Source organism: Bradyrhizobium sp. CCBAU 51627 (assembly GCF_028128765.1).
Taxonomy (GTDB): Bacteria; Pseudomonadota; Alphaproteobacteria; order Rhizobiales; family Xanthobacteraceae; genus Bradyrhizobium.
This window is the reverse complement of the sequence record NZ_LBJG01000089.1, coordinates 1-56,526: the sequence shown is the minus strand read 5'-3', so window position 1 is coordinate 56,526 and position 56,526 is coordinate 1. Positions and strand designations below refer to the sequence as shown.

The following is a 56,526-nucleotide window of genomic DNA, read 5'->3' as shown; positions in this document are numbered from 1 at the left end:
CTCACGGGCAGCGTGACCGAGGCGGCGGCGCTGATGAAAGTCACCCAGCCGGCGGTCAGCCGGTTGCTGCGCGACTTGCAGGCGCTGCTGAAGATGGAATTGTTCGAGCGGCGCGGCACTGGTCTCGTGCCGACCGCGGCGGCGATGGCGCTCTATACTGAAGTGGAGCGTTCCTTCATCGGTCTGGAGCGCATCACTGCGGCGGCGGAAGAAATCCGCGGCCGCCGCACCGGCTCGCTGCGGATCGCAGCATTGCCGGCGCTGTCGAACGGCTATTTGCCGCGGCTCACCGGACGTTTCCTGAAGGATCGACCGAACCTCAACCTCGCCTTTTTCGGCGTGATCTCGCCGATCGTGGTCGACTGGGTGCTGAACAATCAATGCGACGTCGGCTTCGCCGAGGTCCCGATCGCGCATTCCGGCCTGCCGAGCATGACGTTGCCGGCGCCCGCGCGCGTCGCGGTGCTGCCGACCGGACATCGCCTCGCGGAAAAGCAAGTCCTGGAGCCGCGCGACTTCGAGGGCGAGACGTTCGTCTCGCTTTCCGCGGGGTCGTCGAGCCGACATCTTGTCGACCAGATCTTCCATCGCCACGATGTTCGCCGCGTGCTGCGCGTGGAGACAGCGCTGTCGGAGATCATGTGCGGCCTGGTGTCATCAGGGCTTGGCGTTGCGATCTGCGACCCCTTCACAGCGCAGGAGTTCTCCACCCGCGGCGTCGTCGTGCGCCGCTTCCTGCCGCGCATCGATTTCGAATTCTCCGCCGTTTTTCCCGCGCAGCGCAGCCCTTCGCCGGTGGCGCTCGACCTGGTCGAGATGATGCGCAAGTCGCTGGTGGAGTTCGAGGGCTAGCCGTTGAACGCGGCCTGTCATCAAACGCTTGCATGCGGACGAAGTCACGGTAGATGTGAATGGACAGCGCGCGATCCGAAGCTGCCCTCAAAGACCGGGCATTTTGCGGCACATTGAAGCGAGAGCAATGATTGAAGACACGAGCAAGCGCCGACCGTGCGTCGTCGTGGTGGGAACGGGCGGCACCATTGCGTCTTCCGCGGCCGTTTCCACCGATTTTCACAACTATGATGTCAGCGACTCCGTTGAGCAGATTTTGGCTGCGGTCCCGGACGCAGCCAAACTCGCCGATCTTCGCGGCATCCAGGCCATCAACGTCGGCAGCCACAAGATAGACAATTCGATTCTGCTGAGCCTTGCGCGCTGCGTCTCGGAGGTGCTGGTTGACCCCGGCACAGATGCCGTTGTCATCACCCACGGCACCGATACGCTCGAAGAAAGTGCGTATTTCCTGCATCTTGTGCTTCGAACGACCAAGCCGGTCGTGGTGGTCGGCGCGATGCGTCCGGCCAGATCGCTGAGCTCGGATGGACCACTCAATTTTTTCAACGCCGTCGTCACGGCGACAACACCATCTTCTCGGGGCATGGGTGTTCTGGTGGTGGCCAACGGCCACGTCTACGGCGCGCGGGACGTCATGAAGCGGGACACCACCTCAATCGACGCGATTCAGGGATCGAAATTCGGCCTTTTGGGCGAGGTGTCCGGAAATGCCGCCCGATTTTTCCATTCGCCGGTACAGCGGCACACGGCATCCAGCGAATTCGACATCAACGCCCTGCATGAGCTTCCTCAGGTCGATATTCTGTTCGATCATCAGGCAGCGGGCACTCACCTTTGCCGGGCATCTGTCGATGCTGGTTCAGAGGCGATCGTCGTTGCGGGCACCGGCAACGGAAGCCTGTCGCCCGGGCTGCGCGAGGGTGCAGCGCTCGCACGCGATGCAGGCGTCGTTTTCATCCGCGCCAGCCGAACCGGGCAGGGCATTGTCGCGCCTCTGAATAGCGATGCAGAGCTGGGCATCATCACCGCAGGTTCACTAACGCCACAAAAGGCAAGAATTTTGGCGATGCTCGGCATCGCATGTGGCAAAGACGCCGATCAGTTGCAACAGGCTTTCAATAGCTATTAGGCGGCTCGATCATCGAGGTCGCGGGCCGCTATGGAATCCCGCGTCGCCCAATGTCGAACGAAAATGCGGACCAAGGCCGGCGCCTTGATCCGCACGAGGTCTACTTGACGCGCTCGCCGTTGATATACACGCCATCGAGCGCAAGCGCTTCGAGCCCATGGCTGGCAAGGATCTTTCGATACTCGCCGTTTTCCATGAGCACTCGAAACGCAGCTGCGTAGCTATCACGCAAGCCGGGGGCGCCCTTCGCGAAACCAATCCCCTGGTAGACGTGGTCGAACGGCTCACCGATCAGGAGATACGTATCCTTCTCCTGACCCATCAGGAAAGGAAGCGTTTCCGCTCCCTGGACGACCGCGTCAACGCGCCCCTGCCTGAGTTGGGTGCGAGCATCGGCTGAGCTTTGGGTGCCGAAAATGACGATAGGCGGCTTACCCGACGCTTCGCAATTCTGCGCACTCCACTTCGTGGCTTGATCCGGGAACAACGTCACCCTGCTCATGCCAATGGTCTTGCCGCAGAGATCGGCCGGCGTCCTGAAGTCGTCCTTCCGCGAGACGACACTGTAGAACTGCGGGCCCGACTTCATATAGTCGAGGAAATCAAGGGCTTCGCGGCGCTTTGGAAGGTCAGACATTCCCGAATGAACGAGATCGGCCCGGCCGGTCGTCACTGCGGGGATGATCTGTTCGAAGGCGGTTTCTGACCAATTGACCTCCACGCCCAGCTGTTTGGCGAGCGCTCGGCCGAGGTCGATGTCCAGCCCCTTCAGTTCTCCCGTCGCCGGATCTTTGTACTCCATCGGCGGATAGACCGGCTGGGTCGCGACAGTCACCTTCCCCGCGGATTTGATGCGTTCAGGGAGCTGGGCGGCCCCAACCGTCGTCACACCAAACCAGGCAATGGCCAGACCCAGACCTGCAAGACACTTATTCATTCAATAGCCCCTCTCTCTGCGATCTCACGTCGGATTCCACGCCGAGGCGCAACTCGTGGCACCCCAATCATCCGGCCAGCACTTCGCGCGCTTCCGGAAGCTCCCATATTTTGCGAATCGCGGCCGCGCCGGCCGACGTGATTGCGGCTTCATCGCCGCGGGCATAACGACCCATATCAACGAGCACGCGTCCATCGACGATCACCTGATCGATATTGGCGCGATTGGCCAGCGCGACCAGTACGCGCCGTGGATCATAGTGCGGCTGAAGGTGCGGATGGGAGAGATCGACCACGGTGAGATCGGCGGTCGCGCCCGGCACGATCACCCCGAGGTCCGGTCGCTTGATGACGCCGGCTGCCGTCGCGGTAACCGACTCGATCAACTCGGGAGAGTTGGCGACGTCGCCACGCTGCGACGACGTCTTGGAGATGATCGAGGCGGCGTTGAGCTCACCGAGCAGGTCCATGTTGTAGCCGTCGGTACCGACGACGGTGCGGACCCCATGTTCCGCAAATCGGCTGAACGCCGCCGTGACGCCTCTGCGCGCAAACACGCGCGGGCAGTTCAGCACGGTCGCACCGCGCGCCGCCATGAGCTTCAGATCGTCATCTGTGCTCGCAACGCAGTGCGCCGCGAGCAAGTCCGGGGCGAGCAAGCCAAGCCAATCGAGATATTCCGCCGGCGTTCGCCCACCGTACCGTTTGCCGATGGTCTCGACCTCGGCGTGGCTCTGCGCCAGATGCGTCGTGATGGGCACGCCAAGCTCGCGCGCCCGCGTGGCGCAGGCCTTCAAGAGATCGGGGCCGCAGGTGTCGGTGGCGTGCGGGCTCATCGCCAGGCTGATGCGGCCATCGCCGCGATTGTTCCAGCGCTGGTAGAGCGCATCCCATGTCGCCATGTCGGCAGCGCCGTCGTCCCCGGAATATTGGACCACACCATCGGAGCCCGCCTTGGCATCGGACGTCGAGAACAGATACGGCGCGCCGTAGAAGCGGATGCCCATCTCCTCCGCTGCGTCGAACATCTCCGGGATCGAATTGCGGAACGGCTCCATCACCGTGGTGGCGCCGCCCTTGAGGAGCTGAAGGATGCCGAGCCGCGCCACGGCGAGCCGCTCTTGGGCCGACAGGATCTCGGCGCCGCGCTTGGTCAGCGGCAGCAGCACCGTATAGACGATGCTCTGATTGTTCTTGCGGCCGTTGCCGTCCTCGCTGTGGCTGCGCGCGACAGCTTCGGAGAAGCAGTGATTGTGCAGGTTCAACAGGCCCGGCAGCACGAAGCGGCCGGGACGGTCGTAGACCTGATCCGCGTGCGGCTTATCGCGCGTGATCGCGGCGATCCTCTTGCCTTCGATCAGAACCCAATGGTCGCGCAGCACATCCTGCGCACCGTCCTTGCGTGACAGCACATAGCTGCCGAAGATTGCCGCGGTGCTCATGCGGGGCGTACGTTCCAGAACACGGCAGTGCCGTCGAGAATGCCTGTAATGTCTTTGCGATAGGCGGTCGGCTGCTTGTACAGGCCGATCGGAATATAGGGGACTTCCTCGAACGCCACCGCCTGGATCTCGCGGCAGATGCGCTGCTGCTCGGCAAGCTCGGAGGCTGCCAGCCACTGGCCGCGCAACGGCCCCATCTTCTCGCTCGCATACCAGCCGGCGACCTTGCCTTCGCCGCGGATGTTGGTGTTGCCGGCCGGATTCAGCCAATCGATGCCTTGCCAGTTTCCGACCGCCGCGCTCCAGCCCCCCTGCCCGATCGGATCCTTCTTGAGCTGCCGCTGCAACACCACCGCGAAATCGAGCCCGGCATATTCCACGTTCATGCCGGCCTTGCGCAACGAATCCACCGCGATCTCGCCAAGCGGCTTCTGCGCCAGCGAATTGGTGGGGACGAGCACCACGATCTTCTCACCGTTGTAGCCGGCGGCCTTCAGGTCGGCCTTGACCTTGTCGTAGTTGCGCGGACCGCGGAACACGTCGAGGCCGACGTCGTTCGCCATCGGCGTATCAGGGGCGAAATAGCCGATCGGCGACACCTGAAAGGCCGGATCGGTGCCGGCTACCGCCGTCATGAATGCGGATTGGTCGATCGCACCCAACAGCGCGCGGCGGATGGCGGGATTGTCGAACGGCGGCTGCAGATGGTTGAGGCGCAACATGCAGGCATAGCCGCGGGGATCAAGAATGCGCGTCTCGATGTCGCCGGCGGCCTTGATGATCGGCAGCAGATCATGCGGCGTGGTTTCCTGCCAGTCCTGCTCGCCGGTCTGCAGCGCGGCGACGCCGGTGCCGGCGTCCGGCGTGGTGGTCCAGACCACGCGGTCGTAGTGCACAATCTTCGGCCCCGCGGTCCAGTCCGGCTTGCCGTCGTCGCGCGGCTGATAGCGCTCGAACTTGGCGTAGGCATTGCGGGCGCCCTGCACACGTTCGTCCGCGAGATAGCGGAACGGACCGCTGCCGATCACTTCCGTCAGCGGCTTGAACGGATCCTGGCTCGCCAGCCGCTCCGGCATCATGAAGCAGGCGTTGATCGCGGCTTTGCCGAGCGCCTGCGGCAGCAGCGGGAACGGGCGCTTGAGACGGAAGCGGATGGTGCGGTCGTCGGCCGCCGAAAGCTCGGCGGTCGCCTCCATCAGCTCGCCGCCAAAGCCGTCGCGTGCCGCCCAGCGGCGGATGCTGGCGACGCAGTCGCGCGCGCGCACGCGCTCGCCATCGTGCCAGAACAGTCCGTCACGCAGGCTGAGGTCCCACTGCAGCTGGTCGCCGGAGATGACGTGGCCCGACAGCATCTGCGGCGACACCTGGAGCGAGGAGCTCATGCCATAGAGCGTGTCGTAGACCATGAAGCCATGGTTTCGCGACACCTGCGCGGTCGAATAGATGGGATCGACGAAGGCGAGGTCGATGACCGGGATGAACCGCAACGTGCTCTGGGATTCGGCGCGCACGATGCCCGGCAGCGAGAGCGCCGGCATCGTTGCAGCAGCCTTGAGAAGCGAGCGACGTGAGATGGGCATTACCAGAAGCTCCGGAAGGATGTTACGCGTTCAGCAGGACCGCGCCGATCGCGACGGCCACTGCCTGTTGCGCCGGCTCGACCACGGGCACGCCGATTGCCTCCGCGATCGCGGCGCGGTGCGAGGCCATGCCGGCGCACCCCATCACCACGACATCGGCGCGGTATTGCGTGACCAACGCGCGGCCGGCCTCGATCAGCCGTCCGCGAATGTCGGCGCCTGCGGTTTCCGCCGCGCTCGCACCGACCGACCAGCTTCCGGCGTAGCGGCCATCGACGCCGATCACCCGCGCCATGCGCTGCTGGCGGCGGATGCTCGACGGCGACAGAGCGATGATGCCAAAGCGCTCGCCCAGCATCAGCGCGCGGAAGATGCCGCATTCGGCGATGCCCATCACCGGGCGGCTACCTGCGGCTTCGCGCACCGCATGCAGGCCTGGATCGCTGAAGCAGGCGAGCACGAACGCATCCGCATCGTCGCGCGCAACACGATTTACCAGCGGCATCACGACGCCGTCGGCATCGCGTTGCGAGCTGATGCTCGGCGGCCCTTCGGCGAGGCCTGCGACTTCGATCACGGGCCCGCCGGCGATGCGCAGCGGCGCGACCGCATCGTCGATCGCCGCCGTCACCGACGCCGAGGAATTGGGGTTGATGACGAGGATGCGGCGACGGGTCATGGCGCTTCTCAACGGTTGGCGGCCTCGTGGCGCAGGAAGTTTTCCGCGATCTTCTCTCCGGTGGTGATCCAGACATCAGGGCAGGACTTTGCGTAGGTGAGGAACTCGCGCAGCAGGCGCAGCCGCATCGGACGGCCGCTGCATTGCGGATGCAGCACCGTCGTCACCATCGCGCCCCAGTCCCTGATTTCGTCGAGTTCGTCCTTCCATAGCGAGAGCACGTGCTCTTTGGGAAAGATCGAGCGCGGGCTGAAGCGGGCGGACAGGCCGTGCATCCAGTCGTCATAGCTCGCCGTCACCGGCAGCTCGATCGTGCCGGGCTTGCCGTCGGCGAGGCGATGACGATAGGGCCTGACGTCGTCGCGGAACGACGACGTATAGACGATGCCGTGACGCACGAGCGCCACCCGCAGCTCCTCGGTAAACTCGCCGTAAGGTGCGCGATAGCCAATCGGCTTGACGCCGAGCCGGCGCTTCAGCGCCTCGAAGCCGCGCTCCAGCTCCTCCTCGATCCAGGGGGCGCCGGGATCGGGCAAGAGATGGTGATAGCCGTGATGGCCGATCTCGTGGCCGGCCTTGAGGATGGATTCCGCCATCGCCGGATGCGCATCGACCGACCACCCCGTGACGAAGAAGGTCCCCTTGAGATCGAGCTGGTCGAGCAGCTCCAGCAATCTCGGCGTGCCGACCCGCGCCTCATAGCCGCCATAGCTCATGGTGATGAGCCGCTGCGCGTGCAGCGCGTCCTTGCTGGTCCACGCGGTCTCCGCGTCGACGTCGAACGACAGAAACATCGCCGATGTGTACGGCTTCGGCCACGGATAGTCCGGCGCGGGATCCGCGGTGTTGGCCGGGGTGAGCGGAATGCTCTGGAGGGCCCTACTGTCCAGCATTGATGGTCGCCTTTTCTATTCCGTTGTCGCTCAGTTTCCATTTCGCCAGCAGCGTACGATAGGTGCCGTCCGCGATCAGCGCGTCGAGCGCCTCGACGATGGCCTGCTGCAACGCCTTTTCCTTGACCGGCAGTGCCATGCCCGTGAACTGCGTCGCGAAGGGGGCGCCGACCGGCGCATAGGCGCCCGGCTCGAGATCCATCAAATAGGGCAGCGTCTCGTTGCCCTGCACAGCAGCGTCGATACGACCCTGCTTGAGCTGGGTACGCGCATCGGCCGAGCCGTCGGTGCCGACGAACTGGACCGGATTGCCGCCGCAGTTCTTCTGGCTCCATTTGTCGATCTCGGCCGGAAACATGGTGCGGCGGCTGGCGCCGACCTTCTTGCCGCACAGCGCAGCCATGTCCTTGAACTCCGCCGCACGCGCCTGCTGCACGAAGAATTTCGGGCCGCTGCGCAGATAGTCGACGAAGGAGGCGATCTCGTGCCGGGTCGCATAGTCGGTGAAACCGGACAGGATCGCATCCACTCGGCCCGTCGAGATCGACGGCATGAACTCGGCAAAGCTGGTCTCGGTCCATTCGATCTTGACGCCGAGTTTGCGCCCGAGCGCCTCACCGAGCTCGATGTCGAAGCCCGACAGCGCGTTGGTGGCAGGGTCGCGGAACTCCATCGGCGGATAGTTCGGCACCAGCGCGACCTTGATACTGCCGCGCTTGGCGATGTCAGGCGGCAGGTCGATAGCAAAAGTCGAAACCGTCATGGCCCCGAACAGGGCCGCCGCAATCAAAACTCTCTTCATCGACACGCCCCCTCTCAGATCACTGCCGAAAGAAATGCCTTGGTCCGCTCTTCGCGCGGCGCACCCAGCACATCCGTGGCGCGGCCCTGCTCGACGATCGCTCCCTGGTCCATGTAGACCACGCGGTCTGCGACCTCGCGGGCGAAGCCGAGCTCGTGCGTGACCACCATCATGGTCATGCCGCTCTTTGCGAGCTCCTTCATCACCGCAAGCACCTCGCCGACCAGCTCCGGATCGAGCGCACTGGTCGGCTCATCGAACAGCATCAGCATCGGCTTCATCGCAAGCGCGCGCGCAATCGCCACGCGCTGCTGCTGGCCGCCGGAGAGCTGCGCGGGATACCAATCCGCCTTGGCCGAGAGCCCGACGCGCCGAAGCAGCTCTAGCGCTTCAGTGCGCACCTCGTCGGCTTTACGCCCCTGCACTTGGGTCGGCCCTTCGGTGATGTTCTCCAGCGCCGTCTTGTGCGGGAACAGATTGAAGCGCTGGAACACCATGCCGGTCTTCAGCCGCTGCCGCCCGATCTCGCGCTCGCTGAGGCGATGCAGCCGCCCGCTCTGCTCGCGCACGCCGAGCAGTTCACCATCGAGCCAGATGCCGCCGCCGTCGACGACGGCGAGTTGGTTGATGCAGCGGAGCAGCGTGGTCTTGCCCGAGCCGGAGGCACCGATCAGGCACATCACCTCGCCGGGCCAGACGTCGAGCGAGACGCTTTTGAGAGCCTGGAACTCTCCAAAGCTCTTGCTGACGGAGCGGATTGCGACCAGGGGTTTTGTCATCGCGCAGGCCGCAATATGCCGCGGGCAAAGCGGCGTTCGAGCAGCATCTGGAGCGGGGTCAGGATCGAGACCACCAGGAGATACCAGAACCCGGCGACGATCAGCAGTTCGATGACGCGGGAATTGGCGTAGTAGATGTTCTCCGCGTTGTGCAGCACCTCGGGATATTGGATGACGCTCGCGAGCGAGGTCGCCTTCACCATGCCGATGAACTCGTTGCCAAGCGGCGGGATCACCACGCGCATCGCCTGCGGCAAAATGATCCGGTGCAGCGCGCGCAGTCGGTGCATGCCGATCGCCTGCGCCGCCTCATATTGCCCGATATCGACCGACAGCATGCCGGCGCGCATCACCTCGGACGTATAGGCGCCCTGGTTGATGCCGAGCCCGAGCAACGCGGCGAGGAACGGCGTCATCACGTCCACGGCGCGTGCGGACCAGAGGCCGGGAACGCCGATGGTCGGAAACACCAGCGCGAGATTGAACCACAACAGCAATTGCAGGATCAGCGGGGTGCCGCGGAACAACCAGGTGTAGCCGGCCGCGACGGTCTTCAGCACCGGATTGGGCGATAGCCGCATGATCGCGACGACAATGCCGAGGACAATGCCGAGCGCCATCGCCAGCACAGCCATCACCATGGTGTTGACGATGCCTTCGAGGATCACCTTCGCTGTGAGGAAGCGACTGACATAAGTCCATTCGATCTGACCATGGGCGAAGGCCCGCGCAATCGCCGCCAGCACGAGGACGATCAGGGCCGCACTGATCCAGCGAAACCAGTGCGGCTCGCGCGCGATCCGCATCCCCGACAAGTCAGGGAAACCGTCCGCGAGGGCCGGCACCGGCTTCATTGCGGCGCCGCGTTCAGCATGGGCTGGGTGACTGCATTCGCGCCCAGGCCCCATTTGTCGAGAACGGCCTTGTAAGACCCATCGGCGATCATCGCCGCGAGCTTCTCCGTCACGACCTCACGGAGCGCCGCATCATCCTTGCGGAACATGATGCCCTGATAGCCTTTCGCAAAGGCCTCGCCAACGATGCGATACTTGCCGGGCTCCTGCGTCTGCGCATAGGGCAGTGTCTCGCTGCCCTGCACGGCGGCGTCGATGCGGCCTTGCTTGAGCTGGTTGCGCACATCGATGGAGTTCTCACCCGGCACGTATTGAATGGCCGGCTTGCCGGCCGCCTCGCAATTCTGCTTGCTCCACTTCTCGATCTCGACCGGGAAGCTGGTGCTGCGGGTGGTGCCGACCTTCTTGCCGCAAAGGTCGATCGCGGCCTTGGCCTCGCTCTCCGCCATGACGAAGAACTGCGGACCGGTCGTGAGGTAGTCGACAAAATCGGCGCTCTCGCGCCGCGAGGCGCGGTCGGAAATGCCGGAAATGATGAAATCCGCGCGCTTGGTCTGGAGCGAGGGGATCAACTCGGCGAACGGCGTTTCGCTCCAGACGATCTTGAGGCCGCCGAGCCGCTCGGCGAGTTCATCGGCTAGATCGATGTCGAGCCCGACGAGCTCATTGCTGGCGGGATCGCGATATTCCATCGGCGCGTAGGTGGAGTTGACCGTGAGCTTGAGCGTGCCCGCCCGCTTGATCTCCGCCGGAAGCTCGGTCGCTTGCGCGGACGTCGCCGCAGCCAGTGCTGCGAGGAAGAGAAAATGCGAGAGGCGTGTCATGTCAGCTCCTTTGCCGATCCGTTGCTAACGCCGTGCCAATTGCTCAGTCCGCATCGAGAACGGCCGGCTCGATGACGCCGGCGCGCTCGGTGATCACGCGGTATTGCTCCGGCCGCCGGTGGGCGGCGAAGTTGAACATCTTGTCCTTGCCTTGCCGACAGAGGTCGAGATCGATGTCGGCAACAATCACTTCGTCGGTCAGCGTCTGCGCCTGCGCGACGATGCGGCCGTTGGGATCGACGATGCAGGAGCCGCCGATCAGGCCCGAGCCGTCCTCGTCGCCGGCCTTGGCGACCGAGATCGCCCAGGTCGCGTTCATATAGGCATTGGCCTGTGTCACCAGCGTCGAGTGGAAGGTCCGCAGTGAGGCATCTTCGGTCGTGCCGCCATTGGGATCATAGGCCGCCGAATTGTAGCCGATGCAGACCAGCTCGACCCCTTGCAGCCCGAGCACGCGCCAGGACTCCGGCCAGCGGCGATCGTTGCAGATCATCATGCCCATGATCGCATGCGCCCAGGCCGAGCCGGCGCGGAAGGCGGGAAAGCCGAGATCGCCATATTCGAAATAGCGCTTCTCCAGCTGCTGATAGCGCGCACCCGGCCGCGGCTCGACCGTACCAGGCAGGTGTACTTTGCGGTAACGGCCGAGAATTTCGCCGTCGCGATCGACCAGAATGGCGCAATTGTATCGCCGCCCCTCCGGCGTCAGTTCGGCGTAGCCGACATAGAAGCCAACGCGCAGCGCCCGCGCGCGCTCGAACAGCCTTGCAACGGCCGGGTTCGGCATGCCCTGCTCGAAAAATTGGTCGAGCGCATCGCCTTCCAGAAGCCAGCGCGGGAAGAAGGTGGTGAAGGCGAGTTCTGGAAACACCACGAGGCTGGCGCCCCGGCTCGCCGCCTCCTCCAGCATGGTCAGCATCCGCGACAGCGTGTGCTCACGCGTATCGGCTCTTTGCGTCGGCCCCATCTGGGCGGCGGCGGCGCGAAGGACACGAACCAAGATTGCCTCCAATCTGTGCGCAATGCCGCCTCAATGGGCGCATGAACCCCTTGATCCAGCATGCAAATCCGGAGGCATTAGGCGCAAGGCGGGCTGCAAAAGCAATTCATCGTGCTATGATCTTTTGCGCCAGAGTATAACCGGCAGTGATATGAACCTGCGCCAGCTAGAGATCCTGCGTGCCGTCATCCGCCACCGCACCACGGTGGCGGCGGCCGACGAGCTGGCACTTTCGCAGCCCGCGGTCAGCAACGCGCTGAAGACGATGGAAGCGCAGGCGGGCTTTGCGCTGTTCGAGCGCGTCAACAACCGGCTGTTTCCGACCGCGGAAGCGATGGCGCTCTACAAGGAGAGCGAGGCGATCTTCGCTTTGCACGCCAAGCTCGAGAATCGCGTACGCGACCTGCGCGAGAACCGCGCCGGTCATCTCGCGATCGTGGCGACGCCGCCGCTCGCCTACAGCATCATTCCCACCGCGCTCTCGAGCTTCCTGCGCCGCCGGCCGGAGACACGCGTCTTCTTCGATGTCAGGCGTTATGAAGGCATCATTGAGGGCGTGCTCAGCCGCGTCGCCGAGCTCGGCTTTGCGCTCGGCCTGACGCATCATCCCGGCATCGCGCATGAGGTGGTGCATACCGGCGAGATGGTCTGCGTGCTGCCGCCGCAGCATCCGCTCGCTGACAAACCGGTGATCTCCGCGTCCGATCTTTCCGGCCTTCCCTTCATCGGGCTCGAGCGAGGCACGCGGCTTGGCGAAGCCGTGCGAGACAGTTTTGCTCGGGCCGGCGCGCCATTCCAACCGACTGTCGAGGTGCGCTATTGCAACACGGCCTGCGTGCTCGCAGCCGCCGGCGTCGGCGCCGCCGTGGTCGATCCGTTCTCACCGCGCCAGAACAGCGGCAGCGGGCTCGTCGTCCGGCCGTTCGCGCCAACAACGCAGGCGGTCGCCTACATGCTATGGTCGGAAGCCGAGCCGCTATCGCGTCTGGCAAAAGCCTTTCTCAGCGAAGTGCGCAAGGAAAGCGCCCTGCTGGCGCCCACAGCGCCACACCAGCAACATCGAGCAAAAAGCGACTGAACTTCGCAATCTTTTGACCCGGGAGCCGCATGGCACGCATCACCATCATCGAGACCGGAGAGGTTCCGCAGAAATACCGCGAGCAGCACGGCTCGTTTCCGGACATGTTCGAGCGCATGGTCCGCGCCGAGGATCCGACGGCGACTGTGGACGTCGTCAGCATTCCGAATGGCGATCCGCTGCCCGACCCGAGCAAGCTAGAGGCCATCCTGATCACCGGTGCGGCCGTTGGCGTCTATGACGGGCTCGATTGGATCGCGCCGCTGGAAGATTTCGTGCGCACCGCCTACGCCAACAAGACGCCGATGGTCGGCGTCTGCTTCGGCCATCAATTGATCGCGCAGGCGCTCGGCGGCACCGTCCGCAAGTCGGAGAAGGGTTGGGGCATCGGCCGGCACGTCTATCAGGTGCTGCCGGAGAACGGCGTCATTGGCGGCGAAGCGGTCGCCATCGCCTGCTCGCATCAGGACCAGGTGATCGAGGCGCCTGATGATGCGCTGACGATCCTCTCGTCCGAATTCACGCCGCATGCCGGCCTGCTCTATGCCAACGGCGCGACGCTGACCGTACAGCCGCATCCCGAGTTCGACGTGGAGTTCGCGCAAGTCTGCTGCGAGCTGCGCGACGGCAAGGCGCCGGAGGACGTTGTTGAGACCGCGCGAGAGTCGCTCGCCCAGCCGCTGGACAGCGCGAAGCTGGGTGGCGCGATTACGCGGTTTCTGGCAAGGCGCACCTAGCTACGCGACACGCTCTCTTTCCTTCTCCCTTGCGGGAGAAGGTGGCGCAAAGCGCCGGATGAGGGGCATGCATCCACGAACTGAAGTGAGAGCGGACTTGCGGAGAGAACCCCTCACCCGTCTCGCCGCTTTGCGGCGAGCCACCCTTCCGCAAGTGAAGCAGCACCACTCGTGGGAAACTTCAGAACGGATCCGTTCCCAGCCCCGGCACATCCGCCGGCCGCGGTCCGGGCGCGGCCCAGTGAAACCGGCGATCCTTCCCCGCAATCATGATGTCGTTGATCGAGGCCTCGCGCCGCCGCATCAGACCGTGCTCGTCGAACTCCCACTGCTCGTTGCCGTAGGAGCGATACCACTGGCCGCCGGCATCGTGCCATTCGTACTGGAAGCGCACCGCGATGCGATTTCCGTCGAACGCCCAGAGATCCTTGATCAAACGGTAGTCCTGCTCCCTTTCCCATTTGCGGGCGAGGAACGCGACGATGGCCTCGCGGCCCTGGAACACTTCCGAACGATTGCGCCAGCGGCTGTCCTCGGTATAGGCGAGCGAGACGCGTACCGGGTCACGTGAATTCCAGGCATCCTCGGCCATGCGCGCCTTCTGCGCGGCGGTCTCACGGGTGAAGGGTGGAAGCGGCGGGCGCGACATGATGGCCTCATCGGTTGGTCGGGGCCGCAATCTATCCCTGCATGCGCGGGAGTCGAGAGGTGATCCTCTATCGGGCGATCACGAAATCAGATCGGCCTTCATCAAGGTGCGGATCGATTTCGGGATCGGCTGCGCGCGACCGCCGCTGATGAAAGCGACGCGCACTTCGGCTTTGACCAGCACGTCCGCGCCGCGGCGGACCTCCTGCGCCAGCATGATGGAGGCACCCTTCACCGCGATTGGCCAGGTCACGACATCGAGCACGTCGTCCATCCGAGCGGGTTTCAAAAAATCCAGATGCATCGATCGCACCACGAAGGCAAAGCCGGCGCCTTCGGTCTCCGGCTGGTCGAACAGCGCTTGCTGCTCGGCGCCCATCAGCCTGAGATGATTGGTGCGGCCGCGCTCCATGTAGCGCAGATAGTTGGCGTGATAGACGATACCGGAGAAATCCGTGTCTTCGTAATAGACGCGGACCTGCATGTGGTGGCGGCCGTCGCGGATCTCGCCGTCGAGATGGGCTGTCACGTCGCAAGCCTCTTTGCTTTTCGCTACCGGTCCGTTTTGCGCAAAAACGGCCGGCCGCGCAAGCGCGGCTAGGACACAGCTGCCACGGGCGTCCGCCCCAAATTGACCTCGACGATTTCGGGCGGCACGCCGACGCGGACGGGAACGATACTGCAACCGAGACCGCCGGAGACGATGACATCGCATTTTAGCCGAAAATGGCCATAGGCGAGCCGGAGGCCATGCTCCCGCGAAACGGCCGGCGACCAGCCGAGCAGGCGGATCTGGCCGCCATGGGTGTGACCGGACAATTGTAGCGCAACGCGCGCGGGCACGCGCGGCGCGATATTGGGCTCATGCGCGAGCAGGATCAACGGCGCGTCATCGGTGATCTTGGCAAGCGTCGCATTGAGATCGTCGGCGCCGAAGCGTCCCGTACTCCGGGAACGCCGTGCCGGCAGAAAGGCGAGCTGGTCACCGAGGCCGGCGAGCCAGAACGGGCGGCCATCCTTGCTGAGGCGCACCGCATCGTTCTCGTAGACAGGAATGCCGGCCGCCTCCAGCGCGCGATGGGCAACCGTTGGTCCGTGCCCGATCTGCTGCACAGTCCTGTCGGCCCAATAGTCGTGATTGCCCATGACCGCATGAACGCCGAGCGGCGCCTTGAGGCCGGCCAGCACCTTGGCCCATTCGTATGCCGGGATAAAGCGCGTGACCTGGTGAAGACCGGCGACGTAATCGCCCAGCAGAACGATGAGATCGGCGTTCAACGCGTTGGTCCGGTCGACGATGGCTTCGATCCGATCCAGCGACATCCAGGGATCGCAGGCATGAATGTCGGCGATCGCGGCAATCTTCAGCGGAAAATCCGCCGGCCATTGTCGCGGGGTCGGATGATAACGGGTGACGCCGAGCCGCAATACCGGCTCGACACCGACGCCATAGGCGGCAGTCGAGACGCCGAGGGCGGAGAGACCGCCGATGGAACGGATGAGATGACGACGCGTGATCATGGAAGCCCGATGGTGATGCGGCTTCTTGATGATATCCGATTGGAGCGGAAATGGGGTGTGTTCGTGCAGACCATCTGCACCGCCCTGCAGACCTTCGTCGAACATTACCGGAATTTCATGACGGCGGAAGCGCCCCCGCTGTCGCGCGGGGTTAGTCGTCGTCACCCTCGGTGCCGAACAGGCCGAACTGCGCCGCCACATCGCGCGAAGGTTCGGCGATGCCGAGATGGCGGAAGGCGTGCGAGGTGAGCAGGCGGCCACGCGGGGTGCGCTGGAGATAGCCGCATTGAATGAGATAGGGCTCGATGATGTCCTCGATCGCGTCGCGCGGCTCAGATAGCGCCGCCGCCATCGTTTCGACGCCGACCGGGCCGCCGCCATAGTTCGTCGCGATCGTCGTCAGGTAGCGGCGGTCCATGGCGTCCAAGCCGGCGGCGTCGACTTCGAGCGCGCTGAGCGCGTGATCGGCGATCTTGCGGTCGATCTTGTCGGCATTCGCAGCGGAGGCAAAATCGCGCACGCGACGCAGCAGCCGGCCGGCGATGCGCGGCGTGCCGCGGGCACGGCGCGCAATCTCGTTCGCGCCGTCCGCACTCATGCCGACATTGAGCACACGCGCACCGCGCGTGACGATGCTCTCGAGTTCCTCGATCGTATAGAAGTTCAGTCGGATCGGAATGCCGAAGCGATCACGCAAGGGATTGGTGAGCAGGCCCGCGCGTGTGGTGGCGCCGACGAGGGTGAACTTCGACAGCTCGATCTTGACCGAGCGCGCCGCCGGGCCTTCGCCAATGATGAGATCGAGCTGAAAGTCCTCCATCGCGGGATAGAGCACCTCTTCCACCGCGGGACTGAGGCGATGGATTTCGTCGATGAAGAGCACGTCGCGCTCTTCGAGATTGGTCAGCAACGCGGCGAGATCGCCGGCCTTGGCGATGACAGGTCCCGAGGTGGCGCGAAAGCCGACGCCGAGTTCTTTCGCCACGATCTGCGCCAGCGTGGTCTTGCCGAGGCCGGGGGGACCGACGAACAGCACGTGATCCAGCGCCTCGCCGCGCTTGCGCGCTGCTTCGATGAAGATCGACAGATTCTTGCGCGCCTGCTCCTGGCCGACGAAGTCGGATAGCGATTGCGGACGCAGCGCGGTGTCACCGACATCGTCGCTGCGGCGCTCGGGCGAAACCATGCGGCTGGCCTTGGGATCGCTCACTTCGAGAGCTCCTTCAGGCCGAGGCGAATGAGCTGCGCCGTCTCGGCATTTTCACCGGCGCTGCGCGAGGCCGACGCAATTGCCGCAGCTGCCTGCGGCTGGCCATAACCGAGATTGACCAGGGCGGAGATCGCATCCGCCACAGGCCGCGGCGCACGCTGCTCGTCGACGGCGCCGGCGAGATGCACCACGGCGGGATCGACATTGGCGAAGGCGGGCGCCTTGTCCTTCAACTCGGTAACGATGCGTTCGGCGACCTTGGGCCCGACACCAGGTGTGCGCGCTACCGCAGCCTTGTCGCGCAGAGCAATCGCGTTGGCGAGATCGGCCGGCGACAACGTGCCGAGCACGGCGAGCGCGACCTTGGCACCGACGCCCTGCACGGTCTGGAGCAGGCGAAACCATTCGCGCTCCTGGTCGGTGCGGAAGCCGAACAGCTTTATTTGATCCTCGCGAACATAGGTCTCGATCGAGAGCACGGCGGCCTCGCCCGGCGAAGGCAGATGCTGCAGTGTGCGCGCCGAGCAATGCACCTGATAGCCGACGCCGCCGACGTCGAGGACGACATAGTCCTCACCGTAGGAATCGATCAGGCCCTTGAGCTTGCCGATCATAGCCCCGCCACCTTCAGCCTGAGCGCCGCGCTTTGGCGGTGATGGGCGTGGGTGATGGCGATGGCGAGTGCATCGGCAGCGTCGGCGGACGGCGGCTCAGCTTTCGGCAGCAATATCTTCAGCATCATCGCGATCTGTTGCTTGTCGGCATGACCTGCGCCGACCACCGTCTTCTTCACCTGGTTCGGCGCGTATTCGGCAACACTGATGCCGAACATTGCGGGCGCCAGCATGGCGACGCCGCGGGCTTGGCCGAGTTTCAGCGTCGCGACGCCGTCCTTGTTCACAAAGGTCTGCTCGACCGCCGCTTCCATCGGCTGGTGGCTGGAGAGAACAGCCGCAAGCCCCTTATGGATCGATAGCAGCCGGCTCGACAACGGCAGATCATCCGGCGGCTCGACCGAGCCGCAGGCAACGTAGATCAGGCGGTTGCCCTCGGCCTCGATCACGCCCCAGCCGGTACGGCGCAAGCCGGGGTCGATGCCGATGATGCGAATGGGTTGGCGAATCGGGAGTGCGGTCATGGGCCAGTGATAGCGGTTGGCTCATGATAGCGAAACAGAAACAGAACAAAAGTCCCCGGGTCTTGTGTCCCGGACGCAGCGCGCAGTGATGCGTTGCTGAGCTGGGGCCGATATCGCCGAGAGCGTTTGAGGCACCTTGGGTCCGGCTCTGCGCCGCAACGTTTCACGCTGCGCCGCGTCCGGGACGCGAGAGCGCCCTAGCCGCCCATCTTCGCCATCAGCGCGTCCGACACCTCGAAATTGGCGTAGACGTTCTGGACGTCGTCGTGCTCGTTGAGCAGATCCATCAGCTTGAGCAGCTTCTCGCCGGTCTCGTCGTCGACGGCGACCGTGTTCTGCGGCTTCCAGATCAGCGCGGCCTTGCGGGGCTCGCCGAACTTGGCCTCCAGCGCCTTGGCGACGTCGCGATAGCTTTCGGTCGAGGCGTAGATCTCGTGGCCGCCTTCACCCGAGACCACATCGTCGGCGCCGGCCTCGATCGCGGCATCGAGCACCGCGTCGTCATCGGCGACGCTGCGGTCATATTCGATGACGCCTGTGCGGTCGAACATGAAGGAGACCGAACCGGTTTCGCCGAGATTGCCGCCGGATTTGGTGAAGAACGAGCGGATGTCCGAGGCGGCGCGGTTGCGATTGTCGGTCAGGGCCTCGACGATGACGGCGACGCCGCCGGGACCGTAGCCTTCGTAGCGGATCTCGTCATAGTTCTCACCGTCGCTGCCGAGCGCCTTCTTGATGGCGCGCTCGATATTGTCCTTCGGCATGTTCTCCTGCCGCGCGGCGATCACCGCGGCGCGCAGGCGGGGATTCATGGCCGGGTCGGGCGTGCCCAGCTTGGCTGCGACGGTGATTTCCCGCGCCAGCTTGCCGAACAGCTTCGACTTCTGGGCATCCTGCCGCCCCTTGCGGTGCATGATGTTCTTGAATTGGGAATGTCCGGCCATGCGTGGTCTCTTGGTCTCTTTGGAATCGTCCGCCAGCGAGCGTGGAAGCGCGGCGTTATAGGCCGCCAACCCGCCGGAATGAAAGAGGTCTTTGAGGTCACAGGGTATCACTGTAGTGGCCCGTGCCTAGATGTCAGGCACCGTTAACTGTGACTTCATTCCGGTCGGCGAAAATAGCGTCCACCCGCCTCCCGACAAGAGTGACCTGATGGCGTTTGCATTATTTCGGAAGCGTCCGCCGGAAACGGCCGCGCCTGCGGCGGTCCCGCAGGCTACCCAGCCGGCGGCCCATTCCGAGCCGGCCCCGGCCGCCGAAGGCGATTCGGCCCGGGAGATCCTGGAACTGCTGGAACTCGAGCTGGGCGCCATGATCCGCCAGCTCGAGCGGGCGGCCAATTCGGTGGCGGGCGGTGCGGAGGCGACCGCCGCGATGCTGGCCGCCATCCGCGACCGCACCGACGCGCTGACCGGGCGGACCAATGCCGCCCAGTCGAACGCCTCGAGCTTTGCCCATGCCGCCGACAAATTCACCCAGTCCGCGCAAGGCATCGGCGCACAGGTGCGGGAGGCCGGAAAGCTCGCAGACCAGGCCAGCGCCGCGGCGCAGGAAGCCCGCGCCAACGTCGATCGCTTGCGGGAATCCTCCGCCGCGATCGGCAATGTCGTCAATCTGATTGCCCAGATCGCGCGGCAGACCACGCTGCTCGCGCTCAACTCCACCATCGAGGCCGCGCGCGCGGGCGAAGCCGGCCGGGGCTTTGCGGTCGTCGCGACCGAGGTCAAGGCGCTCGCGGTGCAGACGCAAGGCGCGACCGAAGAGATCACCAAGAAGATCGACGCGCTCCAGCGCGACGCCGCCGGCTCGGCCGACGCCGTGCACCGGATCTCGCAGGCCATCGAGGCGATCCGTCCGGTGTTCGAGACCGTCAACGGCGCGGTCGCCGAGCAGAACGCCACCACCGGCGAGGTCTCCGACAACGCCACCAGCGCTTCAGAATTCATCAGCTCGGTCGGCGAGAGTGCGGCCGAGATCGACGCCGCGACCAAGGCGGCCGAGACACACGGCGAGAACGTCGCCAGCGCCGGCAAGGCCGTGACCACCTTTGCACAAAAGCTGAAATCACGCTGCGACGTGCTGCTCAAGCAGAGCGAGCACGACGATCGCCGCAAGACCGAGCGGCTGCCCTGCCATCTCAAATTCGAGAGCTCGCGTGGCATGCTGCCAGTCTACGAGATCGCGATGGACGGCGTGTTGATCGGCGGAGCGGAGGCAAGCCGGCTCGCATCGCAGGCGATCATCGAGGGCAGCCTCGAAGACGTCGGCGCCTGCCGCCTGCGCGTGGTCGAGCAGTCCAAGACCGGCGCCCGCGCGCAATTCGTCAGCCCCGATGCCGCGCTGCGCGAGAAAATCGAGGACAAGCTCTGGTCGATCCACCAGGAGAACACGGAGTTCGTCACCCGCGCGATGGAGGCGGGCACCGCGCTGACCAAGATCTTCGAGCAGGCCGTGGCGCGCGGCGAGGTCCGGATCGACGACCTCTTCGACACCGACTACGTCGAGATCGCAGGCACCAATCCGCAGCAATACCGCACGAAATATCTTGATTGGGCCGACCGCGCGCTGCCGCCGTTCCAGGAAGCCTTTCTCGCCAGGGAGCCACGCATGGCATTCTGCGCCATGGTCGACCGCAACGGCTTCCTGCCGGTCCACAACAAGATCTATTCGCATCCGCAGCGACCGGGCGATGTCGCCTGGAATACGGCCAACAGCCGCAACCGTCGCATCTTCAACGATCCGGCGGGGTTGGCGGCCGCGCACAACCTGCGCTCGTACCTGATCCAGAGCTATGCGCGCGACATGGGCAACGGCAACACGGTGATGATGCGCGAGATCGACGTCCCGATCCGCGTGCAGGGCCGGCACTGGGGCGGATTCAGGACGGCTTACAAGCTGTAGTGCACGCTCAGGCAAGACGCCGGCCGCGAATCATCCTCTAACATCCGAAATTGGAATGGGAATGCCGCAAGGGAGCCGGCGAGCGGCTCTGACTGGAGGACTCATCTGACATGTCCGTCGCCCAACTTGCCGTCCTGGACACCGGCTCCAACCGGACACTCGCCGAACGGCTGATCGATCAGCTCGCCGACCGCATCGGCGGTCTCGGCGTCGAGCTCGCCGACATCGCCGGCAATGTCCAGGAAGTCGCAAACCGGGTCGCCAACCAGTCCGAGCGGTTCCACCACCTCCAGAAGACCGCCGAGACCATGGTCTCGGCCAACCACGACATCGCCAATGCATCCCAGGCGGTGCAATCGACCACATCGGCGGCCGTCGGCGAGATCGCACAGTCGCGCAGCGCGGTCGATACCGCGGTCAGCCACATTTCCGAGCTCGTCGCGGCGGTGGAGCGGATCGAGGCGCGCTTGAGTGCCGTCGGCGCGGCGCTGGCGCAGGTCGCAAAAGTCTCGGGCTCGATCGAGGCGATCGCCAAGCAGACCAATCTGCTGGCCCTCAACGCAACCATCGAAGCCGCGCGTGCCGGCACGGCCGGGCGCGGCTTCGCGGTGGTCGCCAGCGAGGTGAAGAACCTCGCCGAGGCGACGCGGCAGGCCACGCACCAGATCTCCGACACCGTGCGCGACCTCGACGGCCAGATCGAAGGCCTGATCGGCGAGAGCAGCGATGCCTCGCAGCGCGCCAAGACCGCCGGCGAAGGCGCGCAAGCGATCTCCGGCATCATCTCCCGCGTCCAGCAGGGCTTTGCCTCGGTGGAAGCCGAGATCGGCAGCGTCACGCGCGCGGCGACCTCCAATCTCGGCCATTGCGACTCCGTAATCAGCGAGCTCAACGAGCTTGCCAAGGGCGTCGACCTCTCCTCGCGCGATCTCAAGAGCGCCGATCAGCGCGTGACAAAACTGCTCGACACCTCCGAAGCCCTCATCGCGTTGATCGCCGACAGCGGCGTCGAGACATCGGACGCGCCGCTGATCCGCGTCGTCGTCGACACCGCCAAGCGGATCTCGGCCGAGTTCGAGGCGGCGATCGATCGCGGCGAGATCACGCTCGACCAGCTCATGGACGAGAACTGTCGCGAAATCGCCGGCACCGATCCCAAGCAGTACACCACCGCCTATGTCGACTTCACCGACCGCGTGCTGCCTGCGATCCAGGATCCGATCCAGAAGTCCGATCCCCGTATCGTGTTCTGCGTCGCCTGGGCGAGGGGCGGCTATCTGCCGACGCACAATCCGAACTACCGCCTGCCGCAGGGCAAGGACCCGGTCTGGAACAACGCCAATTGCCGCAACCGCCGCCTCTTCACCGATCGCGCGGTGAAGAAGGTCGCGGCCAACACAAAGCCCTTCCTGCTCCAGACCTATCGCCGCGACATGGGCGGCGGGCAGTTCGTGCTGATGAAGGATCTGTCCTCGCCGATCATGATCCGCGGCAAGCACTGGGGCGCCTTCCGGATGGGTTTTCGGCAGAGCTAGCGAGAGCTCCGGATCAAAACATCGAAAACAACCCCATGCACAGTAGCCAGGGTATGTGAAATCAACGGCTTAGAGGCTCGATAAAATCGGACGCGGTTGGCCCTGTGGGCTCACCTCTCCGGGCGGGGTGATTGGAGTGCTGAGCGCCCACCAACCAAACACCAGTTGCACCGTCGGGCAAAACAGGCGCATAATACTATTATTCCGAAATCCATCCGACGCCGCTTGTCGAAGCTTTCGGCAAAGGACGTCGCGGAGCTGCGCTCCGCACTGCGCCGCGCCGACCGCCGAGCGCGGATCACCGCCCCAACAGTCCCGGCCGGTTCGCCTGCGCCATGTTCTCGAACGTCCTCGCCAGCTCTTCTGGACCTTGCTTGCTCCTGAACGCCTGCCGCGCCGCCTTGAACGCGGCCTTGGCGTCGTCGAGGCTCGAACGGCGCTGGCAGCGTCACGGTGACGGTCCACAGCCAGACGCCAGGCGAGCGCTCGCGAGTGTAGCGGATGCGGCCATCCCGTACGGGGGAAGCCAGGTCCGCTGTCGGCAATCGATCGGATGTCAGACGGGTTTGCCGGACTGGTGCTTTCGACCCATCTCGGACATCACGACCAGCGGGAGCGTCGCACTGTGAAAGACCTATCGTGCTTTGATTGGCCAGGGTCTCTGTTGTCAAACCTAGAACGGAGGTGTGATACTCTGGAGGCAGTTTGATATGACCTAAAGGCGAGACACTCGCGGACAATTCAACATCGGCGAAGACTCTTTGGGGAGAGGTCCATGTTTGGCCTGGGTCGTCGATCCCTGCTCAAAGGCTTGACTGTAATTGTTTGTCTTGCTGCGGCAGTCTGGGCCGCGTTGTGGTATTTCATTCCTGCACCACCATCGACCATTTCTATTGCGTCGGGGGCGAGGGGCGGTGGCTTCGAGCAGACCGTCGAGCACTACCGGGAGAAGCTCGCACTCCACCATGTGACACTTGATGTGCGCCCAACTGAGGGCTCGGCGGATAGCCTTAGGCTGGTGGAGGATCGAAGCTCCGGTGTTGACGCCGCCTATTTTCTGGGTGGCACGACGAATAGCGGGCGATCCCCTGGGCTAATGTCGTTGGGGCGCATCAACTTCACGCCTGTTTGGCCGTTCTACCGCGGCTTGGAGCCATTGGACCGCCTGACGCAGTTGAAAGGCAAACGCGTCGTGGTTGGCGTTGCTTTCAGCCGTGTAGCAACGCAAATCCTCGCGGCACACGGCGTCAATTCTGAGAACACCACGCTGTTGCCGCTCATCGGACTAGCCGCGGTGAAGGCGCTGAAGGATGGTGCAGCCGATGCCATCTTCATTCCGTTTGAACTGAATTCCCCGATTCTCCAATCCTTGCTTCGAGATCCTACTGTCCGGCTGATGAACCTGCCACAAGCCGAGGCCCTGACTCGTTTATTCCCTTACCTGACCCGACTCGTTTTGCCGCAGGGCGTGATCGATCTTGAGAAGAATATCCCGGCCGGCGACGTGAGCCTGATAGCAATCACTAACCCTGTGGTCGTGCGCAAGGACCTTCACCCAGAACTTGTCTATCTTCTGGCGCAGACGTTGGCTGAGGAGCACGGAGGCTCAGGAATTTTTGAACGGGCCGGCGACTTTCCCACTCAGACCGATCCGGAATTTCCCGTTGCTGAGGAGGCTCGCGACTTCTACAAGAACGGCCCGTCCCTCCTGCAGCGATATCTGCCGTTCTGGACGCTAAATATTGCAAAGAGAATTATCGCCATATCACTGACATTGATCGCGATCGTCATCCCGATCTTCAGTTATTTGCCTAGGTTGTACCAGTGGTTGCTGCAGAGACATATGGCCACCCTATACCGACGCCTTCGGCAGGTTGAGGCCGCGATGCAAAAGGAGCTCGCCGCACCTGAAGCGATAGCCCTCCAAGCTGAATTGGAAGAGATCGAGCAAGCCGCGAAGCATCTTCCAGTACGGCACTCGGATATTCTATTTGCGTTTGAACTTCGCATTGACCTCACGCGCACGCGCCTCGCCAAATTGCACGTTGCCAACGCTTAAGGCCAACAATCCGGTGCAGACAAAGCAGATAACCAGCAGCGTTCGCGCGGTAAACGCTTAACGCGCTCACGTGAATCGCTGATGACCCCTTCTGATGCTGTGGACGGCTCCTCCACCGGCACGAGAGTGCCAACGAGTGGGGGCCATTTTGAAGCTCCCACGATTCGGAGGAGCAGCCTATGCAGTCAATTTCGACGATTGGTCTTGATATTGCGAAGTCGGTCTTCCAAGTGCATGGCGTTGATGCAGCCGGCCAGGTGGTCGCACGCCGTCAGTTGAGGCGCCGCCACGTCTCGGGCACCAGTCCGGGCCACGCGCCGAAGTCACGGCCTTTGGAGAAGACGTCTCCAGTGCCGATCGCGGCCACCATGGCGCTCGAAATGATCGGCCCAATGCCAGGCACCCTCATCAGGCGCGAGCATGCCTGATCTTGACGGGCCAGTGCTTCGATCTTGCCGGAGGGGCCATCGATGCGCTGATCCAGCCGGCGCCAGTCGCCTGCCAACTCCTCGATGACACGCAACATGCGTGGCGACAGCGCATCGGTGCGGGTCGCAAGGATGGTGGGCAGTTTCGGTGCGTAGGAAGCCGATACCCTGGCGCACCGCGATCCCGCGTTCCAGCATGAAGGCGCGAATCTGGTTGATGATGCCGGTGCGTTGCGACACCAGCCGCTCGCGCACCCGGTGCAGCGCCTGCAGATCCAGTTGCTCCGCGGTCTTGGTCGCCACGAACTTCATCGTCGGGCGCTGCACGGTTTCGGCAATCGCTTCGGCATCATTGAAGTCGTTCTTCTGTCCCTTGCTATACGGGCGGACATATTTGGCCGGCATCAACCTGGCATCGTGACCAAGCGATGCGAGTTCGCGGTATTGGGTGTCTGAGACATGGCGTGCTCCTCGTCTTTGGCGCCCCTGGCCAGCTTCGCTTGCTGGCGGGGCAGGAGCACGGCCGGACCATCCCATTAGCGGACGAGCCGACTTATCCTCATTACCAGTTTCTGTTCGGAGATCGTCACGGCTAATATCGGCAGTCTCGACCCCTGGGGGACGGCATGGACAGGCGGGAATTTATTTGCGTCCTAGGCGCTATAGCAGCTTCCTTCCCGCTTACGGCACAAGCAGAAGAGAAAGGCCGCCTGCGACGGGTCGGGGTGCTAATGTTTTACTCTGAGAATGATACCTTGGGGCATGCCCGTCTGAAGGTATTTGAGGAAAGCTTGGAGAAGCTTGGATGGGCAGACGGTAAGAACGTGAGCATCGAAGTTCGCTGGAGTGGGGCTGATGCTGAGCGCACCCAGCGATTTGCAAAGGAGTTGGTTGGTTGGCAACCAGATGTCATCGTGACCACATCCACGCCCACCACCGCAGCTGTTAGACGAGAAACTCGAACAACGCCGATAGTTTTCACAGTTGTCTCTGATCCTATTGGTGAAGGCTTCGTGCAGAATTTAGCGCGGCCCGACGGCAACATAACAGGGTTCGTGAATTTTGAGCCCTCGTTGGCAGGCAAGTGGCTAAGCCTTCTCAAAGAAATCGATCCTCGGGTTTTGAGAGTGGCGGGTCTGTTCAACCCCGACGCAGCTCCTGACGGAGGCTCATACTTTTACCGCGCCTTCGAAGCCGCCGCCCGAGACATAGCCATTACGCCATTCCTCAATCCGGTTCGGAGTGATGGCGAGATCGGCTCGGCAATTTCGGCGGTTGCCAATGAGCCGGGCGCGGGTCTTGTTGTGATGGCTGACAGCTTCATGGCGGTGCATCGTGGAACGGTAATCGAACAGGCAGCCCGACATCGAGTTCCAGCGGTGTATCCATTTCGTTCGGCTGCTGCGGATGGTGGCTTATTGTCCTATGGGCCTGAGGTTCCGGAGTTGTTTCGTCAGGTTGCGCCCTACGTGGATCGCATTCTCAAAGGTGCCCAACCAAGCGGATTGCCTGTCCAAGCACCGACCAAATTTGAACTGGTAATCAATTTGCAGACGGCAAAATCCCTGGGGCTTGACGCACCAGCGACACTTCTCGCTCGTGCCGACGATGTGATCGAATGAAATGCGTCAGTTCTGCAATTGGCCCGAGGCTGCCGGCCTCTGCCACCGCAGCAATTCGGCGCTAACCGGGGTATAGCAGCTGTGGCGCCGACGCGTTCGGGAAGGCAGCACGTGACCCGCATGTATGGTCCGCCCGTGCGTTGCAAGAAGATTTCGTCGGATTGGCGGTGAGCGGTCTTGCATCAATGTATCCGGCCTCCGATTGGAGCATGTACTCCGGGCCATCATGGATATCGGCGCGCGCGCGCGTTCTCATTGGCGGACAGGCCTCGATCGGGCTATTCGGGTCACCAGTGTTCGCACCCGCTTGGAAGACCGACCTCCATCTCGTCTCATTCCTCTCGCAGACCTCGGCTGGAAACTGCCGATAGGGTTACGTCATCTCTGGCTCCTACTACCTCGTAGTTCCTTTGTTCGAGCCAGGGGCGGTTCCTTCGTCCCGGCCCGCAGAACGTCGATTGCGTCGCGCGCAGGGGGCGGTCAAGGCCGGCCGTTGTCCTTGGCTCGCGGCTGGCTCCGGCGTCGCCAGGCCGCGCCTTGACCACGCCGAGCACGACGCGAGGATCACGCGGGTCTGACGCCTGCATCGTCGGTCCCGGTCAGCTCGAAGGCACGAGGCGATCGCAACTGGCCGGGTTTCACCTTGAGGCAGATCAAAGCGCGCCCGGCTGATGCACCAGACCTTTCCACCCACGCATCCATGGTAACGGTGGCTGACATGCAACCTCTGCTCAAAGAGATCCGGAATACCCCTTTGCTCTGGATGCTGGTGTTTGTGCCGATCGTGCTGGCGGCCGAGGCGGCCGTGGCAGATTCCCATACGCTGCTGTTCGTGCTGTCGGTGCTCGCCATCATCCCGCTGGCGGCGCTGCTCAGCCACGCCACCGAGGCGGTCGCCGCGAGAACCGGAGATGCCGTCGGGGGGCTGCTCAACGCGACGCTCGGAAACCTGACGGAACTCATCATCGCCATCGCCGCATTGCGCGCCGGCCAGTACACGCTGGTCAAGGCCTCGATTGCTGGGGCAATCGTCACCAATGCGATGTTCATGCTCGGCGCTTGCCTGCTGCTGGGTGGTCTGCGCTACCACGTGCAGGAATACAACCGCGCCGGCGCGCGGCTGTCTTCCGGACTGTTGCTGATGGCAACCGTCGCCCTGCTAGCCCCCTCGGCCGTCGCCGACCTCCAGCATTTGCCGCAGGACGGAACCGTCATCCACAAGCTGAGCGTCGGCATCTCCGTGCTGCTGATCGGCGTATATGCACTCGGCCTCCTGTTTTCGCTGAAGACCCACAAGGAATTATTCGCCGGCGCAGAGCACGACAAGGGAGAAGAAGCGCCCTGGCCGATCGGGCTTGCCGTAGGCACGCTGCTTGTTATCACGGTGCTGGTCGCGCTGGTGAGCGAGATCTTCGTAGAGTCCGTACAGAAGGCAGGGGAGACCTTCGGGATGAGCCCGGCGTTTGTCGGTTTTATCATCGTCTCGCTAGTGGGCGCGGCAGCGGAATTCGCGGTGGCCTTCTCCGCGGCGCGCAAGGACCGCCTCGATATGAGCGTCAGCATTGCGCTCGGCAGCGCCTCTCAGATCGCCCTGTTCGTGGCCCCCGCGCTGGTGCTGCTCAGCTATGTCGTGGGTCCGACGCCGATGAACCTCCAGTTCTGGCCGGGTGCCGTAACCATGATCATGATTGCGACGGTTACCGCGAGTTTCATCACCGGCAGCGGCCGCTCGGCCTGGTTCGTCGGCGCCCTGCTCATCTTCATCTACGCGATCTTTGCACTAACGCTGTACGTGGTCCCGCCGGCGGGCCAAGGATGACGCGCCGTCGTTCGCCGTCGCGGGACACCCCCCGCGACGCTTGTCCGGCTATGCAAGAGTCGGATGCCGTGTGAGTTGATCCGCATGCGGCGGCGACTTGGGGGATGCGTAGAGAGCGGCTGTACGCGGAATGCAGTAAAGCCGCCTGCGAGGCTGGTCTCGTTGAGGGAGATCAATGGCGCTTCACTCTCCCACGAGAGGAGAAGGTGCAGCGGGGCTATCGCCGCGCCGCCGCTCAGCTCAACCAGAACTTCGGCGTCGTCGGCTCCAGCCTTCCGCCAATCCGCACCGGCGCGATCTTCAGCGCCAGCCCCGTCGCATCGTCCGTCTCGACTGCAACGCCGCTCAGCGTCGCGACGCCCGCCGCCGGCTCGAACCGGCTCGACGGAATCCCCGAGGTGAACCGCCGCAGCGGCTCTTCCTTCTGCATGCCGATGATGGAGTCGTAATCGCCGGTCATGCCGGCATCGGTCATGTAGGCGGTGCCGCCTGTGAGGATCTGGTGATCGGCGGTCGGCACATGCGTGTGCGTGCCGACGACAAGGCTGGCGCGGCCGTCGCAGAAGAAGCCGATGCCCTGCTTCTCGCTCGACGCCTCGCAATGGAAGTCGACGACGATGGCGTCCGCGGCAACGCCGAGCGGACAGGCACCCAGCTCGCGCTCCAGCGCCGCGAAGGGATCGTCGAACGGGGTCATGAAGACGCGCCCCAGCGCATTGACGACGAGCGCGTGCTTGCCATTCTTGGTCTCGACCAGGGCGGCGCCACGGCCGGGCGTGCCGCGCGGATAATTCGTCGGCCGCACAAGGCGCTCGGCGCGCTCGATGAAAACGAGCGCTTCGCGCTGATCCCAGGAGTGATTGCCCAAGGTCACCGCATCGGCGCCGGCATCGAGAAACTCCTGATAGATCGCTTCCGTGATGCCGAAGCCCCCGGCCGAATTCTCGCCGTTGACGACGACGAAATCGAGCGACCAGTCCTTGACCATGCCGGGCAGATATTCGGCGACGGCGTTGCGCCCGCTACGGCCGACGACATCACCCACGAAGAGAATGCGCAACTTCAGAACTCCGGAAATCGAACACGTCCGTTTCCGTTAGCACATAATCCAGTGCGACGTCGTGCGATAGTGCCGGAACCGCCTTGATCTCCTGCGCTGCAAACGCAAGTCCGATGCCGACGATGTGCTTGGCCTTGCGCAGATGCGCGAAGGTGACATCGTAATGCCCGGCACCGTAACCGATGCGATGACCGAGACGGTCGAACGCCGCGAGCGGCGTCAGCATGATGTCGGGGATGACTTCGGCCGCGGCCGGCGACGGCTCGGGAATCCCGAGCGGGCCGAGCATCAGGCGGTCGTTCGGATGGAAGAGGCGGAAGATCAGCGACTGGCCGCGCGCGGTGACGCAGGGCAGCGCCAGCCTTGCCCCCTCCTCCGCCAGTTTCTTCAGCAGCGGCATCGGGTCGATCTCGCTGCGGATCGGCGAATAGCCGGAGACGATGCTGCCGGGCAGCAGCTTGAACGGCAGCCCGCGCTTGGCGAGCTTGGCCGCAGCGGCGATGCGCTTCTTCTCGCTCAGCGCATCGCGTGCGGCGAGGGCTTTGGCACGGAGGTCGGATTTGGAGTTGGACATGTGCGTTGGTCCCCCGAAGGTACAGCTAGCTCCACTGTCATCATCCGCGAAAGCGGGTGATCCAGTATTCCAGAGACGCCAGTGCTAGAACCTCGACGCCGCGGCGTACTGGATGCCCCGGTCCTCCGTGCGCAATTGCGCACTCGGCGGGGCATGACAGCGAGCCCTCAAATGCACCGCAAGCGTGTCGGGGACGCAATTCGACAGGCACGAACCAGAAGAAACAGTGCGAAGCCGCGGATGCCGTTGAAGCACTCGATCCCGGAGTTCCCTACGAAAGTAGGTGGGCACCATATGTCCGGGCCCACGGGCCCGGCCAGGGACAGTTCCCTAAAGGATCGATAAGGCCCCGGGGATATATGGCTCCTGACGCGCGTCGCAGCCTCGCTGGGGCAATGTAACAACGATACTGCCGAATCGCCAGCCCGGCGAGCGTGTCGCTTCCTTACCCTCCACTGGAGGGGGCCTCTACCCGATCGCGATGCCGTTGCCGACCGTCCGGTTCAGCACCTGGGTCGATTTCTCGATGCGTTCGGCGGCGGCGTTCAGCGCGTTGACCACGGCCGTCTGCGTCATCCGCGCGCGCTCGACGGCGGCGTTGCGGAAATCCCTGAGTTCGACCAGCTCCTGCTCCATGGTGCGGATGCGGTTGCCGGCATCGACCAGCTCGTCGCAGACGGTCAGTGCCGCCATCACGGTGAGGCGCGCATCTCCGATCTCGCCGAATTTTCCGCGCAAGGACTGGATGCGTGTCTCCAGGCTTTCGGCGAGCTTGAGCAGCCGCACCTCCTGGCCCTCCTCGCAGGCCATGCGGTATTGCCGGGCGTTGATGGTGACGTTGATGTGGCTCATCCATCCTCTCCGGTATCGAGCACCGAGCGTATTGTGACGATCGCGGAATCCAGCCGGTCAGATATCTCGCGGTTGGTGCGCTCGAGCTTGCGCGCCTTCACCAGCGCGCCGTCGAGCTCGTCGGCAAGGCGCGAGCGATCCGCGCCGAGCGCCTGGATTCGCGTCGCAAGCTCGTTCTCGTCGCGATCGGCATCGCGCCGCCGCTCGACCGCGCTTTCGAGCGCGTCCAGCGCCGCCGTGAGTCTGCGGGTCGCGATCTCGATCTCGACGGCGGACGACTCCGTCATGGCAGAGCTTTTGGAAACGCGATCGTTCATGCAGTCAGCGGCGGAACCTGATGGGCTATGCCCGTGGCCTTTACCTCGAGAGCTTGCCGGCCGGCAAAAGACTCGGTTCGGCAAGCGGTTAGAAGCAGAAATTTACGTGGCAAGCTAGCCGAGCGCAACGTCGCCGCGAAACTATGCACCGATAAGCAGCTTTTCGCGCCGTGGCGCGTTTGATTGCCTTGGACTCCCGGAACCGAGGTGCTATCCCAGCCCCGACCTTCAGCTGCCGCCAGACTTCCCCCGCGCGGCCCGCACCACCCGCCAAGCGCCTCATTTCAGACGGATTTCAGACATGACGCAAGTCGACCACACCCGCATGGCCAACGCGATCCGCGGCCTCTCGATGGACGCTGTCGAGAAGGCAAAGTCGGGCCATCCCGGCCTGCCGATGGGAGCCGCCGACATCGCCACAGTGCTGTTCACGCAGTTCCTGAAATTCGATGCCGCCGCAACCGACTGGCCCGACCGCGACCGCTTCGTGCTCTCGGCCGGCCACGGCTCGATGCTGCTCTACTCGCTGCTGTACTTGACCGGCAACGCCGCGATGACGCTGGACCAGCTCAAGCAGTTCCGCCAGCTTGGCGGACTGACGCCAGGTCACCCCGAGAACTTCCACACCAAGGGTATCGAGACCACCACCGGTCCGCTCGGCCAGGGTATCTCGACCGCGGTCGGCATGGCGCTGGCCGAAAAGATGCTCGCCGCCGAGTTCGGCAAGAAGATCGTCGACCACCACACCTATGTGCTCGCCTCCGACGGCGACCTGATGGAAGGCGTGTCGCAGGAAGCGATCGCGATGGCCGGCCACTGGAAGCTGAACAAGCTGATCGTGCTCTACGACGACAACGGCATCTCGATCGACGGCCCGACCTCGATCGCCGATTCCGTCGACCAGGTGAAGCGCTTCAAGTCCGCCGGCTGGGCCGCCGAGAAGATCGACGGCCAAGACCAGGCCGCGATTGCCGACGCCATCACCCGCGCGAAGAAGTCGAACAAGCCGACGCTGATCGCTTGCCGCACCACCATCGGCTTCGGCGCGCCGCACAAGGCCGGCACCGCGAAGGCCCATGGCGAGGCGCTCGGCGCCGACGAGCTCAAGGCTGCCAAGGAAAATCTCGGCATCTCGCTGGAGCCGTTCTCGGTGCCCGATGACGTGCTGAAGGCCTGGCGTGCCGCCGGCAGCCGCGGCGCGGCCGCACGGCAGGAATGGGAAGCGCGGCTCGGCGAGCTCGGCAGCCGCAAGCGCGCCGAGTTCGAGCGCCGCCTGCGCCACGAGCGTCCCGCCTCGCTTGCGAAGGCGCTGCGCGCCTACAAGAAGGACCTGCTGGAAAAGCCGATGACTGCGGCGACGCGCAAGTCCTCGGAGGCCGTGATCGAAGTGATCGCCGGCGCGATGCCGATGGAATTCCTGGCCGGCTCCGCCGACCTCACCGGCTCCAACAACAACAAGGCGAAGTCGGCGACCGCGTTCTCCGCCAAGACGCCGAAGGGCCGCTTCATCCATTACGGCATCCGCGAGCACGGCATGGCAGCCGCGATGAATGGCATCTTCCTGCACGGCGGCTTTGCGCCGAACGGTGCGACCTTCCTCGTGTTCACCGACTACGCGCGTCCGGCGATGCGCCTTGCCGCGCTGATGGGTGCTGGCGTCGTCTACGTGATGACGCACGATTCCATCGGCCTCGGCGAAGACGGCCCGACCCATCAGCCGGTCGAGCATCTCGCCGCGCTCCGCGCCATTCCGAACATGCGCGTGTTCCGTCCCTGCGATGCGATGGAAGTCGCCGAGTGCTGGGAGCTTGCGCTGAACCGCATCGATGGTCCGACGGTGCTGGCGCTGACGCGGCAGAACCTGCCGCAGCTCCGCACCACCGCGCCGAACGAGAACCCCTGCGCCGCCGGCGCCTATGAGCTGGTCGCCGCCCAGGGCGAAGCCAAGGCGACGCTGTTCGCCTCCGGCTCCGAGGTCGAGATCGCGGTGGCCGCCCAGAAGCAACTCGCCGAGCGCGGCATCGCGTCGCGGGTGGTCTCGGTGCCCTCCCTCGAGCTGTTGTTAGCGCAACCAGAGGCCAAACGCGCCGCCATCATCGGTAACGCGCCGGTGAAGGTCGCGATCGAGGCCGCCGTGCGCTGGGGCTGGGATGCGGTGATCGGCCAGGATGGCGAATTCGTGGGCATGCATTCGTTCGGTGCGAGCGCACCGGCGAAGGACCTTTACAAGCATTTCGGCATTACCGCCGAGGCTGCGGTTAACGCCGTGCTGAAGCGCGTCAGCTGAGAGTTGAGCTTGTCAAAAAAAAGGACTACCAAAGCTCTCATATGATCAAGCACCGCCCGGCCGAACCGGGCGTCCGCCCCTAAAAAACCCTCGCAGGCGCGCCCACCGCGCGTTGTGCGGGATGACAACGGTCATTGAAGGAGACGAAACATGGCAGTCCGCGTGGCAATTAACGGTTTTGGCCGCATCGGCCGCAACGTCCTGCGGGCGATCGCAGAGTCCGGCCGCAAGGACATCGAGGTCGTCGGCATCAACGATCTCGGCCCGGTCGAGACCAATGCGCATCTCCTTCGCTATGACAGCGTCCATGGCCGTTTCCCCGGCACCGTGACCGTCGAGGGCGACTCGATCAGCCTCGGCAACGGCAAGATCAAGGTGACCGCCGAGCGCGATCCCTCGAAGCTGCCCTGGAAGGATCTCGGCGTCGACATCGCGATGGAATGCACCGGCATCTTCACCGCCAAGGAGAAGGCCTCCGCGCATCTGACCGCCGGCGCCAAGCGCGTGCTGGTGTCCGCGCCGGCCGACGGCGCCGACGCCACCATCGTCTACGGCGTCAATCACGAGACCCTGACCAAGGATCACCTGGTCGTTTCCAACGGAAGCTGCACCACCAACTGCCTCGCGCCGGTCGCCAAGGTCCTGAACGACCTCGTCGGCATCGAGACCGGCTTCATGACCACGATCCACGCTTACACCGGCGACCAGCCGACGCTGGATACGCTGCACAAGGATCTCTATCGCGGCCGCGCCGCGGCGATGTCGATGATCCCGACCTCGACCGGCGCCGCCAAGGCGATCGGCCTCGTGCTGCCCGAGCTGAAGGGCAAGCTCGACGGCGTTGCGATCCGCGTGCCGACCCCGAACGTTTCGGTCGTCGACCTCAAGATCGTCGCCAAGCGCGCCACCGATGCCAAGGAAATCAACGCGGCGATGAAGCGCGCCAGCGAGCAGCAGCTCAAGGGCATCCTCGGCTACACCAATGCGCCGAACGTCTCGATCGACTTCAACCACGACCCGCACTCCTCGACCTTCCACGAGGACCAGACCAAGGTGCAGAACGGCACGCTGGTGCGCGTGATGTCCTGGTACGACAACGAGTGGGGCTTCTCGAACCGCATGGCCGACACCGCCGTCGCCATGGCGAAGGTGATCTAACTCCGCTCTCGTGTCCCGGACGCGATGCAGCGTGAAACGCTGCTTCGCAGATCCGGGACCCATATCAACCGCGGGACTCGCCGCAATTTGGGTCCCGGCTCTGCGTGGCGGCACTTCGTGCCGCAATGCGCCCGGGACAAGGGCCTCCGATGACCAACAAATTCCGCACCCTCGACGACGTCGACGTGAAGGGCAAACGCGTGCTGCTGCGCGTCGATCTCAACGTGCCCATGGACGATGGGCGCGTCACCGACGCGACCCGGCTCGAGCGCGTCGCGCCGACCATCACCGAAATCTCGGACAAGGGCGGCAAGGTCATCCTGCTCGCGCATTTTGGCCGGCCGAAGGGCCGCGATGCCAAGGACTCGCTCAAGCCCGTTGCCGAGGCGCTGTCGAAGGTCGTGAAGAAGCCGGTCGCCTTCGCCGACGATTGCATCGGCGAGCCCGCGGCCAAGGCGGTTGCGTCTCTGAACGATGGCGACATTCTCTGCCTGGAAAACACCCGCTTCCACAAAGAAGAAGAGAAGAACGATCCGGCCTTCGTCGCGGAATTGGCCAAGCTCGGCGACATCTGGGTCAGCGATGCCTTCTCGGCGGCGCACCGCGCCCATGCCTCGACCGAAGGCCTCGGCCACAAGCTGCCGGCCTATGCCGGCCGCACGATGCAGGCCGAGCTGGACGCGCTGGAAAAGGCGCTGGGCTCGCCGACCAAGCCCGTCATCGCCATCATCGGCGGCGCCAAGGTCTCCACCAAGATCGACCTGCTCGAAAACCTCGTCACCAAGGTCGACGCGCTGGTGATCGGCGGCGGCATGGCTAACACCTTCCTGCATGCCCAGGGCGTCGCGGTCGGCAAGTCGCTGGCCGAGAAGGATCTCGCCGCGACCGCCGTGCGCATCATGGAGAAGGCGGAAGCCGCCAATTGCGCGATCATCCTCCCCGTAGATGCCACCGTTGCCTATCATTTCGCCGCCAATGCGCCGTCGCATGCCTACGGCCTCGATGCGATCCCCGCCGATGGCATGATCCTGGACGTCGGCCCGCAATCGATCGCGCGCGTTCACGCGGCGATCGATGACGCCGCCACGCTGGTCTGGAACGGACCGCTCGGGGCCTTCGAGATGCAGCCGTTCGACCGCGGCACGGTCGCGGCCGCCAAGCACGCCGCCGAGCGTACCAAGGCCAAGAAGCTGATCTCGATCGCCGGCGGCGGCGACACGGTCGCAGCCCTCAACCAGGCCCATGTGGCCGGTGACTTCACCTATGTCTCGACCGCCGGTGGCGCATTCCTGGAATGGATGGAAGGCAAGCCGCTGCCCGGCGTTGAAGTCCTTCGCATCAAGTAATCAGTCGGCAAGAACCAGCGACCTTCAAGCTCAAACGGAGAAAAAGACAGATGGCCCGGATCACGTTGCGTCAATTGCTCGACCATGCGGCGGAGAATGATTACGGCGTACCGGCCTTCAACATCAACAACATGGAGCAGGCGCTGGCGATCATGGACGCGGCCAACCAGGTCGACGCGCCCGTCATCATCCAGGCCTCGCGCGGTGCGCGCTCCTACGCCAACGACGTCATGCTCAAGCACATGATGGACGCGGTGACCGAGATCTATCCGCATATTCCGGTCTGCGTGCATCTGGACCACGGCAACGAGGCCGCCACCTGCATGACCGCGATCCAGGCCGGCTTCACCTCGGTGATGATGGACGGCTCGCTCAAGGCCGACGGCAAGACCCCCGGCGACTGGGCCTACAATGTCGGCGTCACCAAGACAGTGACCGACATGGCCCATCTCGGCGGCATTTCGGTCGAGGGCGAGCTCGGCGTGCTCGGCTCGCTCGAAACAGGCATGGGCGACAAGGAAGACGGCCATGGCGCCGAAGGCAAGCTCTCCCACGACCAGCTCCTGACCAATCCCGACGAGGCCGTGAAGTTCGTCAAGGAGACCAAGGTCGACGCGCTCGCGATCGCGATGGGCACCTCGCATGGCGCCTACAAGTTCACCCGCAAGCCGGATGGCGACATCCTCGCCATGAACGTGATCGAGGAGATCCACAGCAAGCTGCCGAACACGCATCTGGTCATGCACGGCTCCTCCTCGGTGCCGCAGGAGCTCCAGGACATCATCAACGCCTATGGCGGCAAGATGAAGCCGACCTGGGGCGTGCCGGTCGCCGAAATCCAGCGCGGCATCAAGAACGGCGTGCGCAAGATCAACATCGACACCGACAACCGCATGGCGATGACCGGCCAGATCCGGAAAGTCCTGAAGGACAATCCGGAAGAGTTCGATCCGCGCAAGTACCTGAAGCCGGCGATGGAAGCCATGACCAAGCTGTGCAAGCAGCGGCTCCAGGAGTTCAATACCGCCGGCCAGGCCGCCAAGTTCAAGAAGATCCTGACCCCGGCCGAGATGGCCAAGCGCTACGCCAAAGGCGAGCTGGATCCCCGCGTCGCGTAAGCGACCGCGCAGGGGGCGTAAGGCCCCTCTTCCGTCATTCCCATTGCGCAAGTGCGCAATAGGACACGCGAAGCGTGGGCCCGGAATCCATAACCACCGCCCGGGGTTATGGATTCCGGGCCTGCGCCTTTCGGCGCATCCCGGAATGACGGCGAACGGCTTTACCCTGCGACCAACGTTAACTCGGCAATTGCCCGAGAACGGTCTATTTTCACGGGCAAGGGCAGAATCGTTTTGGGAGGACCTCTCGATGAATCTGACTGAGCTCAACAAGGTTGCGACCGCCATGGTCGCACCGGGCAAGGGCATCCTTGCCGCCGACGAATCCTCCGGCACCATCAAGAAGCGGTTCGATGCGATCGGCGTGGAATCGACGGAAACGAACCGCCGCGACTATCGCGAGATGCTGTTCCGCTCCAAGGAGGCCATGAGCCAGTACATCTCCGGGGTGATCCTCTACGACGAGACGATCTGGCAGAATGCCGCGGACGGCACGCCATTGGTCAAGCTGATCGAGGGCAGCGGCGCCATTCCCGGGATCAAGGTCGACGAGGGCACGCAAGCCCTGCCGATGTGTCCCGGGGAGCTGGTCACGGTCGGGCTCGACAAGCTCGCCGAGCGGCTGAAGAAATATTACGAGCGCGGCGCGCGCTTTGCCAAATGGCGCGCCGTGATCGACATCGCAAGCGGCATCCCCTCGATGACCGCGATCAGCGTCAACGCCCACGCGCTGGCGCGCTACGCCGCGCTGTGCCAGGCCGCGCAGATCGTGCCGATCGTCGAGCCTGAAGTGCTGATGGACGGCGACCACGACATCGACCGCTGCTATGAGGTGACGCAACGCGTGCTCAACAAGACGTTCCAGGAGCTGCGCATGCAGCGCGTCGCGCTCGAAGGCATGGTGCTGAAGCCGAACATGGCGATCTCAGGCAAAAAATGCGCAAAGCAGGCCTCCGTCGAGGAGGTCGCGGAGAAGACGATCCGCCTGCTCAAGGGCTGCGTCCCCGCGGCTGTGCCCGGAATCGCCTTTCTCTCCGGCGGCCAATCCGACGAGGAAGCGACGGCGCATCTCAACGCCATGCACAAGCTGGGTCCGCTGCCGTGGGGCCTGACCTTCTCCTACGGCCGCGCGTTGCAAGCCGCGCCACAGAAAGCCTGGTCGGGCAGGCCCGAGAATGTCGCAGCCGGGCAAGCCGCGTTCAGTCATCGTGCCCGCATGAACGGCCTCGCCTCCAGGGGCGAATGGCAAAGCAGCCTGGAAAAGAAGGCAGCCTAGATCTTGTCGAACAAATCGCCTCCGCCGCGCCCCGCGCCGCGCCTCTATCTCGCGACGCCCGTGGTCGATGATCCCGCCTCGCTCCTCGCCGAATTGCCAGCTCTGCTCGCGGCCGTCGATGTCGCAGCCGTGCTGGTGCGGCTGAAGGAGACCGACCAGCGTACCATGATCTCGCGGATCAAAGCGTTGGCGCCGGTCGTGCAGAACGCCGGCGCGGCGCTGCTGGTCGACGGCCATCCTGAAATCGTCGCACGCGGCGGCGCCGATGGCGCGCATCTGGCAAACGTCGCGGCGCTGGACGAGGCACTGCCCTCGCTCAAGCCCGATCGCATCGCCGGCGTCGGTGGGCTTGCGACGCGCCACGAGTCCATGAGCGCCGGCGAGATGGGCGCCGATTACGTGCTGTTCGGCGAGCCCGATGAAAAGGGCCAGCGGCCGTCCGCGGAGGCCATCGCCGAGCGGCTGGACTGGTGGGCCGAGCTGTTCGAGCCGCCCTGCGCCGGTTTCGCCACTTCGTTCGAGGAAGCCTATGACTTCGCCGCCAGCGGCGCCGATTTCGTGCTGGTCGGCGATCTCGTCTGGGCCGACCCGCGCGGGCCCAAGGCCGCGCTGATCGAGGCCGACGCCGCGATCAAGAAGGCCTTCGCGGCTGTTGCCGCGGGCCAGGGCTAGCGCCCCGCCATGAAGCTCCCTCGCATCACGCTTCTGGCCACGCTGCTTCTGGCAACGCCCGCACTCGCGCAGCTTCAGATCACGCCGCCGGGCGCGATCCCGAGCCCTGCACCCGAAAGGCAGAAGCCCAAGGAGGCGGCAAAGGAAAAGCCGAAGGTCGCGCCGCACACGATCACCAGGAAGAAGGAGGCCGCGCCCGCGCCGAAGCCGTCGGCCCCGCCGAGCCCGACGCTGCCTGCGACCGTGATCCCCGCGCCGCCGACCGACAATTCCAACGTTGATCTGGTGTTCGGCGCGTATCAGCGCGGCCAGTACAAGACCGCCTTCGACCTCGCCAGCGAGCGCGCCAAGGCCGGCGACGCCAAGGCCATGACCATGCTGGGCGAGCTCTATGCCAACGCCATGGGCATCAGGCGTGACTACGCCAAGGCGGTGGAATGGTACAAGCGCGCATCCGACGCCGGCGACCGCGAGGCGATGTTTGCGCTCGCCATGCTGCGCATCGCCGGCCGCGGCGGCCCGGTCGACAAGGGCGAGGCGGTCAAGCTGATGGCCTCCGCCGCCAAGCTCGGCGAGCCCAAGGCGGCCTATAACCTCGCTTTGCTCTATCTGGACGGCCAGACCCTGCCGCAGGACGTCAAGCGCTCCGCCGAGCTGCTGCGCCAGGCGGCCGATGCCGGCCTGCCCGAGGCGCAATACGCCCTGGCGACCTTTTACAAGGAAGGCACCGGGGTGCCGAAGGATCCGGAAAGGGCGGTGCGGCTGCTCCAGGCGGCGTCGCTCGCCGACAATGTCGATGCCGAGGTCGAATATGCCATCGCCATGTTCAATGGCACCGGCACGCCGAAGAACCAGCCCGCGGCCGTGGCGTTGCTGCGCAAGGCCTCCCGCCAGGGCAGCGCGATCGCGCAGAACCGCCTCGCCTGGGTGCTGATCAACGGCATGGGCGCGCCGGTGGACAAGGTCGAGGGCTTCAAATGGCATCTGGTGGCGAAAACCGGCGGCAAAGGCGACCCGGAGCTCGACAAGGAGCTGGCCGATCTGCCCGCAGCGGACCGCGCCAAGGCGGAGGCCGCCGCCAAGAAATGGCTCGGGACCAAATGACTTGACCTGAGGCCCCTCGCAGGGCACCCACTCCCCTCAAACGCCGCGTTTTCGCGCCTCTCTCCCCCGATCAAGACCAGAGCTCATGCTGTATTCCGCCACTATCAACGTCATGGTCAAAGCCGCGCGCCGCGCCGGCCGCAGCCTCAAGCGCGATCTCGGCGAGATCGAGCATCTCCAGGTCTCGCTGAAGGGGCCTGCCAATTTCGTCTCGCTCGCCGACAAGCGCGCCGAAGAGATCCTCTACCAGGACCTCGCCAAGGCGCGGCCCGGCTACGGTTTCATCGGCGAGGAAGGGGGACAGCGCGAGGGCACCGACAAGAGCCACACCTGGATCGTCGATCCGCTCGACGGCACCACCAACTTCCTGCACGGCATTCCGCAATTCGCGATCTCGATCGGACTTGCGCGCGAAGGCACCGTGATTGCCGGCGTGATCTACAACCCCGCCAATGACGAGCTCTACATCGCCGAGCGCGGCAAGGGCGCCTTCCTCAACGACCAGCGCCTGCGCGTCGCCGGCCGCCGCCAGCTCAACGAATGCGTGGTGGCCTGCGGCCTGCCCCATATCGGCCGCGGCGACCACGAGGAATTCCGCCGCGAGATGACCGCGATCCAGGATCGCGTCGCCGGCCTGCGCCGCTTCGGCGCCGCCTCCCTCGACCTCGCCTTCGTCGCCGCCGGCCGCCTCGACGGCTATTGGGAGCGCAATCTGCAATCCTGGGACATCGCCGCCGGCATGCTGATGGTGCGCGAAGCGGGCGGCACGGTGAGCGACATCAACACGCCAGGCGATGCGCTCGTCACCGGTGACGTCGTGTGCGGCAACGAGTTCGTGCACGGCGAGCTGGTGAAGATTTTGAAGCGGCCGGCGTAGTCGCACGTCGGCTCGATCCGCCGTGACCGCCCAGCGCGCTGCGTCAGGCGGCGCGCTGGCTGGGTCGCAAGAGATCCGGGCAAAGCACGAGCTTGCCCTCAAGACCGCCAGCTTCGAGGCGACGGTGAGCATCGACGACCTCCTCAAAAGAGATTCGCCCGGCGATGCGCGGCCGGATGACGCCCGTTGCCAGAAGCCCGAACAGTTGCTCCAAGTCCTCCTTGAACCAGCTGGGATGTCGCGCCCGCATGGCATTGACCGAGTAAAAGCGCGCTCGCTTGCCGCCGGGCAACAATCTCCACAGATAAAGGCGCGCGATCTCCAACAAGATAGGAATCATTCGACGCTGTGCCTGCACGCTCGCCGAGAAGCCGATGGCACAGAGCAGGCCACCTGGCTTCAGCGCCGCATATGAGCGGCGATAGCCGTCTTCGCCAACGCCGTCGATGATGACGTCGAACCCGCCCGGCACGACCCGCGTGAAGTCCTGATGCTGGTAGTCGATCGGCGTCGCCCCCAGCTCTCGGACGAGCGCCACGTGCTCGCCGCGTACAGTGCCCCACAGCTCGAGGCCGGCCAATCTTCCGAGCACGAGCAGCGCCTGGCCGACTGCGCCGGCGGCCCCGTGCACGAGCACACGTTGACCTCGCTGGACCCTGGCCGCGCGGTGAAGAAGCTGATGCGCAGTCGTCCAGCTTAAGATCAGCGCGGCCGCTTCAGCCGCGTCCACGCCCGTCGGCACGCGGGCCACGTCCCTCGCCCGAAGCGTGCGATACTCAGCGTTTGACCCGACCACTGTCATGTCGGCCACGCGGTCGCCAATCTGAAAGTCATGCACGCCTTCGCCGAGTTGATCGATTGCCCCCACCACGTCGTAGCCCATCACGAAGGGCGGCCGGAGGCGCATCGTTTGCGGATAGAGGTGACGCCTGATCAACACCTCGGTGTAGTTGAGGCTCGAGGCGAGTACGCGAACACGCACCTCGCCCGGGCCGGCGATCGGCAGGTGAGCGTCGACGACCTCTAGTCTCTCGGGATCACCGAAGCGGCTGACCTGAACAACGCGATTGCGCTGATCCATCATGGGCGGTCTCCATGCAATGCCGTCATTCAGCGCGAGGGCGGGCAGACTGCCGCCAAGCCGGAGAAATGGAATTGATCCAGATCAATCTTGAGGCTGCACTCTTTGGAATTCTCCTCCAGCCAAAAAACCATTTGGCGGCACCATTTTTCATTGGAGGAGAAAATGCCTGCAGTTGCCATGCAGTTCGTTTCGCATCCAAGACCCGGTAGTGATCTTGCGACCATCTTGCAGCTGGCAAAAGACGGCGCGGCACTTTGGAGGAAACACGGAGCCGATGTCAGCTATTGGTCAGTGATCGGCGGCGAGGTCGGGAACTACGCCTTCGTCGCTCGTTTCGACAGTGTCGAATCCTATGGGCGCGCCCTGGCCTCACTAGGTGCCGATCCAGCGTTTGCAGAATTTCAAGCCAAGCGGCTGAAGGCTGGTCAGTCGGATTGGGTACGTTCGAACATTTCCATCCAGGTCGATCTTTGACGGAACGCCTTCCGTCCCGAATGCGAGACCGCCTTCGGGCGGTCTCTTGCTACGCGATCAAAGCGGATATCGTGAACGATTGTGAGTGCGCACCTAATCGTCGTCTTCATCGTCCCGATATTCACCGCCGAGGGTCAGGCCCTCGATCATGGTGGCGCCTTTCGACTTGATCACGCGGCGAAGCGGGACCGAGCTCTCGCTTCGCAATGCGTCCATCAGCTGCTCCGAATGGGTGACGATCCAGATGTCGGCGCGGCCCGATGCCTTGACGATCAGCCGGGCCAATGGGGCCAGCAGCGACGGATGCAGGCTGGTCTCGGGCTCGTTCAGCGCGATGAACGGCGGAAGCCGATAGCCCATGAACACCGCGAGCAGGCAGATGTATTTCAGCGTCCCGTCAGACAATTCGTGCGCCTTGAACGGACGCGGCATGTCCTCGAGTTGCAGATCGAAATCACACAGGCCGCCCTGCTCCCAGGCGCGGAGCTCGGCGCCCGGGAATGCATCCTGGATCGCGTCCCGGAGGTCGGTGGCATCTCCCCTGATGGTATAGAGTGTCGCCAAGGCCGCGGCCAGATCGCTTCCATCGGCACTGAGCGAGGGCGTCGTGATCGCGAGGCAAGGCTTTCGTATCGGTGACGCCGGATCGGTGCGAAAGTCGTGATAGAAGCGCCAGCCCAGCATTGCATTCCTGATCAGATCGATTTCGGGGCATTCCTTGCCGTCGAAAAAGCCCGCAAGCGCCGGCTCGGACGGCAGCACAGCGTCCTTGTGGCTGGTCCATGCGCCGCTATCGCCGCGGATGCTGACGAGCGAATTCTTCCGCTCCATCAGCAGAACCGTTCGTTTCCCCTGTGTCGCCTCGATGCTTTCTTCCTTGATCATCGGCTCGCCGGCAAACGCCGCCGCAACCGGGCTGGGAAATCCGATTTCGATGGAATATTTCAGGCGATCGAATCTGGCCGACAACCGCAATCGCCCGTCCTCGCCGCGCTTGCGAATGCCGGACCAGCAGACCGAATTCAGTCCGCCCTCCTCCGCGATCGTTCGTGTGATCCGCCCGGTCGCCGCGTCGCGCAACAGCGACAAGGACTTGTAGAGATTGGATTTGCCGACGCCGTTCTCGCCCACGAACACGGACAGGGGGTGGATTGGGAGGGAGAGCCGCCTGATAGAGCGATAGTTCGAGATCGCAATGTCGGTCGGACGCATCAGGTGCTCTCAATCGGCGGGCGGGCCGTGCATTCGCAGCGCGGAGCGAATACGCGCCTTTCAATCCAGAGGTGTAGTCTGGATCGACGAACTCGGGAAGGCAAGCGGGGGAAGAATTTGCGGAAGCCGGCTTAGCGCGAAGGCCCGGCTCCACACTCCGCCGTCATCGCCCGGCTTGACCGGGCGATCCAGTACTCCGAGGCGATCGAGATTGAATCGATGGGCCGCGGCGTACTGGATGCCCCGCCTTCGCGGGGCATGACAGTTTGCCTCAAGGCTTGGCCGGAGCAGGCGGCCCGTAAGCGTCGCCTTCCTTCGCCGCGACCTTCTCCCGATCCCCCGCCAGCACGCGCTGCACGGAGACGAAGAACACCGGTACCATCAGCAGCGCCAGGATCACCACCGCGATCATGCCGCCCATCACGACGCTGCCGAGCGCCTGCTGGCTGGCGCCGCCGGCGCCGTGGGCAATCGCCATCGGCAGCACGCCGCAGATGAAGGCAAGGCCGGTCATCAGGATCGGGCGGAAGCGCAGGCGGCAGGCTTCGATGGTGGCGTCCACCAGCGGCTTGCCCTCTTTGCGCAGATCCCTGGCGAACTCGATGATCAGGATCGCGTCCTTGGCGGCAAGGCCGATGATGGTGATCAGGCCGACGGTGAAATAGACGTCGTTGGGCAGGCCGCGCAGCATGGCCGCCACCACCGCACCGACGATACCGAGCGGCACGGTCAGCAGCACCGCGAGCGGAATGGTCCAGCTCTCGTAGAGGGCGGCCAGACACAGGAACACCACGAACACGGACAGCGCGAGCAGGAACGGCGCCTGCGAACCCGACAGCTTTTCCTGCAGCGACTGGCCGGTCCAATCATAGCCGAAGCCGCGCGGCAGCTTGCCGGCGAGCTTCTCCATCTCGGCAATCGCATCGCCCGAGGTGAAGCCGGGCTTGGCCTCGCCCGAGATGCGCACCGCCGGATAATAGTTGAAGCCGGCGATCTGCGTCGGGCCGCGCGACCATTCAATCGTCGCAAAGGAGGAGAACGGCACCAGCTGGCCGTGGCTGTTCTTGACGTTATAGTTGAGGATGTCCTCGGTTTTCATGCGGTCGCGGCTGTCGGCCTGCACCACCACGCGCTGCATGCGGCCGCGGTTCGGGAAGTCGTTGATGTAGTTCGAGCCGAGATTGGTGGAGATCGTGTTGTTGATGTCCTCGAAGGTGACGCCGAAGGCGCCGGCCTTCTCGCGGTCGATCACGAGATTGACGACGCCGGCTTCGGGCAGGCCCTCGACATAGACCTTCTGCAGCACCGGGCTCGCATTGGCCTCGGCGATCAGTTGGTCGGCGGCGCGCATCAAAGCCTGATAGCCCTTCTGGCCGCGGTCCTGGAGGCGGAACGAGAAGCCCGAGGAGTTGCCGAGATTGTCGATCGGCGGCGGCTGCAACGCCGAGATCTTTGCGTCGCGGATCGATGATCCTAGATCGCGGTTGATGTCGCCAACGATCGCCGCGGCCGAATCCTTCGGTCCGCGCTCGGACCAATCCTTCAGGGTGATGAAGGCTTGCGCGGTGTTCATGCCCTGGCCGGAGAAGCTGAAGCCGGTGAGGAAGGTGACGTTGTCGACACCAGGCCGCTGCGCCAGATATTTCTCCACCTTCTCGATCACGGCTTCGGTGCGGGGATAGGACGAATCGGACGGCGTCTGCACGTCGGTGGTCACGAAGCCCTGGTCGTCGACCGGCAGGAAGCCGCCGGGCAGGCTGGCGAACGCCCAGGACAAACCAACCAGCAGCGCGCCATAGACCAGCATCAGGCGGCCGATGCGCTTCAGCGAGAAGCCGACGGTGCGGGAATAGCCCTCCTTGCCGCCTTCCAGCATGCGGTTGAACCAGCCGAACACGCCACGCCTGGCGTGACCGTGGCCGGCCGCGACCGGCTTGAGCAAGGTCGCGCACAGCGCCGGCGTCAGCGACAGCGCCAGGAACGCGGAGAAGCCGATTGCGGCAACCATGGTCACCGAGAACTGGCGATAGATGATGCCGACGGAGCCCGGGAAGAATGCCATCGGCACGAACACCGCCATCAGCACCAGCGTGATGCCGATGATGGCGCCCGTGATCTGCGACATCGCCTTGCGTGTCGCCTCCTTCGGCGACAGGCCTTCCTCGGCCATGATGCGCTCGACGTTCTCGACCACGACGATGGCATCGTCGACGAGGATGCCGACCGCGAGCACCATGCCGAACATGCTGAGCATGTTGATGGAGTAGCCGGCGAGCAGCAGCGTGGTGCAGGCGCCCAGCAGCGCCACCGGCACGACGATGGTCGGGATGATGGTGTAGCGGATGTTCTGGAGAAACAAGAACATCACCACGAACACCAGCACGACGGCCTCCAGCAGGGTCGACAGCACCTTCTTGATCGAGGCCTCGACCACGGGGGTGATGTTGTAGGGAATCTCGTAGGTGATGTTGGCCGGGAAGAAGCGCGACAGCTCCTTCATCTTCTCTTCGACGGCGCTCGCCGTCGCCAGCGCATTGCCGGTCGGCGACATCAGCACGGACAGGCCCGCGGTCGGCTTGCCGTTCAGACGCGTGTTGAATTGATAGCTGAGCCCACCGACCTCGACGCGTGCGACGTCGCGCAGGCGCACGGTCGAGCCGTCGGCGTTGGCGCGCAAGATGATGGCGCCGAACTCGTCCGGCGAGGACAGCTGGCCCTTGACCAGCACCAGCGCCGAGGTGCGCTGGCTCGCGGTCGACGGCTCGGCACCGATGCTGCCCGAGGCGACCTGCGCGTTCTGCGCTGATATGGCCTTGTTGACGTCGTCGGCGGTCAGCCCATAGCCGACCAGTTTTGCCGGATCGACCCATACGCGAAGGCTGCGCTCGGTCGAATACAGCGTGGCGCGGCCGACACCGGGAATGCGGCGGATTTCGCCGAGCACGTTGCGGATCATGAAGTCGCCGAGGCCGACCTCATCGAGGCTGCCATCGGTCGAGTTCAGCGTGATGATCTGCAGCACCGCGCTCGAGGCTTCCTCGATCAGAATCCCCTGCTGGATCACCGCGCGCGGCAGGCGCGCCTCGACGCGCTTGATGCGGTTCTGCACCTCGACCGAGGCCGCGCTGGTGTCGGTACCGGGCTGGAAGTTGGCAATGATCTCGACCTGGCCGAGCGAGTCGCTGGTCGATTCGAAATTGAGGATGCCGGAGGCGCCGTTGAGTTCCTCCTCAATCAGCCGCGTGACGCTGTTGTAGAGGTTCTCCGGCGAGGCGCCCGGGTAACTCGTCGAAATCGAGATCGAGGGCGGCGCGATGATCGGATATTGCGCGATCGGCAAGAGCGGGATCGAGATCGCGCCGATCAGACAGATAAACAGCGCGACGACCCAGGCGAAGATCGGCCTGTCGATGAAGAAGCTCGGCATGGCGCGCTACCGCGTGACCTTGAGCGCGTGCCTGTTATCCGCGCTCGCCTCGGCCTCGGACCAGGATTGCGGCTTGACCTTGTCGCCGGCCGCGAACTTCTGGAAGCCTTCGACCACGACCTTGTCGCCGGCCTTGAGGCCGTCGGTGACGAACCAGAAGCCGTCCTGCACCGAGCCGGTGCGGATCGGCTGCACCGCGATGCGGTTGTCGTCCTTGACGACGAACACCTCGCTGCCGCCGCCGCCATTGCGCTGAACCGCCTGCTGCGGCACCGCGATCGCATCGCTGTCGAGACCCTGTTCGATCCGAACGCGGACATACATGCCCGGCAGCAGCTCGCGCTTCGGATTGCGAAACTCGCCGCGCAACGTCACCTGCCCGGTATGGGCGTCGACCTTGGCATCGGAGAACAGCAGCTTGCCGTCGAGCGCATAGATGGTGTTGTCGTCGAGCACAAGGCGCACCTTGGCTGCATCCGCCTCGATGCGGTCGAGGTCGCCGCTCTCAAAGGCGCGGCGGAGCTGGTTGAGCTCGGTCACCGACTGCGTGAAGTCGGCATAAACAGGATCGAGCTGCTGCACGGTGGCGAGATTGGTCTCATTCTGCACGACCAACGCGCCTTCGCTGACGAGGGCGGCACCGACGACGCCGTCGATCGGCGCGCGCACGGTCGCATAATCGAGATTGAGCTTGGCGCGGGCAAGGTCGGCCTTGCGCCCCTCGACCTCGGCCTTGGCCTGAAGCTCGGCGGCAATGGTCTTTTCATTCTCGGCTTCGGGCGCGGCGCGCTGGCTGGTCAGCGTCGCGATACGACGCGCCTGCTGCTGCGCCTGCATCAACGCGGCGTCGGCCTTGGCGAGCGCGGCCTCAGCCGCCATCACCTCGACCTCGAACGGACGCGGATCGATGCGATAGAGCGGATCGCCCGCCTTCACCTCGCTGCCCTGCCGGAACAGGCGCTCGACGACGATGCCCGACACGCGCGGCCGCACCTCGGCGACGCGCGTCGGCGAGATCCGGCCCGGCAGCTCGCGCATCACGGCGCGCGGCTGCGGCTTGACGGTGACGATGCTGACGTCGGGTTCGATGGGTTGGGCGGCGGAGACGGCGGAAGAGGATTCGTCGCAAGCACCCAGCAGCGGCGCAAAGGCCGCGAGCATCAGTGCAACGCATGCCGATCGCGCTCGAAGTCCTGACATGAAGTTGAGTGCCCCAAAATTGTTGAAACTGATCACGCTATCCGCACAACACCCGTCCTGGGCATTCCTGCGCTGATGCGGTCAAAATAGAATGGACGTGCTGCGACGCAACGCATCGCGCGGGCGGCTCAATGTCACATGAGCCATCGCGCTGAGTTCAGGCTGATTTTTGGGATTCACTGGATTGTTATCCAGGTTCCATCGTCGCGCGCTGCGACAGAACATCGCAACCAATCGGCGGTCTCGCCGCGACGGCGGACACCGCCTCCGGCCGGCATTTGGGCTCGCTTGCGCTTGCGCGGATGGAGTTTGACGGGTTTCGCTTCGCTCTACCCATCCTCGCCGATTAATGTCGGCCGGCCTCAGCCTCTTGCTCTAACTGCAGGATGCGTGCTCGCAGCGCATCGAAGGTTTCTTCGGCTGCATCGCTAAACAGCGGATCCACATGATCGGTCGAGGCAGAAGCGATCTCCGCCCAATCTTGAGGCTGCAAAGCCTTGAGGGCAGCGGGCAAGAAATCACGATCCTCCATCATGATATGATGCCGCTCGCTCTCGATGAAATCGCGAACGATGTTGTCCACATTTTGCCGCAGCATGTCGCGATCCGCGAGAACGTAATCGACCGCTTGAGCGACGCGGCGCAAGCGCTCGGCCCCTTTCTGATGCTCAGATGTGAGGTTACCGACCTTGGCAGCCGCAGCGGGATCGCGACGCTTTAGCCTGGCAAAAACCAGCTCTTCCAGGGGATGATGGTACATCTCGGGATAAAGCTCGAAATAGCTGATGACCGCGCGAATGACTTCGTAGTCAGGGCGGTCCCCGCGATCGAAGATCTCCAGCTCACGCTCGAGGATGGCGAGCAGCGTCTCAATATTGCGATGTTCTCGTGACAAGCGCTCAATGATCATCGCAGCCTCCAATGAAGTCATTGAGAAGCAACTACATTAGCGTGAATACCTCTCAGCTCTTTGCCTTAGATCAAGCCAATCGGGGGAATCGCGCCAAAAACAGGCTACATCGTTGACCAGGGGGCAATAGGTCACGAAGGCTTTCCTGAGGCATTCAGACGCGCTGGCGCCCCGGATGGAATTTACCAGTATACACCCTCATCCACCGCCTTCATCCGATACTGGCTCACTCCCCACTCCGTCCCATCGGCGTAACCGAACAGGCCCGCGGTCGCGAGGAAGAATCAGCGCCAGTGGCGCATCCACAACGCGGCGTCCTCGCCATAGACGCTCCGCAAGCATGCTTCGACCGCGTCGATGCGCATCGAAATTGGCAAGCCATTTGTTCGCCGTGCGTTGATAGTGCGTGCCGCTCCAGCGCCATTCCCTCTCGACCTGGAAGATGTCGGCATATTGCCTGACGAGATGATGGCTCGGCATCACGCCGCCGGTGAAGAAATGCTGCGCGATCCAGTCCTCGCGACACAGGCGCTGAATCGCGACGCGGACCACCACATCGGGCAAGGGCACGCGTTCGGCAGTCCCCATGATCGCGGAAACGACGCTCACGCGGCCCCTCCCCTGGCCAGTCCCCCGGGGGGGCGGAGCAAGCACGGTCGCCGTGCAAAAGCCGACCCAGCCTGCGGGATGCCGAAGATTTGCAGCCTATGTGCGTATCAAAGCCCGGTTTCAGCTTTGGGTTCCCGCCCCTCTCCCCGAAATCCGCACATCCGGCGCTTTTTTTGGACCGGGCCTGTGCCATAGTGCGGAGGCAAGCAAGCTTTCGTAATGGATGATACCGGCCATGCCGCCTGGCGCCTCGCCCCGCTCCACCATCGAGATCGAGTACACGAAACTGTCCTCACCCAGCGTCTTCCTGGTGCGAATGCTGGTCTTCCTGGTGCTGTGTGCGCTGGTGGGCGTGGTGCTCTACAAGCAGATCATCCAGGCCTTCTTCGCCAATCCCGGGCTGAACGCCCTGATCGGGGCGGTGCTGTTCATCGGCATCGTGCTGGCCTTCCGGCAGGTCATCCGGCTCTATCCGGAGGTGTCCTGGGTCAACAATTTCCGCATCGCCGATCCCGGCCTGGCCCCGGCCCGGCACCCGAAACTGCTGGCGCCGATGGCGATGATCCTGGGCGGCGAGCGCACCGGACGGATGTCGATCACCCAGACCACGATGCGGCACCTGCTCGATTCGATCGCGACCCGCCTCGACGAGGCCCGCGACATCTCCCGCTACATGACCGGCCTGCTCGTCTTCCTGGGCCTGCTCGGCACGTTCTGGGGCCTGATCGAGACGGTCGGCTCGGTCGGCAAGGTGATCGACGGCCTGAAGGTCGGTGGCGATGCCGGAGCGCTGTTCGACACGCTGAAGGAGGGCCTTGCGGCCCCGCTCGGCGGCATGGGCATTTCGTTTTCCAGCTCGCTGTTCGGCCTCGCCGGCTCTCTGATTCTCGGCTTCCTCGACCTGCAATCGAGCCAGGCCCAGAACCGCTTCTACACGGACCTCGAGGACTGGCTCGCCACCACCGTGCGCGAATACGGCAGCAGCGAGGTCACCGCCGTCGCGAGCAGTGGCGGGGGAGTTGCCAGTGGCGAACTCCAGGCCGCGGTCGAGCGGCTTCGCTCCGTGCTCGAGGAAGGCAGCGCCGGCCGCGGCACCACGGCGGCGATGGCGAGCCTTGCCGAGGCGATCCAGGCGCTGGTCTCGCATATGCGGACCGAGCAGCAGATGATCCGCGAATGGGCCGATGGCCAGGGCGAGCAGAACCGCGAGATCCGCCGCCTGCTGGAGCGCATCGCGCGCCAGCCGGAGAAGAGTTAAGCAATCAGCATTTGAGAGGCGAGCATGGCTCTAGCCCGCGGCCGCCGCAGTGAAGGCGCCTTCAACTACTGGCCCGGATTTGTCGACGCGCTGTCGACGCTGGTGCTGTCGATCGTGTTCCTGCTCTCGGTGTTCCTGGTCGTGCAGTTCTTCCTGTCGCAGGAGGTGACCGGCAAGGACAAGGCACTGGAGCAGCTCAACGCCAAGATCGCCCAGCTCACCGAGCTGCTCTCGCTCGAGAAGCTGGGCAAGCTCTCGCTCGACGATGAGGTCTCCAAGCTCAAGGCCGGTCTCGCCTCGGCCGAGACCGAGCGCGACCGCATGAAGGGCCTCTATGAGGGTCTCGCCAACGCCGGCAACGACGCGCAAGGCAAGACCGCCGAGCTCGGCAAGGCGCTGGACTCCGAGAAGGCGGTCTCGGCACGGGCGCTGGCGCAGATCGAGGTGCTGAACCAGCAGATCAGCGCGCTGCGCCGGCAATTGGCGGCGCTGGAGGAAGCGCTCGACGCTTCGGAAAAGAAAGACAAGGAATCGCAGAACCGCATCGCCGATCTCGGCTCGCGCCTGAACGTCGCACTGGCGCAGCGCGTGCAGGAATTGTCGCGCTACCGCTCCGAATTCTTCGGCCGCCTGCGCGCCATCCTCGGCAACCGGCCTGACATCCGCGTGGTCGGCGACCGCTTCGTGTTCCAGTCCGAGGTGTTCTTCGATACGGGCCAGGCAACGCTGCTGCCCGAGGGTAAGGCCGAGCTCGACACCGTGGCAAACGCGCTGATCGAACTCGACAAGAAGATTCCACCCGAGATCGCCTGGGTGCTGCGCGTCGACGGCCACACCGACGTGCGCCCGGTCAACGGCCCGAATTTCAAGTCGAACTGGGACCTGTCCTCGGCACGCGCGATCTCGGTGGTGCAATATCTGATCTCGCTCGGCGTGCCGGCCCAGCGCCTCGTCGCCGCCGGCTTTGCCGAATTCCAGCCGCTCGATCCCGGCAACACCGAAGAGGCCTACAAGCGCAACCGCCGCATCGAGCTCAAGCTGACGGAGCGGTAGTGAGCGCGCTCCACCTCCGCCCCTACGCCGCCTCCGACGAAGCGGCGGCGATCGGTCTCTGGCATCGCACCTGGCAGCAGGCCTATCCGCAGATCGACTTCGCCGCGCGGCTCGACTGGTGGCGCGAACGCTGGCGTAAGGATCTGGTGCCGAAGGCCCAGATCGTGGTCGCCGAGCAGGACGGCGCGCTGACCGGCTTCGTCACCATCGATGGCGAGGGCTATCTCGACCAGCTCGTGGTCGATCCCCACCATTGGGGCTCGGACGCGGCAAGGCTGCTGGTGGATGAGGCCAAGCGCCTGTCGCCATCGGGCGTCACGCTGCTCGTCAACAAGGACAACGCCCGCGCCATCCGCTTCTACGAGCGCAACGGCTTTGCCCATGCCGGTGACGACGTGAACCCGACGTCGGGGCGGCCGGTGCTGAAGATGGTGTGGCGGCCGTGACAGAGGATGGAGAGGATCGATGCGGCTGAGCGACCTGGCCAAGGGGGCCTCGGTCTTTCTGGGCGTCATCGTCGCCGGCTATGTCTCGACTGTTTATGTCGACCAACGCTTGGCCCCGCCGCCCAAAGCAGCAAGCGAGACGACGGGTTCGCCAACTCCGACGAACAGCCCGGCTCCGGCCGATGGCAGATCGGCCTGTATCGGTGAGGGCGGCAGCTGGAAGAACTGGCCATGGCCCAACGTGCCGATGGGCTCGCCGAAGTGCCCGTAGATAAACCTATAAGCTCCGCTGTCATTCCCCGCGAAAGCGGGGAATCCAGTACGCCGCGGCTTATCGATCCATCACTGCCGTCTCGGCGTACTGGATCGCCCGGTCAAGTGCGGACGATGACACCGTCAATGAGGTGAACGCCTCACGCCCCCTCGAACTGCAGCCTCGCCAGCCGCGCATAGAGCCCGTTCGCAGCGACGAGTTCGGCATGCGTGCCCTGCTCGACGATCCTGCCCTGGTCCATCACCAGGATGCGGTCGCAGGACAGCACGGTAGCGAGGCGATGGGCGATCACCAGCGTGGTGCGGTGGCTCATCAGCTCCTCGAGCGCGGTCTGCACCAGCGTCTCGCTTTCGGCGTCGAGTGCGGAGGTGGCTTCATCGAGCAGCAGCAACGGCGCATCGCGCAGGATCGCGCGTGCGATCGCGATGCGCTGGCGCTGACCGCCTGACAGCGTCACGCCGCGTTCGCCGAGGGGGGTTTCGAAACCTTCGGGCAGGCGGCGGATGAACTCGGCGGCATGCGCGAGCTCGGCCGCGCGCTCGACCTCGGCATCGGTCGCGTCAGGCCGGCCGAAGCGGATGTTCTCGCGGGCGCTCGCCGCGAACACGTTGGATTCCTGCGGCACCAGCGCGATGCGGGCGCGGAAATCGCGCGGGTCGGCGGCCTTGACCGGCACGCCGTCGAGCGAGATCGCGCCATTGCGCGGATCGTAGAAGCGCAGCAAGAGATGGAAGATCGTGCTCTTGCCGGCGCCGGACGGGCCGACGATCGCAACCTTCTCGCCGGGCCGCACCGCAAACGACACCGCATCGAGCACGTTGACATCGGGCCGCGCGGGATAGGCGAAGCTGACGCGATCGAAGCCGACCTCGCCGCGGGCCGGCACCGGCAGCGCGCGCGGCGATTCGGGTACTGCGATCTCCGGTTTCACATGCAAGATCTCGAACAGGCGTTCGGCGGCGCCTGAGGCGGCCGACACCTCGCCCCAGACCTCGCTGAGCTGGCCGAGGCCTGCGGCCGCGAAGGCCGCATAGAGCACGAACTGGCCGAGCCGGCCCGGCGTGATCGTACCGGTAAGGACGTCATGCGAGCCGATCCAGAGAATGCCCACCACGCTTGCGAACACGATGAAGATGACGATGGCGGTGAGAACGGCGCGAGCCTGGGTCGAGGTGCGCGCGGCCTCGTAGGCCTGCTCGACCTCGCCGCCAAAACGCTTCGCGGCCAGCCCTTCGCTGGTATAGGCCTGCACGGTGCGGATCGCGCCGACGAGTTCGCCGGCATAGGCCGATGCATCGGCCAGCGTGTCCTGCGCGTTGCGCGACAGCCGCCGCACCCAACGCCCGAAGGCGACCAGCGGCAGCACGATCAGGGGAATCGCCAGCAGCACGAAGCCTGACAGGCGCGGGCTGGTGATCACCATCATCGCCGCGGCACCGAAGAACATCATGAGGTTGCGCAACGCGATCGACACCGAGGCGCCGACGGCGGATTTGATTTGCGTGGTGTCGGCAGTGAGCCGCGACACCAGTTCGCCGCTGCGCGCGGAATCGAAGAAGGACGGCGACAGCGAGAGCAGATGCCCAAACACGTCGCGCCGGAGATCGGCGACGATGCGTTCGCCGATCGTCATCACGAGGTAGTAGCGCGAGGCGCTCGCGAGCGCGAGCACGGCGACGACCGCGATCATCACCGAGAAGTAGCTGTTGATCAGCTCGATGCCCTCGGGCGTCAGGCCGAAATCGATCATCCGGCGCACTGCGACCGGCACCAGCAGCGTGGTCAGCGCGGCGACCGTGAGCGCGACAAAGGCGAGTGCCGCCCGGCCGCGATAGCGGCTCACATAGGGCGCAAGCGCCATCAACGGCCGCAGCTTCGCGCGGCCCTTGGCGGGCTGCTCGATCAGCTCGGCTTCGATCGATGGGGCCTCCGCCGGCGCGCTGTCGCGCGCGTCGCGGTACTGGTCGTCAAGCCGTTCCACTGCGCTCATGAGATCGGACCTAAGGAAAAGAAGATAACCCACATAGGCCGGTGCAAGGGTAGTGGCAAATCCGGTAAGTCCCTTAGGGGACGCCCCGGTTCTGCTGTCCCCACAATGGCTTGTTTTAAGGGGGCCTGTGAGGTATAGACCCGGCCAAATCCGTCATTCGATAGTCACTCAAGCAAGGCGCCGGGCGCCCTAGGAATTGCCATGAAAGCCGAAATTCATCCGGATTATCATACGATTAAGGTCGTCATGACCGACGGAACCGAGTACCTGACCCGCTCCACCTGGGGCAAGGAAGGCGACACGCTGAACCTCGACATCGACCCGAAATCGCACCCGGCCTGGACCGGCGGCAACGCCCAGATCATGGACCGCGGCGGCCGCGTCTCGCGCTTCCAGAAAAAGTTCTCGGGCTTCCTCAAGAAGGATTGATCCGGCCGCAAGGCTGGAGACGAAAAACGCCCCCGGAGAACCCGGGGGCGTTTTTCGTTTTTGAGGGGCGCACTGCAACGACGGCGGCGGACTTTACCGCTCGAACGCGGCCTTCAGCGCGTTGAGCTGCGGCACCAGCGGGTTGCCGATCGCCATATGCTCGGCCGGCGGGCTGTGGATCGAGCTGTCGAGGCGGCGCACGCGGGTCTGCAGGCTCATCGAGCGGTGGATCAGATCCTGCAGCTGCGCCGGCAGCTTCTCGATGGTGTCGGCAGGGCCGGGATCGGCAGCGCTGAGCTTGACCTTGGTTTTCTCGCGGTTGGCCTGGACCAGCGTCATCTCGCCTTCCTTCACGGCGCGGTGCAGCAACAGCCATGAGGCGAGCTGCATCAGGCGCGTGGTGAGGCGCATGCTTTCGGTCGCGTAAGTGAGGCTGACGGCACGGTCGAGCGCCTTGGCCTCGGTACGGCCGGCGCCGTCGAGATAGGCGGCCGTTTCTTCGACCAGATCCATGCCTTCGCGGAACAGGGCGCCAAAGGCCGCAGAATTGGTGAACCTCTCGCTGAGTTGAACGAGAGCACCGTCGGCTTGCAAACGTTCCATGGTTAACGCCCCTTACGCAACTGTTTACCTGTCCGGCTTTGGCGCCGGCTTATGATGAACAAATCATTGCGCGCGCGACGGGCGGAGTCCAGCGACAAGCGCGGATATGGTTTCCGCGGGTCATCCTTGGGAATTCAACCGGAAATGGACGCAAAAAAGAGCCGCCGGAAACCGGCGGCTTTGAAAGTTGATAACAGGGAGGCGTCAAACAGAGTGGACAGGAGCCACTCGGTGTCCAAACGAGGACAGTTCCAGTCATAAACTCGAAAGCTTAATGGTGCGTAAACGAGCTAATTTTTTGAGAGTTCATTAGTCTTGTCGGCCAGCGGCCGAGTGGACGCCGTCGCACGCTCTCGATCGTGTCCCCTTGCATGGTGTAGCTGGCGGCGGGTCACCGCGTTCACCGGCCAGGGCCGGGCAGGTCAGCTGGCGATAGCCGGAAGGCTG

At 64.3% G+C, this 56,526-nt stretch carries 51 protein-coding genes, 1 other RNA gene and 3 pseudogenes (1 of these 55 only partly in view); 24 read left to right on the top strand and 31 right to left on the bottom strand.

All coding sequences use genetic code 11. The features are described from left to right. Both XH88_RS33565 and XH88_RS33560 read left to right on the top strand, forming a co-directional pair. Positions 1–852, top strand: the 3' portion of a protein-coding gene (locus XH88_RS33565; RefSeq protein WP_271672484.1) for a LysR substrate-binding domain-containing protein. It extends 48 nt beyond the left edge of the window; the window shows 852 of its 900 coding nt (coding positions 49–900); its start codon lies beyond the left edge, outside the window; its stop codon occupies positions 850–852. Positions 853–979: 127 nt separating this feature from the next. After that, on the top strand, positions 980–1,984 hold the full coding sequence (locus tag XH88_RS33560; RefSeq protein WP_271672483.1) for an asparaginase: 1,005 nt from the start codon (positions 980–982) through the stop codon (positions 1,982–1,984). Between the two features lie 100 nt (positions 1,985–2,084). Here XH88_RS33560 and XH88_RS33555 read toward each other — a convergent pair whose 3' ends face one another. From XH88_RS33555 to XH88_RS33510, 10 genes are all read right to left on the bottom strand, one after another. Continuing rightward, on the bottom strand, positions 2,085–2,921 hold the full coding sequence (locus XH88_RS33555) for an ABC transporter substrate-binding protein (protein ID WP_271672482.1): 837 nt from the start codon (positions 2,919–2,921) through the stop codon (positions 2,085–2,087). A gap of 67 nt (positions 2,922–2,988) precedes the next feature. Then, a complete protein-coding gene (locus XH88_RS33550; protein ID WP_271672481.1) occupies positions 2,989–4,362 on the bottom strand; it encodes an amidohydrolase family protein in 1,374 nt (457 codons plus the stop codon). Then, a complete protein-coding gene (locus tag XH88_RS33545) occupies positions 4,359–5,942 on the bottom strand; it encodes an ABC transporter substrate-binding protein (RefSeq protein WP_271672480.1) in 1,584 nt (527 codons plus the stop codon). The genes XH88_RS33550 and XH88_RS33545 overlap by 4 nt, the downstream gene beginning before the upstream one ends. Before the next feature lie 22 nt (positions 5,943–5,964). Beyond that, a complete protein-coding gene (locus XH88_RS33540) occupies positions 5,965–6,621 on the bottom strand; it encodes an aspartate/glutamate racemase family protein (protein ID WP_271672479.1) in 657 nt (218 codons plus the stop codon). Between the two features lie 8 nt (positions 6,622–6,629). Then, a complete protein-coding gene (locus XH88_RS33535) occupies positions 6,630–7,514 on the bottom strand; it encodes a polysaccharide deacetylase family protein (protein WP_271672478.1) in 885 nt (294 codons plus the stop codon). Then, positions 7,501–8,316 carry an ABC transporter substrate-binding protein gene (locus XH88_RS33530; RefSeq protein ID WP_271672477.1) on the bottom strand — a complete coding sequence of 272 codons (816 nt, stop codon included), beginning with the start codon at positions 8,314–8,316 and terminating at the stop codon, positions 7,501–7,503. Before XH88_RS33530 ends, XH88_RS33535 begins: the two co-directional genes overlap by 14 nt. Positions 8,317–8,330: 14 nt before the next feature. Beyond that, positions 8,331–9,095 carry an amino acid ABC transporter ATP-binding protein gene (locus XH88_RS33525; RefSeq protein WP_271672476.1) on the bottom strand — a complete coding sequence of 255 codons (765 nt, stop codon included), beginning with the start codon at positions 9,093–9,095 and terminating at the stop codon, positions 8,331–8,333. After that, positions 9,092–9,949 (bottom strand): amino acid ABC transporter permease, encoded by an 858-nt coding sequence (locus XH88_RS33520; RefSeq protein WP_271672475.1) that lies wholly within the window; start codon positions 9,947–9,949, stop codon positions 9,092–9,094. The genes XH88_RS33525 and XH88_RS33520 overlap by 4 nt, the downstream gene beginning before the upstream one ends. Then, the gene (locus tag XH88_RS33515) at positions 9,946–10,773 is read right to left on the bottom strand and encodes an ABC transporter substrate-binding protein (RefSeq protein ID WP_271672474.1); all 828 of its coding nucleotides are present in this window, start codon (positions 10,771–10,773) and stop codon (positions 9,946–9,948) included. The genes XH88_RS33520 and XH88_RS33515 overlap by 4 nt, the downstream gene beginning before the upstream one ends. A 43-nt stretch (positions 10,774–10,816) precedes the next feature. Next, positions 10,817–11,773, bottom strand: a complete 957-nt coding sequence (locus tag XH88_RS33510; RefSeq protein ID WP_271672473.1) for an N-carbamoyl-D-amino-acid hydrolase — start codon at positions 11,771–11,773, stop codon at positions 10,817–10,819. A 151-nt stretch (positions 11,774–11,924) separates the two neighbouring features. Between XH88_RS33510 and XH88_RS33505 the strand changes: the two genes are divergently transcribed. Continuing rightward, complete coding sequence (locus tag XH88_RS33505) at positions 11,925–12,851, top strand: LysR family transcriptional regulator (RefSeq protein ID WP_271672472.1); 927 nt, start codon at positions 11,925–11,927, stop codon at positions 12,849–12,851. Between the two features lie 29 nt (positions 12,852–12,880). Next, positions 12,881–13,588: a type 1 glutamine amidotransferase gene (locus tag XH88_RS33500; RefSeq protein WP_271672471.1), complete on the top strand. Its 708-nt coding sequence runs from the start codon at positions 12,881–12,883 to the stop codon at positions 13,586–13,588. A gap of 181 nt (positions 13,589–13,769) precedes the next feature. Here the strand turns inward: XH88_RS33500 and XH88_RS33495 are convergent, their stop codons facing one another. The 7 genes from XH88_RS33495 to XH88_RS33465 all read right to left on the bottom strand — a co-directional run bounded on the left by XH88_RS33495 (position 13,770) and on the right by XH88_RS33465 (position 19,049). Then, positions 13,770–14,237, bottom strand: coding sequence for a nuclear transport factor 2 family protein (locus tag XH88_RS33495; RefSeq protein ID WP_271672470.1), 468 nt, complete (start codon positions 14,235–14,237; stop codon positions 13,770–13,772). A gap of 78 nt (positions 14,238–14,315) precedes the next feature. After that, complete coding sequence (gene ybgC / locus XH88_RS33490) at positions 14,316–14,765, bottom strand: tol-pal system-associated acyl-CoA thioesterase (protein WP_271672469.1); 450 nt, start codon at positions 14,763–14,765, stop codon at positions 14,316–14,318. A gap of 68 nt (positions 14,766–14,833) precedes the next feature. Continuing rightward, the gene (locus tag XH88_RS33485; protein WP_271672625.1) at positions 14,834–15,757 is read right to left on the bottom strand and encodes a metallophosphoesterase; all 924 of its coding nucleotides are present in this window, start codon (positions 15,755–15,757) and stop codon (positions 14,834–14,836) included. Between the two features lie 151 nt (positions 15,758–15,908). After that, positions 15,909–16,943, bottom strand: a complete 1,035-nt coding sequence (gene ruvB / locus XH88_RS33480; protein ID WP_271672624.1) for a Holliday junction branch migration DNA helicase RuvB — start codon at positions 16,941–16,943, stop codon at positions 15,909–15,911. Positions 16,944–16,963: 20 nt separating this feature from the next. Further along, entirely contained in the window at positions 16,964–17,581 is a 618-nt protein-coding gene (gene ruvA, locus XH88_RS33475) for a Holliday junction branch migration protein RuvA (RefSeq protein WP_271672468.1), read from the bottom strand. Further along, positions 17,578–18,105 (bottom strand): crossover junction endodeoxyribonuclease RuvC, encoded by a 528-nt coding sequence (gene ruvC, locus XH88_RS33470; protein ID WP_271672467.1) that lies wholly within the window; start codon positions 18,103–18,105, stop codon positions 17,578–17,580. Before ruvC ends, ruvA begins: the two co-directional genes overlap by 4 nt. Positions 18,106–18,302: 197 nt before the next feature. Beyond that, the gene (locus XH88_RS33465) at positions 18,303–19,049 is read right to left on the bottom strand and encodes a YebC/PmpR family DNA-binding transcriptional regulator (protein WP_220002061.1); all 747 of its coding nucleotides are present in this window, start codon (positions 19,047–19,049) and stop codon (positions 18,303–18,305) included. Positions 19,050–19,257: 208 nt separating this feature from the next. On the opposite strand from XH88_RS33465, the gene XH88_RS33460 reads away from it, so the two are divergent. From XH88_RS33460 to XH88_RS33445, 4 genes and pseudogenes are all read left to right on the top strand, one after another. Further along, positions 19,258–21,006 (top strand): methyl-accepting chemotaxis protein, encoded by a 1,749-nt coding sequence (locus tag XH88_RS33460; RefSeq protein WP_271672466.1) that lies wholly within the window; start codon positions 19,258–19,260, stop codon positions 21,004–21,006. A 110-nt stretch (positions 21,007–21,116) separates the two neighbouring features. Further along, a complete protein-coding gene (locus XH88_RS33455) occupies positions 21,117–22,541 on the top strand; it encodes a methyl-accepting chemotaxis protein (protein WP_271672465.1) in 1,425 nt (474 codons plus the stop codon). 775 nt (positions 22,542–23,316) lie between these two features. After that, positions 23,317–24,600, top strand: coding sequence for a TAXI family TRAP transporter solute-binding subunit (locus XH88_RS33450; RefSeq protein ID WP_271672464.1), 1,284 nt, complete (start codon positions 23,317–23,319; stop codon positions 24,598–24,600). Between the two features lie 179 nt (positions 24,601–24,779). Continuing rightward, positions 24,780–24,893 (top strand): annotated as a pseudogene (locus XH88_RS33445) (IS110 family transposase); the annotation flags it as partial. Here XH88_RS33445 and XH88_RS33440 read toward each other — a convergent pair. Then, positions 24,893–25,469: pseudogene (locus XH88_RS33440) on the bottom strand (IS110 family transposase); the annotation flags it as partial. The pseudogenes XH88_RS33445 and XH88_RS33440 sit on opposite strands and share 1 nt — an antisense overlap. Positions 25,470–25,654: 185 nt before the next feature. Here XH88_RS33440 and XH88_RS33435 point away from each other — a divergent pair. Further along, entirely contained in the window at positions 25,655–26,650 is a 996-nt protein-coding gene (locus XH88_RS33435; protein WP_271672463.1) for an ABC transporter substrate-binding protein, read from the top strand. 718 nt (positions 26,651–27,368) lie between these two features. Continuing rightward, positions 27,369–28,469, top strand: a complete 1,101-nt coding sequence (cax, locus tag XH88_RS33430) for a calcium/proton exchanger (RefSeq protein WP_271672462.1) — start codon at positions 27,369–27,371, stop codon at positions 28,467–28,469. A 235-nt stretch (positions 28,470–28,704) separates the two neighbouring features. Here the strand turns inward: cax and XH88_RS33425 are convergent, their stop codons facing one another. The 5 genes from XH88_RS33425 to XH88_RS33405 all read right to left on the bottom strand — a co-directional run bounded on the left by XH88_RS33425 (position 28,705) and on the right by XH88_RS33405 (position 31,242). After that, positions 28,705–29,529: a TIGR00282 family metallophosphoesterase gene (locus tag XH88_RS33425; protein ID WP_271672461.1), complete on the bottom strand. Its 825-nt coding sequence runs from the start codon at positions 29,527–29,529 to the stop codon at positions 28,705–28,707. Further along, entirely contained in the window at positions 29,507–30,103 is a 597-nt protein-coding gene (locus tag XH88_RS33420; protein WP_271672460.1) for a 5-formyltetrahydrofolate cyclo-ligase, read from the bottom strand. Before XH88_RS33420 ends, XH88_RS33425 begins: the two co-directional genes overlap by 23 nt. A 227-nt stretch (positions 30,104–30,330) precedes the next feature. Beyond that, positions 30,331–30,491: non-coding RNA, 6S RNA (ssrS, locus tag XH88_RS33415), on the bottom strand. 80 nt (positions 30,492–30,571) lie between these two features. Next, positions 30,572–30,955 carry a cell division protein ZapA gene (locus tag XH88_RS33410; RefSeq protein ID WP_092227136.1) on the bottom strand — a complete coding sequence of 128 codons (384 nt, stop codon included), beginning with the start codon at positions 30,953–30,955 and terminating at the stop codon, positions 30,572–30,574. After that, the gene (locus XH88_RS33405; protein WP_084292232.1) at positions 30,952–31,242 is read right to left on the bottom strand and encodes a DUF4164 domain-containing protein; all 291 of its coding nucleotides are present in this window, start codon (positions 31,240–31,242) and stop codon (positions 30,952–30,954) included. The genes XH88_RS33410 and XH88_RS33405 overlap by 4 nt, the downstream gene beginning before the upstream one ends. A gap of 331 nt (positions 31,243–31,573) precedes the next feature. Here XH88_RS33405 and tkt point away from each other — a divergent pair, with 331 nt between their 5' ends. From tkt to XH88_RS33365, 8 genes are all read left to right on the top strand, one after another. Further along, on the top strand, positions 31,574–33,559 hold the full coding sequence (gene tkt, locus XH88_RS33400; RefSeq protein WP_271672459.1) for a transketolase: 1,986 nt from the start codon (positions 31,574–31,576) through the stop codon (positions 33,557–33,559). A 150-nt stretch (positions 33,560–33,709) separates the two neighbouring features. Continuing rightward, positions 33,710–34,717: a type I glyceraldehyde-3-phosphate dehydrogenase gene (gap, locus tag XH88_RS33395; protein ID WP_271672458.1), complete on the top strand. Its 1,008-nt coding sequence runs from the start codon at positions 33,710–33,712 to the stop codon at positions 34,715–34,717. Positions 34,718–34,866: 149 nt separating this feature from the next. Further along, positions 34,867–36,063: a phosphoglycerate kinase gene (locus XH88_RS33390; protein ID WP_271672457.1), complete on the top strand. Its 1,197-nt coding sequence runs from the start codon at positions 34,867–34,869 to the stop codon at positions 36,061–36,063. Positions 36,064–36,113: 50 nt separating this feature from the next. Next, positions 36,114–37,181 (top strand): class II fructose-bisphosphate aldolase, encoded by a 1,068-nt coding sequence (gene fba, locus XH88_RS33385; protein WP_271672456.1) that lies wholly within the window; start codon positions 36,114–36,116, stop codon positions 37,179–37,181. Between the two features lie 250 nt (positions 37,182–37,431). Beyond that, positions 37,432–38,457, top strand: a complete 1,026-nt coding sequence (locus tag XH88_RS33380; protein WP_271672455.1) for a class I fructose-bisphosphate aldolase — start codon at positions 37,432–37,434, stop codon at positions 38,455–38,457. 3 nt (positions 38,458–38,460) lie between these two features. Beyond that, positions 38,461–39,129, top strand: a complete 669-nt coding sequence (locus XH88_RS33375) for a thiamine phosphate synthase (protein ID WP_271672454.1) — start codon at positions 38,461–38,463, stop codon at positions 39,127–39,129. A gap of 9 nt (positions 39,130–39,138) precedes the next feature. Continuing rightward, positions 39,139–40,233 carry a tetratricopeptide repeat protein gene (locus XH88_RS33370; protein ID WP_271672453.1) on the top strand — a complete coding sequence of 365 codons (1,095 nt, stop codon included), beginning with the start codon at positions 39,139–39,141 and terminating at the stop codon, positions 40,231–40,233. Positions 40,234–40,318: 85 nt separating this feature from the next. Beyond that, positions 40,319–41,110 (top strand): inositol monophosphatase family protein, encoded by a 792-nt coding sequence (locus XH88_RS33365; protein WP_271672452.1) that lies wholly within the window; start codon positions 40,319–40,321, stop codon positions 41,108–41,110. 43 nt (positions 41,111–41,153) lie between these two features. Here the strand turns inward: XH88_RS33365 and XH88_RS33360 are convergent, their stop codons facing one another. Continuing rightward, entirely contained in the window at positions 41,154–42,194 is a 1,041-nt protein-coding gene (locus XH88_RS33360) for a medium chain dehydrogenase/reductase family protein (protein ID WP_271672451.1), read from the bottom strand. Between the two features lie 162 nt (positions 42,195–42,356). Between XH88_RS33360 and XH88_RS33355 the strand changes: the two genes are divergently transcribed. Then, positions 42,357–42,668: a hypothetical protein gene (locus tag XH88_RS33355; protein ID WP_083514861.1), complete on the top strand. Its 312-nt coding sequence runs from the start codon at positions 42,357–42,359 to the stop codon at positions 42,666–42,668. Between the two features lie 93 nt (positions 42,669–42,761). Here the strand turns inward: XH88_RS33355 and XH88_RS33350 are convergent, their stop codons facing one another. The 5 genes and pseudogenes from XH88_RS33350 to XH88_RS33330 all read right to left on the bottom strand — a co-directional run. Next, the gene (locus tag XH88_RS33350) at positions 42,762–43,880 is read right to left on the bottom strand and encodes an AAA family ATPase (RefSeq protein ID WP_271672450.1); all 1,119 of its coding nucleotides are present in this window, start codon (positions 43,878–43,880) and stop codon (positions 42,762–42,764) included. A gap of 271 nt (positions 43,881–44,151) precedes the next feature. Then, the gene (locus XH88_RS33345; RefSeq protein ID WP_271672449.1) at positions 44,152–47,307 is read right to left on the bottom strand and encodes a multidrug efflux RND transporter permease subunit; all 3,156 of its coding nucleotides are present in this window, start codon (positions 47,305–47,307) and stop codon (positions 44,152–44,154) included. A 6-nt stretch (positions 47,308–47,313) separates the two neighbouring features. Continuing rightward, a complete protein-coding gene (locus XH88_RS33340) occupies positions 47,314–48,507 on the bottom strand; it encodes an efflux RND transporter periplasmic adaptor subunit (RefSeq protein WP_271672448.1) in 1,194 nt (397 codons plus the stop codon). 346 nt (positions 48,508–48,853) lie between these two features. Continuing rightward, positions 48,854–49,417, bottom strand: coding sequence for a hemerythrin domain-containing protein (locus XH88_RS33335; protein ID WP_271672447.1), 564 nt, complete (start codon positions 49,415–49,417; stop codon positions 48,854–48,856). A 182-nt stretch (positions 49,418–49,599) separates the two neighbouring features. Beyond that, positions 49,600–49,948, bottom strand: a pseudogene (locus XH88_RS33330) (SAM-dependent methyltransferase); the annotation flags it as partial. 313 nt (positions 49,949–50,261) lie between these two features. On the opposite strand from XH88_RS33330, the gene XH88_RS33325 reads away from it, so the two are divergent. Genes XH88_RS33325 through XH88_RS33310 form a run of 4 tightly spaced genes read left to right on the top strand, consistent with a single transcriptional unit; the run spans position 50,262 to position 53,054 of the window. After that, positions 50,262–51,284: a flagellar motor protein MotA gene (locus tag XH88_RS33325; RefSeq protein ID WP_271672446.1), complete on the top strand. Its 1,023-nt coding sequence runs from the start codon at positions 50,262–50,264 to the stop codon at positions 51,282–51,284. A 24-nt stretch (positions 51,285–51,308) separates the two neighbouring features. Continuing rightward, positions 51,309–52,337 carry a peptidoglycan -binding protein gene (locus XH88_RS33320; RefSeq protein ID WP_271672445.1) on the top strand — a complete coding sequence of 343 codons (1,029 nt, stop codon included), beginning with the start codon at positions 51,309–51,311 and terminating at the stop codon, positions 52,335–52,337. Beyond that, positions 52,337–52,783: a GNAT family N-acetyltransferase gene (locus XH88_RS33315; protein ID WP_271672444.1), complete on the top strand. Its 447-nt coding sequence runs from the start codon at positions 52,337–52,339 to the stop codon at positions 52,781–52,783. Before XH88_RS33320 ends, XH88_RS33315 begins: the two co-directional genes overlap by 1 nt. Before the next feature lie 19 nt (positions 52,784–52,802). Then, entirely contained in the window at positions 52,803–53,054 is a 252-nt protein-coding gene (locus XH88_RS33310; protein ID WP_271672443.1) for a hypothetical protein, read from the top strand. 142 nt (positions 53,055–53,196) lie between these two features. Here XH88_RS33310 and XH88_RS33305 read toward each other — a convergent pair whose 3' ends face one another. Then, positions 53,197–55,047 carry an ABC transporter ATP-binding protein/permease gene (locus tag XH88_RS33305; RefSeq protein WP_271672442.1) on the bottom strand — a complete coding sequence of 617 codons (1,851 nt, stop codon included), beginning with the start codon at positions 55,045–55,047 and terminating at the stop codon, positions 53,197–53,199. A 201-nt stretch (positions 55,048–55,248) separates the two neighbouring features. Here XH88_RS33305 and rpmE point away from each other — a divergent pair, with 201 nt between their 5' ends. Then, positions 55,249–55,476, top strand: a complete 228-nt coding sequence (gene rpmE, locus XH88_RS33300) for a 50S ribosomal protein L31 (RefSeq protein ID WP_011084323.1) — start codon at positions 55,249–55,251, stop codon at positions 55,474–55,476. A 93-nt stretch (positions 55,477–55,569) separates the two neighbouring features. Here rpmE and rcdA read toward each other — a convergent pair whose 3' ends face one another. Beyond that, positions 55,570–56,079, bottom strand: coding sequence for a protease adaptor protein RcdA (gene rcdA / locus XH88_RS33295; RefSeq protein WP_271672441.1), 510 nt, complete (start codon positions 56,077–56,079; stop codon positions 55,570–55,572). Positions 56,080–56,526: the final 447 nt, after the last annotated feature.

Excerpts from the sequence above, each read along its gene's own strand:
- XH88_RS33450 (WP_271672464.1), top strand. The coding sequence starts at position 23,317 with ATGTTTGGCCTGGGTCGTCGATCCCTGCTCAAAGGCTTGACTGTAATT.
- XH88_RS33465 (WP_220002061.1), bottom strand. The coding sequence starts at position 19,049 with ATGGCCGGACATTCCCAATTCAAGAACATCATGCACCGCAAGGGGCGG.
- XH88_RS33365 (WP_271672452.1), top strand. The coding sequence starts at position 40,319 with ATGCTGTATTCCGCCACTATCAACGTCATGGTCAAAGCCGCGCGCCGC.
- XH88_RS33560 (WP_271672483.1), top strand. The coding sequence starts at position 980 with ATGATTGAAGACACGAGCAAGCGCCGACCGTGCGTCGTCGTGGTGGGA.
- XH88_RS33305 (WP_271672442.1), bottom strand. The coding sequence starts at position 55,047 with ATGAGCGCAGTGGAACGGCTTGACGACCAGTACCGCGACGCGCGCGAC.
- rpmE (WP_011084323.1), top strand. The coding sequence starts at position 55,249 with ATGAAAGCCGAAATTCATCCGGATTATCATACGATTAAGGTCGTCATG.
- XH88_RS33345 (WP_271672449.1), bottom strand. The coding sequence starts at position 47,307 with ATGCCGAGCTTCTTCATCGACAGGCCGATCTTCGCCTGGGTCGTCGCG.
- XH88_RS33335 (WP_271672447.1), bottom strand. The coding sequence starts at position 49,417 with ATGATCATTGAGCGCTTGTCACGAGAACATCGCAATATTGAGACGCTG.
- ruvC (WP_271672467.1), bottom strand. The coding sequence starts at position 18,105 with ATGACCGCACTCCCGATTCGCCAACCCATTCGCATCATCGGCATCGAC.
- XH88_RS33520 (WP_271672475.1), bottom strand. The coding sequence starts at position 9,949 with ATGAAGCCGGTGCCGGCCCTCGCGGACGGTTTCCCTGACTTGTCGGGG.
- XH88_RS33540 (WP_271672479.1), bottom strand. The coding sequence starts at position 6,621 with ATGACCCGTCGCCGCATCCTCGTCATCAACCCCAATTCCTCGGCGTCG.
- XH88_RS33405 (WP_084292232.1), bottom strand. The coding sequence starts at position 31,242 with ATGACGGAGTCGTCCGCCGTCGAGATCGAGATCGCGACCCGCAGACTC.
- XH88_RS33525 (WP_271672476.1), bottom strand. The coding sequence starts at position 9,095 with ATGACAAAACCCCTGGTCGCAATCCGCTCCGTCAGCAAGAGCTTTGGA.
- XH88_RS33360 (WP_271672451.1), bottom strand. The coding sequence starts at position 42,194 with ATGATGGATCAGCGCAATCGCGTTGTTCAGGTCAGCCGCTTCGGTGAT.
- fba (WP_271672456.1), top strand. The coding sequence starts at position 36,114 with ATGGCCCGGATCACGTTGCGTCAATTGCTCGACCATGCGGCGGAGAAT.
- XH88_RS33555 (WP_271672482.1), bottom strand. The coding sequence starts at position 2,921 with ATGAATAAGTGTCTTGCAGGTCTGGGTCTGGCCATTGCCTGGTTTGGT.
- XH88_RS33515 (WP_271672474.1), bottom strand. The coding sequence starts at position 10,773 with ATGACACGCCTCTCGCATTTTCTCTTCCTCGCAGCACTGGCTGCGGCG.
- XH88_RS33420 (WP_271672460.1), bottom strand. The coding sequence starts at position 30,103 with ATGTCCAACTCCAAATCCGACCTCCGTGCCAAAGCCCTCGCCGCACGC.
- XH88_RS33485 (WP_271672625.1), bottom strand. The coding sequence starts at position 15,757 with ATGATCACGCGTCGTCATCTCATCCGTTCCATCGGCGGTCTCTCCGCC.
- XH88_RS33380 (WP_271672455.1), top strand. The coding sequence starts at position 37,432 with ATGAATCTGACTGAGCTCAACAAGGTTGCGACCGCCATGGTCGCACCG.
- ruvB (WP_271672624.1), bottom strand. The coding sequence starts at position 16,943 with ATGGTTTCGCCCGAGCGCCGCAGCGACGATGTCGGTGACACCGCGCTG.
- XH88_RS33530 (WP_271672477.1), bottom strand. The coding sequence starts at position 8,316 with ATGAAGAGAGTTTTGATTGCGGCGGCCCTGTTCGGGGCCATGACGGTT.
- XH88_RS33320 (WP_271672445.1), top strand. The coding sequence starts at position 51,309 with ATGGCTCTAGCCCGCGGCCGCCGCAGTGAAGGCGCCTTCAACTACTGG.
- rcdA (WP_271672441.1), bottom strand. The coding sequence starts at position 56,079 with ATGGAACGTTTGCAAGCCGACGGTGCTCTCGTTCAACTCAGCGAGAGG.
- XH88_RS33460 (WP_271672466.1), top strand. The coding sequence starts at position 19,258 with ATGGCGTTTGCATTATTTCGGAAGCGTCCGCCGGAAACGGCCGCGCCT.
- XH88_RS33545 (WP_271672480.1), bottom strand. The coding sequence starts at position 5,942 with ATGCCCATCTCACGTCGCTCGCTTCTCAAGGCTGCTGCAACGATGCCG.
- XH88_RS33370 (WP_271672453.1), top strand. The coding sequence starts at position 39,139 with ATGAAGCTCCCTCGCATCACGCTTCTGGCCACGCTGCTTCTGGCAACG.
- XH88_RS33500 (WP_271672471.1), top strand. The coding sequence starts at position 12,881 with ATGGCACGCATCACCATCATCGAGACCGGAGAGGTTCCGCAGAAATAC.
- XH88_RS33410 (WP_092227136.1), bottom strand. The coding sequence starts at position 30,955 with ATGAGCCACATCAACGTCACCATCAACGCCCGGCAATACCGCATGGCC.
- ruvA (WP_271672468.1), bottom strand. The coding sequence starts at position 17,581 with ATGATCGGCAAGCTCAAGGGCCTGATCGATTCCTACGGTGAGGACTAT.
- XH88_RS33310 (WP_271672443.1), top strand. The coding sequence starts at position 52,803 with ATGCGGCTGAGCGACCTGGCCAAGGGGGCCTCGGTCTTTCTGGGCGTC.
- XH88_RS33390 (WP_271672457.1), top strand. The coding sequence starts at position 34,867 with ATGACCAACAAATTCCGCACCCTCGACGACGTCGACGTGAAGGGCAAA.
- XH88_RS33505 (WP_271672472.1), top strand. The coding sequence starts at position 11,925 with ATGAACCTGCGCCAGCTAGAGATCCTGCGTGCCGTCATCCGCCACCGC.
- XH88_RS33550 (WP_271672481.1), bottom strand. The coding sequence starts at position 4,362 with ATGAGCACCGCGGCAATCTTCGGCAGCTATGTGCTGTCACGCAAGGAC.
- XH88_RS33455 (WP_271672465.1), top strand. The coding sequence starts at position 21,117 with ATGTCCGTCGCCCAACTTGCCGTCCTGGACACCGGCTCCAACCGGACA.
- XH88_RS33435 (WP_271672463.1), top strand. The coding sequence starts at position 25,655 with ATGGACAGGCGGGAATTTATTTGCGTCCTAGGCGCTATAGCAGCTTCC.
- XH88_RS33325 (WP_271672446.1), top strand. The coding sequence starts at position 50,262 with ATGCCGCCTGGCGCCTCGCCCCGCTCCACCATCGAGATCGAGTACACG.
- cax (WP_271672462.1), top strand. The coding sequence starts at position 27,369 with ATGCAACCTCTGCTCAAAGAGATCCGGAATACCCCTTTGCTCTGGATG.
- tkt (WP_271672459.1), top strand. The coding sequence starts at position 31,574 with ATGACGCAAGTCGACCACACCCGCATGGCCAACGCGATCCGCGGCCTC.
- XH88_RS33355 (WP_083514861.1), top strand. The coding sequence starts at position 42,357 with ATGCCTGCAGTTGCCATGCAGTTCGTTTCGCATCCAAGACCCGGTAGT.
- XH88_RS33535 (WP_271672478.1), bottom strand. The coding sequence starts at position 7,514 with ATGCTGGACAGTAGGGCCCTCCAGAGCATTCCGCTCACCCCGGCCAAC.
- XH88_RS33350 (WP_271672450.1), bottom strand. The coding sequence starts at position 43,880 with ATGCGTCCGACCGACATTGCGATCTCGAACTATCGCTCTATCAGGCGG.
- XH88_RS33495 (WP_271672470.1), bottom strand. The coding sequence starts at position 14,237 with ATGTCGCGCCCGCCGCTTCCACCCTTCACCCGTGAGACCGCCGCGCAG.
- XH88_RS33340 (WP_271672448.1), bottom strand. The coding sequence starts at position 48,507 with ATGTCAGGACTTCGAGCGCGATCGGCATGCGTTGCACTGATGCTCGCG.
- gap (WP_271672458.1), top strand. The coding sequence starts at position 33,710 with ATGGCAGTCCGCGTGGCAATTAACGGTTTTGGCCGCATCGGCCGCAAC.